The organism is Micromonospora sp. NBC_01796 (assembly GCF_035917455.1).
In the GTDB taxonomy this organism is placed as follows: Bacteria; Actinomycetota; Actinomycetes; order Mycobacteriales; family Micromonosporaceae; genus Micromonospora_G.
In genome coordinates, this window is the sequence record NZ_CP109078.1 from 5,482,479 (window position 1) to 5,538,590 (window position 56,112).

51 protein-coding genes, 1 tRNA gene and 2 pseudogenes (2 of these 54 running past the window's edge) are annotated in these 56,112 nt (G+C 70.8%); 28 read left to right on the top strand and 26 right to left on the bottom strand.

Annotated elements, in window-relative coordinates; all coding sequences use genetic code 11:
• On the bottom strand, nucleotides 1–796 hold the 5' portion of the coding sequence (locus tag OIE47_RS25250) for a lytic polysaccharide monooxygenase auxiliary activity family 9 protein (RefSeq protein ID WP_326563239.1). Its footprint begins 296 nt before the window's first position; the window shows 796 of its 1,092 coding nt (coding positions 1–796); it begins with the start codon at nucleotides 794–796; its stop codon lies off the left edge, out of view.
• Nucleotides 797–1,245: 449 nt separating this feature from the next.
• On the opposite strand from OIE47_RS25250, the gene OIE47_RS25255 reads away from it, so the two are divergent.
• On the top strand, nucleotides 1,246–2,184 hold the full coding sequence (locus OIE47_RS25255; protein ID WP_326557001.1) for a carbohydrate kinase family protein: 939 nt from the start codon (nucleotides 1,246–1,248) through the stop codon (nucleotides 2,182–2,184).
• A gap of 29 nt (nucleotides 2,185–2,213) precedes the next feature.
• Here OIE47_RS25255 and OIE47_RS25260 read toward each other — a convergent pair whose 3' ends face one another.
• The 5 genes from OIE47_RS25260 to OIE47_RS25280 all read right to left on the bottom strand — a co-directional run bounded on the left by OIE47_RS25260 (nucleotide 2,214) and on the right by OIE47_RS25280 (nucleotide 5,973).
• Nucleotides 2,214–3,044, bottom strand: coding sequence for an MBL fold metallo-hydrolase (locus tag OIE47_RS25260; RefSeq protein ID WP_326557002.1), 831 nt, complete (start codon nucleotides 3,042–3,044; stop codon nucleotides 2,214–2,216).
• Nucleotides 3,041–3,445, bottom strand: coding sequence for a thioesterase family protein (locus tag OIE47_RS25265; RefSeq protein WP_326557003.1), 405 nt, complete (start codon nucleotides 3,443–3,445; stop codon nucleotides 3,041–3,043). Before OIE47_RS25265 ends, OIE47_RS25260 begins: the two co-directional genes overlap by 4 nt.
• Nucleotides 3,446–3,645: 200 nt before the next feature.
• Nucleotides 3,646–4,968: a PH domain-containing protein gene (locus OIE47_RS25270; RefSeq protein WP_326563240.1), complete on the bottom strand. Its 1,323-nt coding sequence runs from the start codon at nucleotides 4,966–4,968 to the stop codon at nucleotides 3,646–3,648.
• A gap of 140 nt (nucleotides 4,969–5,108) precedes the next feature.
• Nucleotides 5,109–5,672: a PH domain-containing protein gene (locus OIE47_RS25275; RefSeq protein ID WP_442791989.1), complete on the bottom strand. Its 564-nt coding sequence runs from the start codon at nucleotides 5,670–5,672 to the stop codon at nucleotides 5,109–5,111.
• Nucleotides 5,673–5,742: 70 nt separating this feature from the next.
• Complete coding sequence (locus OIE47_RS25280; RefSeq protein ID WP_442791990.1) at nucleotides 5,743–5,973, bottom strand: hypothetical protein; 231 nt, start codon at nucleotides 5,971–5,973, stop codon at nucleotides 5,743–5,745.
• Between the two features lie 403 nt (nucleotides 5,974–6,376).
• Here OIE47_RS25280 and OIE47_RS25285 point away from each other — a divergent pair, with 403 nt between their 5' ends.
• From OIE47_RS25285 to OIE47_RS25295, 3 genes are read left to right on the top strand one after another with little or no spacing between them, the layout of a single operon-like run.
• Entirely contained in the window at nucleotides 6,377–7,486 is a 1,110-nt protein-coding gene (locus tag OIE47_RS25285) for an AAA family ATPase (protein WP_326557004.1), read from the top strand.
• Complete coding sequence (locus OIE47_RS25290) at nucleotides 7,465–8,493, top strand: DUF58 domain-containing protein (protein ID WP_442792186.1); 1,029 nt, start codon at nucleotides 7,465–7,467, stop codon at nucleotides 8,491–8,493. The genes OIE47_RS25285 and OIE47_RS25290 overlap by 22 nt, the downstream gene beginning before the upstream one ends.
• On the top strand, nucleotides 8,490–9,440 hold the full coding sequence (locus OIE47_RS25295; RefSeq protein WP_326557005.1) for a VWA domain-containing protein: 951 nt from the start codon (nucleotides 8,490–8,492) through the stop codon (nucleotides 9,438–9,440). The genes OIE47_RS25290 and OIE47_RS25295 overlap by 4 nt, the downstream gene beginning before the upstream one ends.
• A 364-nt stretch (nucleotides 9,441–9,804) precedes the next feature.
• Here the strand turns inward: OIE47_RS25295 and OIE47_RS25300 are convergent, their stop codons facing one another.
• The 4 genes from OIE47_RS25300 to OIE47_RS25315 all read right to left on the bottom strand — a co-directional run bounded on the left by OIE47_RS25300 (nucleotide 9,805) and on the right by OIE47_RS25315 (nucleotide 14,065).
• On the bottom strand, nucleotides 9,805–11,088 hold the full coding sequence (locus OIE47_RS25300; RefSeq protein ID WP_326557006.1) for an acyltransferase family protein: 1,284 nt from the start codon (nucleotides 11,086–11,088) through the stop codon (nucleotides 9,805–9,807).
• A complete protein-coding gene (locus OIE47_RS25305) occupies nucleotides 11,085–12,029 on the bottom strand; it encodes an alpha/beta hydrolase (RefSeq protein ID WP_326557007.1) in 945 nt (314 codons plus the stop codon). The genes OIE47_RS25300 and OIE47_RS25305 overlap by 4 nt, the downstream gene beginning before the upstream one ends.
• A gap of 129 nt (nucleotides 12,030–12,158) precedes the next feature.
• A complete protein-coding gene (locus OIE47_RS25310) occupies nucleotides 12,159–12,821 on the bottom strand; it encodes a response regulator transcription factor (protein ID WP_326557008.1) in 663 nt (220 codons plus the stop codon).
• Complete coding sequence (locus tag OIE47_RS25315) at nucleotides 12,818–14,065, bottom strand: sensor histidine kinase (RefSeq protein WP_326557009.1); 1,248 nt, start codon at nucleotides 14,063–14,065, stop codon at nucleotides 12,818–12,820. The genes OIE47_RS25310 and OIE47_RS25315 overlap by 4 nt, the downstream gene beginning before the upstream one ends.
• A gap of 271 nt (nucleotides 14,066–14,336) precedes the next feature.
• Between OIE47_RS25315 and fabG the strand changes: the two genes are divergently transcribed.
• From fabG to OIE47_RS25335, 4 genes are all read left to right on the top strand, one after another.
• Complete coding sequence (gene fabG / locus OIE47_RS25320; RefSeq protein ID WP_326557010.1) at nucleotides 14,337–15,038, top strand: 3-oxoacyl-ACP reductase FabG; 702 nt, start codon at nucleotides 14,337–14,339, stop codon at nucleotides 15,036–15,038.
• A 61-nt stretch (nucleotides 15,039–15,099) separates the two neighbouring features.
• A complete protein-coding gene (gene fabI / locus OIE47_RS25325; protein WP_326557011.1) occupies nucleotides 15,100–15,867 on the top strand; it encodes an enoyl-ACP reductase FabI in 768 nt (255 codons plus the stop codon).
• A gap of 88 nt (nucleotides 15,868–15,955) precedes the next feature.
• Nucleotides 15,956–16,984: a ferrochelatase gene (locus OIE47_RS25330; protein ID WP_326557012.1), complete on the top strand. Its 1,029-nt coding sequence runs from the start codon at nucleotides 15,956–15,958 to the stop codon at nucleotides 16,982–16,984.
• Nucleotides 16,985–17,032: 48 nt separating this feature from the next.
• Nucleotides 17,033–17,812: an HAD-IIA family hydrolase gene (locus OIE47_RS25335; protein ID WP_326557013.1), complete on the top strand. Its 780-nt coding sequence runs from the start codon at nucleotides 17,033–17,035 to the stop codon at nucleotides 17,810–17,812.
• Nucleotides 17,813–17,832: 20 nt separating this feature from the next.
• Here the strand turns inward: OIE47_RS25335 and OIE47_RS25340 are convergent, their stop codons facing one another.
• Nucleotides 17,833–18,624 carry a hypothetical protein gene (locus tag OIE47_RS25340; RefSeq protein ID WP_326557014.1) on the bottom strand — a complete coding sequence of 264 codons (792 nt, stop codon included), beginning with the start codon at nucleotides 18,622–18,624 and terminating at the stop codon, nucleotides 17,833–17,835.
• A gap of 98 nt (nucleotides 18,625–18,722) precedes the next feature.
• On the opposite strand from OIE47_RS25340, the gene OIE47_RS25345 reads away from it, so the two are divergent.
• Nucleotides 18,723–19,538 carry a DUF3097 domain-containing protein gene (locus tag OIE47_RS25345; protein WP_326557015.1) on the top strand — a complete coding sequence of 272 codons (816 nt, stop codon included), beginning with the start codon at nucleotides 18,723–18,725 and terminating at the stop codon, nucleotides 19,536–19,538.
• Nucleotides 19,539–19,583: 45 nt separating this feature from the next.
• Complete coding sequence (locus OIE47_RS25350; RefSeq protein ID WP_326557016.1) at nucleotides 19,584–20,432, top strand: CPBP family intramembrane glutamic endopeptidase; 849 nt, start codon at nucleotides 19,584–19,586, stop codon at nucleotides 20,430–20,432.
• Between the two features lie 40 nt (nucleotides 20,433–20,472).
• Here the strand turns inward: OIE47_RS25350 and OIE47_RS25355 are convergent, their stop codons facing one another.
• Nucleotides 20,473–21,798 (bottom strand): serine hydrolase domain-containing protein, encoded by a 1,326-nt coding sequence (locus tag OIE47_RS25355; protein ID WP_326557017.1) that lies wholly within the window; start codon nucleotides 21,796–21,798, stop codon nucleotides 20,473–20,475.
• A 119-nt stretch (nucleotides 21,799–21,917) separates the two neighbouring features.
• Here OIE47_RS25355 and OIE47_RS25360 point away from each other — a divergent pair, with 119 nt between their 5' ends.
• The 3 genes from OIE47_RS25360 (at nucleotide 21,918) to OIE47_RS25370 (ending at nucleotide 24,553) form a co-directional block, all read left to right on the top strand.
• On the top strand, nucleotides 21,918–22,388 hold the full coding sequence (locus OIE47_RS25360) for an NfeD family protein (RefSeq protein WP_326557018.1): 471 nt from the start codon (nucleotides 21,918–21,920) through the stop codon (nucleotides 22,386–22,388).
• A gap of 5 nt (nucleotides 22,389–22,393) precedes the next feature.
• Nucleotides 22,394–23,518 carry an SPFH domain-containing protein gene (locus tag OIE47_RS25365; RefSeq protein ID WP_326557019.1) on the top strand — a complete coding sequence of 375 codons (1,125 nt, stop codon included), beginning with the start codon at nucleotides 22,394–22,396 and terminating at the stop codon, nucleotides 23,516–23,518.
• A gap of 252 nt (nucleotides 23,519–23,770) precedes the next feature.
• Nucleotides 23,771–24,553 carry a hypothetical protein gene (locus tag OIE47_RS25370; RefSeq protein WP_326557020.1) on the top strand — a complete coding sequence of 261 codons (783 nt, stop codon included), beginning with the start codon at nucleotides 23,771–23,773 and terminating at the stop codon, nucleotides 24,551–24,553.
• Between the two features lie 214 nt (nucleotides 24,554–24,767).
• Here OIE47_RS25370 and OIE47_RS25375 read toward each other — a convergent pair whose 3' ends face one another.
• On the bottom strand, nucleotides 24,768–25,259 hold the full coding sequence (locus OIE47_RS25375; protein WP_326557021.1) for an Hsp20/alpha crystallin family protein: 492 nt from the start codon (nucleotides 25,257–25,259) through the stop codon (nucleotides 24,768–24,770).
• Between the two features lie 174 nt (nucleotides 25,260–25,433).
• Nucleotides 25,434–25,982, bottom strand: a complete 549-nt coding sequence (locus OIE47_RS25380) for a hypothetical protein (RefSeq protein WP_326557022.1) — start codon at nucleotides 25,980–25,982, stop codon at nucleotides 25,434–25,436.
• 124 nt (nucleotides 25,983–26,106) lie between these two features.
• Between OIE47_RS25380 and OIE47_RS25385 the strand changes: the two genes are divergently transcribed.
• A tRNA-Met gene (locus OIE47_RS25385) sits at nucleotides 26,107–26,180 on the top strand.
• Between the two features lie 354 nt (nucleotides 26,181–26,534).
• Here the strand turns inward: OIE47_RS25385 and OIE47_RS25390 are convergent.
• From OIE47_RS25390 to OIE47_RS25405, 4 genes are all read right to left on the bottom strand, one after another.
• Entirely contained in the window at nucleotides 26,535–27,314 is a 780-nt protein-coding gene (locus OIE47_RS25390) for a DUF1223 domain-containing protein (RefSeq protein WP_326557023.1), read from the bottom strand.
• Between the two features lie 402 nt (nucleotides 27,315–27,716).
• A complete protein-coding gene (locus OIE47_RS25395; protein ID WP_326557024.1) occupies nucleotides 27,717–29,933 on the bottom strand; it encodes a xanthine dehydrogenase family protein molybdopterin-binding subunit in 2,217 nt (738 codons plus the stop codon).
• A 7-nt stretch (nucleotides 29,934–29,940) separates the two neighbouring features.
• A complete protein-coding gene (locus OIE47_RS25400; protein WP_326557025.1) occupies nucleotides 29,941–30,942 on the bottom strand; it encodes an FAD binding domain-containing protein in 1,002 nt (333 codons plus the stop codon).
• 15 nt (nucleotides 30,943–30,957) lie between these two features.
• A complete protein-coding gene (locus OIE47_RS25405; RefSeq protein WP_442791991.1) occupies nucleotides 30,958–31,557 on the bottom strand; it encodes a (2Fe-2S)-binding protein in 600 nt (199 codons plus the stop codon).
• Nucleotides 31,558–31,833: 276 nt separating this feature from the next.
• Here OIE47_RS25405 and OIE47_RS25410 point away from each other — a divergent pair, with 276 nt between their 5' ends.
• Nucleotides 31,834–32,856 carry a hypothetical protein gene (locus OIE47_RS25410; RefSeq protein ID WP_326557026.1) on the top strand — a complete coding sequence of 341 codons (1,023 nt, stop codon included), beginning with the start codon at nucleotides 31,834–31,836 and terminating at the stop codon, nucleotides 32,854–32,856.
• Here the strand turns inward: OIE47_RS25410 and OIE47_RS25415 are convergent.
• Entirely contained in the window at nucleotides 32,853–33,767 is a 915-nt protein-coding gene (locus OIE47_RS25415) for an AfsR/SARP family transcriptional regulator (protein ID WP_326557027.1), read from the bottom strand. The genes OIE47_RS25410 and OIE47_RS25415 overlap by 4 nt on opposite strands.
• Between OIE47_RS25415 and OIE47_RS25420 the strand changes: the two genes are divergently transcribed.
• Entirely contained in the window at nucleotides 33,712–35,148 is a 1,437-nt protein-coding gene (locus tag OIE47_RS25420) for a hypothetical protein (protein ID WP_326557028.1), read from the top strand. The genes OIE47_RS25415 and OIE47_RS25420 overlap by 56 nt on opposite strands.
• Nucleotides 35,149–35,235: 87 nt before the next feature.
• On the opposite strand, the gene OIE47_RS25425 is transcribed toward OIE47_RS25420, so the two are convergent.
• Nucleotides 35,236–36,138: a MerR family transcriptional regulator gene (locus OIE47_RS25425; RefSeq protein ID WP_326557029.1), complete on the bottom strand. Its 903-nt coding sequence runs from the start codon at nucleotides 36,136–36,138 to the stop codon at nucleotides 35,236–35,238.
• A gap of 118 nt (nucleotides 36,139–36,256) precedes the next feature.
• Here OIE47_RS25425 and eno point away from each other — a divergent pair, with 118 nt between their 5' ends.
• Nucleotides 36,257–37,522: a phosphopyruvate hydratase gene (gene eno / locus OIE47_RS25430; RefSeq protein WP_326557030.1), complete on the top strand. Its 1,266-nt coding sequence runs from the start codon at nucleotides 36,257–36,259 to the stop codon at nucleotides 37,520–37,522.
• Nucleotides 37,523–38,124: 602 nt separating this feature from the next.
• Complete coding sequence (locus OIE47_RS25435; RefSeq protein ID WP_326557031.1) at nucleotides 38,125–38,967, top strand: alpha/beta fold hydrolase; 843 nt, start codon at nucleotides 38,125–38,127, stop codon at nucleotides 38,965–38,967.
• Nucleotides 38,968–39,068: 101 nt separating this feature from the next.
• Here the strand turns inward: OIE47_RS25435 and OIE47_RS25440 are convergent, their stop codons facing one another.
• On the bottom strand, nucleotides 39,069–41,933 hold the full coding sequence (locus tag OIE47_RS25440) for an AfsR/SARP family transcriptional regulator (RefSeq protein WP_326563245.1): 2,865 nt from the start codon (nucleotides 41,931–41,933) through the stop codon (nucleotides 39,069–39,071).
• 440 nt (nucleotides 41,934–42,373) lie between these two features.
• Here OIE47_RS25440 and OIE47_RS25445 point away from each other — a divergent pair, with 440 nt between their 5' ends.
• Genes OIE47_RS25445 through OIE47_RS25455 form a run of 3 tightly spaced genes read left to right on the top strand, consistent with a single transcriptional unit; the run spans nucleotide 42,374 to nucleotide 45,015 of the window.
• On the top strand, nucleotides 42,374–43,165 hold the full coding sequence (locus tag OIE47_RS25445; protein ID WP_326557032.1) for an alpha/beta hydrolase: 792 nt from the start codon (nucleotides 42,374–42,376) through the stop codon (nucleotides 43,163–43,165).
• 29 nt (nucleotides 43,166–43,194) lie between these two features.
• A complete protein-coding gene (locus OIE47_RS25450) occupies nucleotides 43,195–44,169 on the top strand; it encodes an alpha/beta fold hydrolase (RefSeq protein WP_326557033.1) in 975 nt (324 codons plus the stop codon).
• A 57-nt stretch (nucleotides 44,170–44,226) separates the two neighbouring features.
• Complete coding sequence (locus OIE47_RS25455; protein WP_326557034.1) at nucleotides 44,227–45,015, top strand: SDR family oxidoreductase; 789 nt, start codon at nucleotides 44,227–44,229, stop codon at nucleotides 45,013–45,015.
• Nucleotides 45,016–45,092: 77 nt separating this feature from the next.
• On the opposite strand, the pseudogene OIE47_RS25460 reads toward OIE47_RS25455, so the two are convergent.
• Nucleotides 45,093–46,091: pseudogene (locus tag OIE47_RS25460) on the bottom strand (arabinofuranosidase catalytic domain-containing protein); the annotation flags it as partial.
• Nucleotides 46,092–46,225: 134 nt separating this feature from the next.
• Between OIE47_RS25460 and OIE47_RS25465 the strand changes: the two are divergent.
• Together OIE47_RS25465 and OIE47_RS25470 are read left to right on the top strand one after the other, a co-directional pair.
• Nucleotides 46,226–46,411 (top strand): zinc-binding dehydrogenase, encoded by a 186-nt coding sequence (locus OIE47_RS25465; protein WP_326557035.1) that lies wholly within the window; start codon nucleotides 46,226–46,228, stop codon nucleotides 46,409–46,411.
• Between the two features lie 222 nt (nucleotides 46,412–46,633).
• Nucleotides 46,634–47,140, top strand: coding sequence for a pyridoxamine 5'-phosphate oxidase family protein (locus tag OIE47_RS25470; RefSeq protein ID WP_326557036.1), 507 nt, complete (start codon nucleotides 46,634–46,636; stop codon nucleotides 47,138–47,140).
• Nucleotides 47,141–47,143: 3 nt separating this feature from the next.
• On the opposite strand, the gene OIE47_RS25475 is transcribed toward OIE47_RS25470, so the two are convergent.
• Nucleotides 47,144–47,326 (bottom strand): hypothetical protein, encoded by a 183-nt coding sequence (locus tag OIE47_RS25475; protein ID WP_326557037.1) that lies wholly within the window; start codon nucleotides 47,324–47,326, stop codon nucleotides 47,144–47,146.
• 80 nt (nucleotides 47,327–47,406) lie between these two features.
• On the opposite strand from OIE47_RS25475, the gene OIE47_RS25480 reads away from it, so the two are divergent.
• Genes OIE47_RS25480 through OIE47_RS25495 form a run of 4 tightly spaced genes read left to right on the top strand, consistent with a single transcriptional unit; the run spans nucleotide 47,407 to nucleotide 53,068 of the window.
• Nucleotides 47,407–48,225: a hypothetical protein gene (locus tag OIE47_RS25480; protein ID WP_326557038.1), complete on the top strand. Its 819-nt coding sequence runs from the start codon at nucleotides 47,407–47,409 to the stop codon at nucleotides 48,223–48,225.
• Nucleotides 48,222–49,124: a DMT family transporter gene (locus OIE47_RS25485; RefSeq protein WP_326557039.1), complete on the top strand. Its 903-nt coding sequence runs from the start codon at nucleotides 48,222–48,224 to the stop codon at nucleotides 49,122–49,124. The genes OIE47_RS25480 and OIE47_RS25485 overlap by 4 nt, the downstream gene beginning before the upstream one ends.
• Nucleotides 49,125–49,160: 36 nt before the next feature.
• Complete coding sequence (locus tag OIE47_RS25490; RefSeq protein ID WP_326557040.1) at nucleotides 49,161–49,910, top strand: SDR family NAD(P)-dependent oxidoreductase; 750 nt, start codon at nucleotides 49,161–49,163, stop codon at nucleotides 49,908–49,910.
• Between the two features lie 53 nt (nucleotides 49,911–49,963).
• Nucleotides 49,964–53,068, top strand: coding sequence for an SUMF1/EgtB/PvdO family nonheme iron enzyme (locus OIE47_RS25495; RefSeq protein WP_326557041.1), 3,105 nt, complete (start codon nucleotides 49,964–49,966; stop codon nucleotides 53,066–53,068).
• Nucleotides 53,069–53,133: 65 nt separating this feature from the next.
• On the opposite strand, the pseudogene OIE47_RS25500 reads toward OIE47_RS25495, so the two are convergent.
• A pseudogene (locus tag OIE47_RS25500) lies at nucleotides 53,134–54,502 on the bottom strand (class II 3-deoxy-7-phosphoheptulonate synthase).
• Between the two features lie 131 nt (nucleotides 54,503–54,633).
• Here OIE47_RS25500 and OIE47_RS25505 point away from each other — a divergent pair.
• Nucleotides 54,634–55,215 (top strand): mismatch-specific DNA-glycosylase, encoded by a 582-nt coding sequence (locus tag OIE47_RS25505; protein WP_326557042.1) that lies wholly within the window; start codon nucleotides 54,634–54,636, stop codon nucleotides 55,213–55,215.
• Nucleotides 55,216–55,225: 10 nt separating this feature from the next.
• Here OIE47_RS25505 and OIE47_RS25510 read toward each other — a convergent pair whose 3' ends face one another.
• Nucleotides 55,226–55,507 (bottom strand): DUF6510 family protein, encoded by a 282-nt coding sequence (locus OIE47_RS25510; RefSeq protein WP_326557043.1) that lies wholly within the window; start codon nucleotides 55,505–55,507, stop codon nucleotides 55,226–55,228.
• Nucleotide 55,508: 1 nt separating this feature from the next.
• Nucleotides 55,509–56,112, bottom strand: partial view of a ferredoxin reductase gene (locus tag OIE47_RS25515; protein ID WP_326557044.1) — the 3' portion only. 125 nt of this gene lie beyond the right edge of the window; the window shows 604 of its 729 coding nt (coding positions 126–729); its start codon lies beyond the right edge, outside the window; it ends in the stop codon at nucleotides 55,509–55,511.

Genomic DNA, 56,112 nt, shown 5'->3' on the forward strand with positions numbered 1-56,112 from the left:
AGCCGGCGGTGCCCGGCGGCGGGGTGGTCGGGTTCGGCGGCGGCGTCGTGGGGTTCGGCGGCGGGGTGGTCGGGTTCGGCGGAGGTGTGGTCGGGTTCGGCGGCGGGGTGGTCGGGTTCGGCGGGTTCGAACCGCCCGGTCCGACCCCGGTGACCTCGCCGTTGCCGCCGTCGAAGACCACGTCCGAGCAGCCGAAGAAGTTCTCCTGGCTGTCCGAGCGCACCCAGCGGGAGTAGATGATGTGCCGCCCGCTCTTGCCGGTCGGCAGCTGCCCGCTGAAGTAGTAGTGCCCCTCGTTGGTGCCGACCCCGCCGCTCTGCGGCGGGTTGGTCACCGTCAGGAACGGCTCCTCCAGGTCACTCCAGGCCAGCGCCCGGGTGGGGCTCCAACTGTTCTTCGTGACATAGAAGTAGAAGGTGCCCGGGTGGTGGGCCCAGTTGCTGTACTTGAAGTTGAAGTTGCCACCGGCGGTCAGGTGGGTCAGCGGCCAGTCGTTGCGGGCCAGGTTGTAACCGCTGAAGCTGGCGTTGCCGCCGCTGCACAACTGTCCGTCGGAGACGAAGCCGGTGGTCCGGCCGCCCGCGTCGGAACGCAGCACGCTGAACCAGTTGTAGAGCGAGTTGGCCCCGCTCTGGTTGACCGCGGCCGCGCAGGCCGGGTTGTTGGGCTGGATGTCGCCGCGCGGGCTGAGCCCGTCCTTCCAGCACAGGAAGGTACGACTGCCGGGTGCCATCGCGGCACCGTGGGCGAACGCCGCGTTGGGCGTCACCACCGTGACGATGCCGGCGGTGAGCATGGCCGCGGCGGCGAACACCGCGACTCTGCGGAAGGGTTTCACCGAGTACTCCTTAACTTTCGGGCTAGAGCCGCAGGCGGGTGGGTACGCCGGTACTGCGGACAACCAGCGGGTCCCGCGGGGTGCGGGCACCCGGGTCGGACCGCTGGTCGTGGTGTCGTGCGAGCCGCTCGCGGTGGTGGTGATGATGGGAGAGGACGCGGCGGGCAGGCGGCGACACGGGACCCGGTCCGATCACGGACGGGTGTGCTGCTCGCGCGGCCCCCTGGCGGCATCCGGCACGGCGCGTTAGCCCCCGCGCTGTCCCGGTACGCGCCAGTGCATCACGGATCCGTACCCGATGCAATAGGTGGGCATCGATCGGAATCCGGTCCACCGGACGCCGTTGACCCGGCCCGACCCCGACCCGGCATGCTGTCCGGGCAGGATCTCGACACGAGGAGGAACCCATGGGGTACGCGGTGGTGCTCGGCGAAGCGCTGGTCGACCTCCTCGACGGGGCGGCCGACGGGCAACCGGTCTACCGCCAGGCGATCGGCGGCGCCCCGCTGAACGTCGCCGTCGGGGTCGCCCGGCTCGGTGCCCCGGTGGAGTTTGTCGGGTCGGTCGGCGACGACGTACTCGCCGGGCGGATCCGGGACTTCCTTCGCGACCGCGGCGTCGGGCAGCGCGGGACGGTGACCGTGCCGGTGTCGACCACCCTCGCCGTCGCCACCTTCGCCGGGGCCGAACCCGACTTCCGCTTCTACGGCGAACCGCCCTCCTACGGGCTGCTGACGGCCGACGCGCTCGACCCGACCCTGATCCGGGAGGCGGCGGTGCTCTACTGCGGCTCGATCGCCCTGCTCCGTACGCCGGTGCTGGCCGCCGCCCGGCGGGCCTGGTCGCTCGCCACCGGCCGGCGGGTCTTCGACCCGAACGTACGCCCCCGGCTGATGCCGGACGAGGGCGCGTTGGACGGTTTCCGGGCCGTGGTGGCCGAGTTCGCCACCACCGCCGACCTGGTGAAACTCAGCGCGGTCGACGCCGACCTGCTCTATCCCGGCGAGCCGGTGGACCGGGTGACGGCGCGGCTGCGGGCGCTCGGCGCCGGCGCGGTGGTGCTCACCCGTGGGCCGGTGGGGGCGCTGGTCTGCGCCGGGGCGGACACGGAGCCGGTGGCGGTGCCCGCGCCGGTGGTCGACGCGGTCGACGCGACCGGGGCCGGTGACTCGGTGATGGCCGCCCTCGTCGCCGACCTGCTCCTGAGCGGCCCGCCCGCACCGGGCGGCTGGCCGGCGCGGGTCGCGTACGCGCTCCGGGTCGCCGGGCTGGTCTGCGAGGCGCCCGGCGGGGCGGTCGCCATGCCGAACCGGGAGCAGGTGGCCGCCCGGTTCCCGACCGGGTGACCCGGAGCGGCGACGGTCGGCGGGGACGATCAGGTGTCGCCGGAGAGTTCCGCGTACCCGAGCCGGATCGCCGGCAGGGTCACCGTCGGGGTGAACGGGGCCCGGGAGGCGACCCGCTCGGCGGGAGCGCCGTCGGCGTGCCCGTCACGGATCAGCCAGGCCAGGGTGGCGAGCTGCTCGTGTTGTGCGCGTACGCCGTCGATGCCGAGGATGCCGCCGTGCCCCGGCACGACCATGGTGCGTCGGGTCGCCAGGCGCAGCAGTTCCGCGACCGTCTCCGGCCACTCCAGCGGGTAGCTGTCGTCGAACGACGGCGGGCCGCTCTCCTCGACCAGGTCACCGGCGACCAGCAGATCGGCGTCGGGCACGTGCACGACCAGGTCGCCGTCGGTGTGCCCACGCCCCAGGTGCCGCAGGACAACCGTACGACCGCCGATGTCCAGGGTGGACTCCAGGTGCACCGGGTGGCTGGGCGCCAGGATCGTGGTACGGGACAGCTCGGCGGCGAGCACCGGTTCGGTTTCGCGCATCTCGTCGTACGCCTGCTGTCGCACCAGCTCGGGATGGTCCCGCAGCCGGGCCGCGGCGGCCTGGTGGGCGTAGATCGGCCGGGCCGGCTCGCCGGCCAGCGTGGCGTTGCCGAAGCAGTGGTCGAAGTGGTGGTGGGTGTTGACCAGGGTCCACGGGTACGGCGTGATCGTGCGTGCCGCCGCCGCCAGCTCCCCGGCCTGGGTCGCGTTCGACAGGGTGTCCACCAGCAGGGCTTCGCCGTCGCCGACGACCAGGGTCACGTTGACCGCGAGCGCGGGGTGGCGCAGCAGGTAGACCCGCTCGCCGATCTCCTCGAATTCGATCGTCATGGTGTGCGCGACGCCCTTTCCACGAACCGGAGCCGGTCGACCAGTGCCCGCTCCACCCGGCCCTTCGCCACGGTCGCCGAGCCGTCGGTCACGCTCACGTCGAAGTGCAGCCGCCGGCCGCTCACCTCGGTCAGCCAGGCCTGGGCGACAACCGTCCGGCCGACCGGGGTGGGCACCGTGTGGTCGAGTTCCACCCGCAGGCCCACCGTGGTCATGCCGGGCAGCATCCGGGTCGCGGTGGCCGCCACCGTGGCCGCCTCGGCCAGTGCCAGCACCCTCGGGGTGCCGAGTACCGGCACGTCACCGGAGCCGACCGCCAGGGCGGTGTCGGTGTCGGTGACGGTGAGTTCAACCCGGGCGGTCAGGCCGGGCGCGAAGCCGGGATCCGGCGGTTGTTCCATGGGTGCAGCTTAGGCCGTGACCCGGCGCCGGATGATCGGCATGCCGGCCGTGTCCCGCCGCCGGTCGCAGCGGCACAGCCGGCCGTGTCCCGTCGCCGGTCGCAGCGGCACAGCCGGTCGTGTCCCACCGTCGGTCGCAACGGCGCCCGGTCGTGTCCTGCCGCCGGATGACCGGCTCGGCCCGGCGACCCGGGTGCCGGTCAGCCGGCGTTGCGGGCGGCCCGTGCGCGGGCGGTGAGTTCGGCGGCGAGCGCCCACGCCTCGGCCAGGTCCCGGTCCAGGGCGGCGGCACCCGCCCCACCGGCGGTGTCGGCGTGTACGGTCGCCAACCGCAACCGCCGCTGCAACGGCCCCTGCACCACCCGGACACTCTGGATCCGCGCGTACGGCACCACGACGAGCTGGCGGGTCAACAGCCCGCTGCGGACCGCGAACACCCGGTCGGTCAGCCCGGCACCGAGCACCGGCTGGGCCAGCGGATGCACCCAGCGGGCCCGCCGGGGCGGCGGCGGCAACGGCACGCCGAGATCGACGCCGGGCAGCACCTCCGCCATGATCATTTGCCCGGTTCGCAGGTCACCCACCGGCAGCAACTGGTCGGCGCGCTGGTTCGCGTCCGCCTCGACGGAGAACCCGGCCACCTCCAGCCGCAGCCGCAGCCAACCCTTCATCCGCCAGAGCAGCGGCCAGGTCGCCCCGACCGCCTGCAACCGGTCCAGCGGTACGGTCTGCGCGCGGGTCTCCAACAGGCCGTGCCGTACGCGCAGGCGCCCGGCACCGTCGCCACCCCGATCGGCCCCGACCCCGCCGCCGGCGTCGTCGCGGGCGAGTTGGAAACTCCAGTCGGCGAGCACCCGGCGCAGGGGTTGCAGGAGCACACCGGCCATCGCGGTCAGCGTGCTGGCCACCGCGATGAACGACCAGGACCCCTCGTTGAGGAACTGGATCACGACGAACGCCACCCCGAACGGGAGCAGCATCGCCTGCGGGGTGAGCAACTGGCTGATCAGCAGGTCCCGGTTGGCGACCGAGTGCAGGTGCCGGCGGGGCATCTCGACCGGCGCCGGTGACTCGACCCGCTCGACACCCGGCCGGGCCGGTGCGGGCGTACGGGCGGCGAGGCCGAGCAGCCGTTCCCGCAGCGCGACCGCGTCCGCCACCGCGACGTACGCCAGCGGTGCCTCCGTCTTGCCTCCGCCGACCACCTCCAGCCGCAGTTCGGCCAGGCCGGTGAGCTGTGCGAGCAGCGGACGGACCACCTCGACGGACTGGAGCCGCTCCAGCGGGATCGCCCGGGTACGCCGCCACAGCAGGCCCTCGTGGATCCGCAGCTCCCGGCCGACCACGTGATAACCGGTGTTGTACCAGCTCACCAGGGAGAGCACGACGGCGCCGAGCAGCAGCACCGTGACCATCCCGGCGTACCAGCCCAGTCCCACCCGGCCGAGGGTCTGCCAGGAGAGCGCGGCGACGATCACCACCAGGGAGTTCGCGCCGTGCAGCAGCGGACTCAGTGGATGCAGCCGCTGCCGAGGCTCGACCGGCGGTTGCTCGGTGCCCGGCGTCTGCCCGTTGCTGAGCGGGCCGGTGAACGACGGCTCGGTGCGGGGTGGCGCGGTCGCGGGTGGCTGGGCGAGCGGCGGTTCGGGTACCGGCGGCTCGGTCACAGGCCCTCCGCGCGGTCTTCGCCGAGCGCGGTGAGCCGGTCGCGCAGGCGGGACGCCTCGGCCGGACGCAACCCCGGCACCCGGGCGTCGCTCGCCGCGGCGGCGGTGTGCAACTGCACGGTGGCCAGGTCGAAGGCGCGTTCCAGGGGACCGGCGCTGACGTCGACGAACTGCATCCGGGCGTACGGCACGATCGACAACCGGCGGACCAGCAGGCCGTGCCGGACCAGCAGGTCGTGGTCGCGCTCGGCGTACCCCCAGGCGCGTACGGCCCGGACGATGGCAATGGCCCGCCAGCCGGTGAGCAGCGCGGCCAGGCCCAGGGCGAGCCCGAAGAGCCAGTGGCCGGTCAACGCCCAGCCGACGCCGAGCGCGGCGAGCACCACCACCATGCCGGCGGCCAGCCGCAGCAACTCGACCCAGATCAGGTCACCGGAGACCGGCTGCCACCGCACGGTCTCCGGCCACGGCTCCAGCGGGCTGGTCGGACCGGCTGACGGGCCCGGCTGGTCCGGTCCGGCCGGTTGCGGTGCCGGGCCGGGTCCGCCCGGGTGGCTCACCGGGTCACCCGGCGGTGCCGGTGACCGCCGCTGGCCGTCGCACGGCCCCGGAGGAGATCGTTTTGCTCGCTCACGGTTCGAGCGTAGGCGATGGGTCCACCGGTGCCACCTCACGCAGGAAACCGCGCGCGCCAAGGAAGTCGCCGAGGCTCTGCCGATGGTCGGCACAGGCGAGCCAGGTCTTGCGTCGCTGCGCGTCGTGCAGCCGGGGGTTGTTCCAGCGCAGGGCCCAGATCGCCGTCGCCCGGCAACCCTTCGCCGAGCAGACCGGGATCATCGGGGACGGCTCGGAGTCGGTCACCCGGCGAGTGTACGGAGGCACGGCGCACGGGTCGGGGCGTGCAGTGCCGGTCGCGGCGGGGTGTGTCGAAGAAGACGGCGCCTGTCGAAGGGGACGGCGTGCGTCGAGGAAGGCGGCCCGGACATGGCACGGGCAATAAGATCGCCGGGCGACCACGGGGGGAGCCGCCCGGCGACGGCTGAATCGTACACGTCACCTGCCCCGTCCTGTCTACCCGCGCCCGACGTTTCGTGTCCCGCCGGTGGGCGGCGGACCGCCGCGGCGCGGCGGTCCCCGGTTCCGCCGCGACCGGCCCGCGATAAAACGTCTTCTCGCCACCCGGTCACTCAGCCGGACGTGCGAGGCTTGGTGCGGCAGTCCCTCGCCGAACTTTTCGATCACGCGACCCCGCTGTGGAGGACCGGTGGCCCAGCCGACCACGCCCGATGCCCCGACACCGACCGAATCCGCCAACGGCGGCCCCGCCAAGGGCACTACCCCGGCGGAGGATGCGACCCTGCTCGAACGCGCGTTGTTCGAGGTCAAGCGGGTGATCGTGGGTCAGGACCGGATGGTGGAGCGGATGTTCGTCGCCCTGCTCGCCCGCGGGCACTGCCTCCTGGAGGGGGTGCCCGGGGTGGCCAAGACCCTGGCGGTGGAGACCCTCGCCAAGGTCGTCGGCGGCACCTTCTCCCGGGTCCAGTTCACCCCGGACCTGGTGCCGGCCGACATCGTCGGCACCCGGATCTACCGGCAGTCGAGCGAGAAGTTCGACGTCGAACTCGGCCCGGTGTTCGTCAACTTCCTGCTCGCCGACGAGATCAACCGGGCCCCGGCCAAGGTGCAGTCGGCGTTGCTGGAGGTGATGTCGGAGCAGCAGGTCTCGATCGGCGGGCAGACCCACCAGGTGCCGAACCCGTTCCTGGTCATGGCCACCCAGAACCCGATCGAGCAGGAGGGGGTCTACCCCCTGCCCGAGGCGCAGCGCGACCGGTTCCTGATGAAGATCCTGGTGGGCTACCCGACCGACGCCGAGGAACGCGAGATCGTCTACCGGATGGGGGTCAGCCCGCCGGAACCGGTGGCCGTGTTCAGCCCGACCGAACTGATCGCCCTGCAACGCAAGGCCGACCAGGTGTTCGTGCACAACGCGCTGGTCGACTACACCGTACGGCTGGTGCTGGCCACCCGTACGCCTGCGGAGCACGGGATGCCCGACGTGGCGCAGCTCATCCAGTACGGCGCCAGCCCGCGCGCCTCGCTCGGCATCGTCCGGGCGACCCGGGCACTGGCCCTGCTGCGCGGGCGGGACTACGCGCTGCCGCAGGACGTGCAGGACATCGCCCCGGACATCCTGCGCCACCGGCTGGTGCTCAGTTACGACGCGCTCGCCGACGACGTGCCGGCCGACCACATCGTCGGCCGGGTGATGTCCACGATCCCGCTGCCCTCGGTCACCCCCCGGCAGAACGCCGCCCCGGTGCCGCCCACTCCCGCGCAACCGGCCGGTGCCTGGCCCGGACGGTTGCCGTGACGCCTGCCGCCGCCGGACCGGCGACGTCGGGCGCGGGATCGGCGGCCTCGGCGGCCACCTCGGCGCGGGCCGATGCGGTGCTCTCCCGGTTGCAACTGCTGGTCACCCGCAAACTCGACGGCCTGTTGCAGGGGGACTACGTCGGCCTGCTGCCGGGGCCCGGCAGTGAGGCGGGGGAGTCCCGGGAGTACCGCCCGGGTGACGACGTACGCCGGATGGACTGGCCGGTGACGGCCCGGACCACCCTGCCGCACGTCCGGCGTACGGTCGCCGACCGGGAACTGGAGACCTGGCTGGCGGTGGACCTGTCGGCCAGCCTCGACTTCGGCACCGGGCAGTGGCTCAAACGGGACCTGGTCGTCGCGGCGGTGGCCGCGGTCGCGCACCTGACCGTACGGGGTGGGAACCGGATCGGCGCCGTCGTCGGCACCGGTGGCTTCGGCGGGACCACCCGTCCGGTCGCCGGCCGGACCGGGACCCCCACCCCGCCGAACGTGCTCCGGCTGCCCGCCCGACCGGGACGCAAGGAGGCGCAGGGCCTGCTCCGGGCGATCGCGCACACCGAGATCAAACCGGGTCGCAGTGACCTCGGCGCCCTGGTCGACATGCTCAACCGGCCCCCGCGCCGCCGTGGGGTGGCGGTGGTGATCTCCGACTTCCTGTCGCCGCCGGAACAGTGGGGCCGGCCGGTACGCAAGCTCGCCGTCCGGCACGACGTGCTGGCGATCGAGGTGGTGGACCCGCGCGAACTGGAGCTGCCCGACGTCGGGGTGCTCGCGCTGGTCGACCCGGAAACCGGCCAACTGCACGAGGTGCAGACGGCCGATCCCCGACTGCGGCGTCGGTACGCCGAAGCCGCGTCGGCCCAACGGGCGGCTATCGCCCACCAGCTGCGCGCCGCCGGGGCGGCGCACCTGCGGCTGCGGACCGACTCAGACTGGCTGCTGGACATGGTGCGTTTCGTCGCCGCGCAGCGGCACGCACGTACCAGGGGGACGACTCGATGATCCGTTTCTTGCAACCGTTGTGGCTGCTGGCGTTGCTGCCGGTGCTCGCCGTCGCCGGAGCGTACGTCTGGCGGCAGTTGCGCCGCCGCGAGTACGCCGTCCGGTTCACCAATGTGGACCTGCTGCGCACCCTGGCGCCGAAGGGTCTGGGTTGGCGCCGGCACGCCGCGGCGAGTGCGTTCCTGCTCAGCCTGGCGATCCTGGCGACCGCGATGGCCCGACCGTCGATCGACACCGAGGAGCCGCTCGAACGGGCCACCGTCATGCTCGCCATCGACGTGTCGCTGTCGATGGAGGCGGACGACGTGGCACCGAACCGGTTGGAGGCGGCGCAGGAGGCGGCCAAGCAGTTCGTCGCCGAGCTGCCGCCGTCGTACAACCTGGGGTTGGTGGCGTTCGCGAAGTCGGCGAACGTGCTGGTGCCGCCGTCGAAGGACCGGCCGGCGGTGACCCAGGCGATCGACGGGCTGGTGCTGGCCGAGGCGACCGCGACCGGTGAGGCGGTGTTCACCTCCCTGGAGGCGATCCGGTCGGTGCCGGCCGACGGGGCGCAGGGGGTTCCGCCGGCCCGGATCGTGCTGCTCTCCGACGGTTTCCGGACCTCGGGACGGTCGGTGGAGGAGGCTGCCGCGGCGGCGGCGGCGGCGAACGTACCGGTTTCCACCATCGCCTTCGGCACCGACTCGGGCCAGGTCGACATCGGTGGGCAGGTCCAGCGGGTGCCGGTGGACCGGATGGCCCTGGCCCAGCTCGCGGAGACCACCCGGGGTTTCTTCTACGAGGCCGCGTCGGTGACCGAGCTGAAGCAGGTCTACCAGGACATGGGCTCGTCGATCGGGTTCCGGACCGAAGCCCGCGAGGTCACCCAGTGGTACGCCGGATTCGCCCTGCTCTTCGCGCTCTGTGCGGCGGCGATGAGTCTGCTGTGGACGTCCCGGCTGCCCTGACGACGGTATGTCCCTGACGGGCTGGCCGACCTGACGGTCGGCTGGCCGGTCAGGGGGTTCCGCTGACCAGGACGAACAGGACCAAGACCCACATAGCGGCAAGGGTGAAGCCCAGTGGGGCAACAAAACGGTGCATGGCTTGACTCCCCGGTGGCGGCTCAGACGGCCGGCGCCGGCAAGTCCTGGCCGGCGGGGCCTGAGGGAAAGGACGCACACACGAAGTCGTGACCGGGCGGCTCCACGCATCCCCGACGCAGACCGGCGGCGGGGTTCACACCACACTGCGTCCACCGCCGGCCGGGGCCGGGGTGGACGGGTTGGTGCGAGAAGCGGGGCTGGGTCAGTTCACCGGCCGAGTCGTGGCTCAGCGGGACTGACGAGCGGCCCGGCCACGACTAGGAGGATCGCTACTTCGCACAGCGATCACCTCCACCTGTCGGACCGGACCGGAACGCAACGATCGTACACCCGCCCCGCGCTGGGACGAATTCCGCCGATCATCCGGTCCGTACCCTCCCTGAACGGCCTGCCCACGCGGGCGCTGGGACCGTGCCGGGCGGTCCGGGCGGCGGCTGACCAGGAGCGCCAGAACCGTGGCGAACAGCGGCAGCCAGGCCAGCCGGGCGACCACCCAGAGCGGACGGTCCGGGACGGTGTGCAGGCCGGTCAGGGCGGCGCCGCCGGACAACCGGGCACCGAGCACGGTCACCGTCACCAGCGCCGTCTGGTGCCACAGGTACACCGACATCGCCGCGCCGTTGACGGCCAGGACCGGCGTCGACCACCGGGGCCGTTCCAGCAGCCGGGCCAGTCCCGGCCGGAGCAGCAGTGCGCAGCCGACCTGGGCGAGCGCGAGACAGACCGTGAACAGCGACGGCGGGTCGAGGTTGGACCGGCCGGCACCCGGCACACCGACCGCGCTCGCCGGGTAGCCGGCCACCAGGACCAGCGCGGCCATCCCGGCAACCCCACCGACGACCAACCGGGTTCCGGTCCGCCGATCGCGCGGCTCCCCGCCGGCCAGCGCCACCCCGATCGCGTACGGGACCAGCCAGGCGGCGACCACGCCCAGCGGCACCACCCAGCCCGGTACGCCACCGGGGCGCACCCGCCCGGTCAGGTCGACCACCGCGACCAGTACGACCGCCGGCAGCACCACGCCGAGCACGCCCACCCGCCGCAGTGCCCCGCGCAGTGGTCGGGTGAGCAGCGCCAGCGCGACGAACGGCAGCAGGAACCAGAGCGGGCTGACCACCAGCGTCGCCACGGTCCGCAGGGTCCCCACCGGAACACCCCCCACCACCGCCACCGCCAGTACGCCACCCCAGCAGCCGAGCAGTACGCCGACCGGCCCGACCAGCCGCCCCAGCCGTCGCCCGTACCAGAGCCGGTAACCGCCCCTCGCGTCGTTGTCGGGGCGGGACGAGTCGAGGGAGCGGGCCGAGGCGTAACCACCGGTGAAGAAGAACAGGCCGAGGGTCTGGAGCAGCCAGGTGACCGGCACCAGTGCCGGCATCGAGGCGAGCGGGCTGGCCTGGGTGAGCGTTCCCGCCGGTGTGAGCACCAGCGCGGTCACCAGCCAGTGGCCGAGCACCACCCCGCCGATCGCGTACGCCCGCAGCCCGTCGATGCCCCGGTCCCGGCTCACCGGGACACCTCCGCCCCACGGCCGAGCGCGACCCGGGCGATCGCGCTCAGGGCACCGGTGCCGGGGACGAGGTAACCGTCATGTCCGGTCACCCCGTCCGTCGGCAGGGTCAGGGCCCCGAACGCCGGATCGGCCGGTCTGGTGCCGTGCCCGAGGCCGAGCAGCCGTACCTGCGGGATGCGGCGGATCCAGTCGGCCGGTGCCTCGGCCGCCCACACCCGGGCCGTGCTGTGCAGGTCACCCACCCGATCGGCACCCATACCGATGCCACCCACGGTCACCAGGTCGGTCACCTGGGCCGGCAGGCCGGGCGCGGCCAGGCCGACCACCACCGCCCCGTAGCTGTGTCCGATCAGCGTGATCGTCGCCGCCGGCCGGTGCGCCGCCAGCGACTCGGTCAGCGAGGTCAGCCTCGCCGCACCGGACCGTGCACTGCTCTCCCGGACGGCGGCCCAGCCGAGCCCGTCCGGCGGGTCGTAACCGAGCCAGGCGAGCACCGCCACGCGAGCGCGGGGGTCGTCGGCGCGCAGTTGGTCGTACAGGTGACGGGCCTGCGTCGCCGGGGCGCGGCGGGCGACACCGCCCAACCCCCGGTCGAAGTCGCGCAGCGTGGTGTCCACCCCCGGCACCAGGACCACTATCCGGTCGGCGGTGGCCAGGTCGCCGAGGACCTCGACCGCGAGCCCGTCGCCACGCGGGTCGAAGGCCAGGAACCGGCGTCCGGCGTCAACCCACCCCGCGTACGGCGCACCCGCCGCCCGCATCGCCGACGCGACCACCGGGTACGCCCCGACGAACCCGCCGACCACCGCCGGCGTCCCGGCTGCCGCGGCCGGTGGTGGGCGCAGCAGTGCCGGCGGTGAGCCGAGCAGTCCCAGCCCGAGCAGCAGCACCACCGACCCGCGCAGCGGTAGTCGCCGTATCGTCGCCCGTCGCGTCATCGCGAATCCCCGTCCGGTCGTCACCGACCCGGATCGGTCGGCGTGGACCGGAAGAATGCGGACTCGGCCACCGCCTGCGCGTCACTCCGGAGAGCCGTTCCCGGCGTACCTCCACGGTGCTACCCGGTGCTACTCGCCGGCGGCGACCAGGCCCGACTCGTACGCGACGACAACCGCCTGGGCGCGGTCGCGCAGGCCCAGCTTGGCCAGGATCCGGCCGACGTGGGTCTTGACCGTCTGCTCCGCCACCACCAGGTCGGTGGCGATCTCCCCGTTCGAGCGGCCGCGCGCGATCAGCCGGAGCACCTCGGTCTCCCGCGCGGTGAGCGCGGCCAACGAGGTCGGCCGGGGCCGGTCCGGGGCGGGGCGGGCGGCGAACTCGGCGATCAGCCGGCGGGTCACCGCCGGGGCGAGCAGGGCGTCACCGGCGGCGACCACCCGGACCGCGTGCACCAGCTCGGCGGCGGGCGCGTCCTTGAGCAGGAAGCCGCTGGCTCCGGCCCGGAGCGCCTCGAAGACGTAGTCGTCCAGGTCGAACGTGGTCAGGATCAGCACCCGGGGGCGGTCGGCGGCCCGGTCGCCGAGCAGTTGCCGGGTCGCGGCCAATCCGTCGAGGACCGGCATCCGTACGTCCATCAGCACCACGTCCGGGTCGAGCCGGCGGGCGGCGCTGACCGCCTCGGCACCGTTGGCGGCGTCGCCGACCACCAGCAGGTCGGGCTGGGCGGCGAGCAGGGCGCCGAAGCCCTGCCGGACCATCGCCTGGTCGTCGGCGATCAGCACCCGGATCATCGCGCTTCCCCCTCGGTGGTCCGGTACGGCAGCACGGCGGTCACGGTGAAGCCGTCCACGGTCGGCCCGGCGGTGAACGTACCGCCGAGCAGTCGGGCCCGTTCGCGCATCCCGATCAGCCCGTGCCCGGCCGGTGGCTCGGTCGGGCCGGGCGTACCGCCGAGGTTGTCGACGCGTACGCCGAGATCCTGTTCACCCGGTCGCAGGGTGACCCGGACCGGCGCGCCCGGGGCGTGCCGGGCGGCGTTGGCCAGCGCCTCCTGGACGATCCGGTACGCGGCCAGCCCGACCGCCTCCGGCGGCTCCGGTGCCCCGGCCGGCGGGGTGCCCTGCTCCAGGGTCACCGTCATCCCGGCCCGCCCGGCGGTGTCGACCAGCTCCGGTAGGTCGGCGAGTCCCGGCTGCGGTGCGGTCTGCGGGGTGCCGGACTCGCTGCGCAGCACGCCGAGCAGCCGCCGCATGTCGGTCAGCGCGCTGCGCGCCGAGGCGGCGATCGCGGTGAACTCGGCCCGCGCCGGCTCCGGCAGCGCGTCGAGCCGGTACGGCGCCGTCTCCGCCTGCACCGCGATCATCGACATGTGGTGGGCGACCACGTCGTGCATCTCCCGGGCGATCCTGGTGCGTTCCTCCAGCACCGCCCGCCGGGCTTGGGCCAGCTCGCTGAGTTCGGCCTGCTCCGCCAGGGCCTGCTGGCTCATCCGGCGCCGCCGGACCTGGTCGCCGACGACGAGTACGGCGACCACGAGGACCACCACCCCGTACGCGTTTCCGCGTTCCGGGACGGTCGCGAAGACCGGGACCAGGGTGAGCAGACCGGCCCAGGCGGCGACCCCGGTTGGCACCCGGGAGGCGAGCACGACGAGGACGAAGAGGAAGCCGACGATCTGGACCGGGTTCCACGGCCAGGGCTCGTCCGGGGTGGCGTCGACGGTGCCGAGGAAGAGCAGGGGGTAGGCGATCCGCCAGGCCCAGAGTGGTCGGCGGGGCGCCAGCGCCACCGGCAGCGTCGAGCCGATCGCCAGCCCGATCGCGTACGGGCCGGGCAGATCGCGGAGGTCGATCAGGTACCCGATGGCGACGAAGGTGAGGCCGGTCAGCGCCAGCACGGCGACCGGGATCAGCACCCGCCGCAGGCGTCCCCACCGGCGCGTCGGTTTCCCCGGCCGGTGCCGCTCGTCCGGGCCGACGAACAGCCGGCGCAGGTCCCCCAGTGCGGCGCGAACCGGGTCGTCGGGTTGCTCCATCCCCCGAACGCTACGGCGCGGGCTCCGACCGGTCGTCACGCTCGGGTGCGATCCTGCTCGTCGTACCCAGGTATGACGGACCGGTTCGGGTCGGTCGCCGGACCGGACCAGTTGCCGGGTCGGTGTGGCGCGGCCCGTTCTGACCTGGCCCGCGTTACTGCTTACCTACCGGTAGCGCCTAATCTCCAACCCGCACCACCCGTACCGGAAGCAAGATCGTGCACCACCCGTACGTAGAGCAGTTCCGTACGCAGAGCAAGGGGGAGAGACCATGGCCCGCACCGTGCTGGTGACCGGGGGCAACCGCGGCATCGGTTTGGCCATCGCGCAGGCGTTCGCCAAGCAGGGCGACCGGGTGGCCGTCACCTACCGGGGCACGCCTCCGGCCGACTTCTTCGGCGTCCAGTGCGACGTCACCGACGCCGCCGCCGTGGACGCCGCCTTCACCGCGGTGGAGGCCGAGTTCGGCCCGGTCGAGGTACTGGTCGCGAACGCCGGCATCACCAAGGACACGCTGCTGATGCGGATGTCCGAGGAGCAGTTCACCGACGTGGTCGACACCAACCTGACCGGCGCGTTCCGGGTCGCGAAGCGGGCGGCCACCAAGATGGTCCGGGCCCGCTGGGGTCGGATGATCTTCATTTCGTCGGTCACCGCCCTCTCCGGCAACCCCGGACAGGTCAACTACGCGGCGAGCAAGGCCGGGCTGGTCGGCGTCGCCCGTTCCATCACCCGCGAACTGGGCACCCGTAACATCACCGCCAATGTCGTCGCCCCCGGTTTCGTCGACACCGACATGACCGCCGAGCTGTCGGACGAACTCAGGGCGGCGTACCGCAAGTCGGTCCCGGCCGGTCGCTTCGCCTCACCGGACGAGGTCGCCGGCGTCGTCACCTGGCTGGCCAGCGACGCCGCCGGGTACGTCACCGGCGCCGTCATCCCGGTCGACGGCGGCCTCGGCATGGGCCACTGAGCCGGACGGGACCACCCGCACGCGCTCGACAACACGCACCCAACCTTTGGAGGAGCTACACGTGTCTGGACTCCTGGCCGGTAAGCGGCTGCTCGTCACCGGTGTCATCACCGACCAGTCGATCGCCTTCTCGGTGGCGAAGCTCGCCCAGGAGAACGGCGCGACCGTCGTCCTCACCGGGTTCGGGCGGCTCTCGCTGGTCGAGCGGATCGCCAAGCGGCTGCCCGCGCCCGCGCCGGTGATCGAGCTGGACGTGACGAACGCCGAGCAGTTGGCCGGGCTCGCCGACCGGGTACGCGAGCACGTCGACGGCCTCGACGGGGTGGTGCACTCGGTCGGGTTCGCGCCGGCGAGCTGCCTCGGTGGGGGCTTCCTCGACGCCCCGTGGGAGGACGTGGCCACCGCGCTGCACGTCTCCACGTACTCGTACAAGTCGCTGGCGATGGCGGCGCTGCCGCTGATGTCGTCCGGCGGCTCGGTGGTCGGGCTCACCTTCGACGCCACCAAGGCGTGGCCGGTCTACGACTGGATGGGCGTGGCCAAGGCCGGGCTGGAGTCCGCCTCCCGCTACCTGGCGCTGCACCTGGGCAAGAAGGGGATCCGCAGCAACCTGGTCTCGGCCGGTCCGCTGCGCACCATGGCGGCCAAGTCGATCCCCGGCTTCGAGCAGTTCGAGAACGCCTGGGCCGAGCGCGCCCCGCTGGGCTGGGACCTGACCGACCAGGAACCGGCCGCGCGGGCCTGCCTGGCGCTGCTCTCCGACTGGTTCCCGGCCACCACGGGTGAGATCGTGCACGTCGACGGCGGATACCACGCCCTCGGCGCCTGACGCGTCCGGTAGGGCCCCGGGGTAACCGCGCTCGCTCCGGCCCGGGGTCCTGCCACGCCGCGCGCGTGGCCGCGCGAGAATACGTTCCATGGCGTACGAGGCACTGCTGCTGGTCGGATTCGGCGGCCCGGAACGGCCCGACGACGTGTTGCCGTTCCTGGCGAACGTGACCCGAGGCCGTGGCGTGCCCCCCGAGCGGCTGGCCCAGGTCGCCGAGCACTACCAGCACTTCGGTGGCGTCTCCCCGATCAACCAGCAGAACCGTGACCTGCTCGCGGCGATCCGGGCCGACTTCGCCGCGAACGGCGTCGACCTTCCGCTCTACTGGGGCAACCGGAACTGGCACCCGCTGCTCGCCGACACCGTGGCCGAGATGCGCGCCGACGGGATCGGCACCGCCCTCGCCTTCGTCACCAGCGCGTACGGCGGCTACTCCTCCTGCCGGCAGTACCAGGAGGACCTGGTCGCCGCCCGCTCGGCGGTCGGGCCGGAGGCGCCGATGATCGACAAGCTGCGCCAGTTCTGGGACCACCCCGGCTTCGTCGAGCCGCACGCCGACGCGGTCCGGGCCGCGCTGGCCACGCTCGACCCGGCCCGCCGGGCCAGCACCCGGCTGGTCTTCACCGCCCACTCGGTGCCCACCGCGATGGCCGCCGCCGCCGGACCCCAGGGCGGACGGTACGTGGCACAGCTACGCGAGACCGCCGCCCTGGTCGCCGCCGCGGCCGCCCCCGACCTGCCGTACGACCTGGTGTGGCAGAGCCGGTCCGGCCCGCCGCACGTCCCGTGGCTGGAGCCGGACATCAACGACCACCTCGCGGTGCTGGCCGCCGACGGGGTCAGCTCGGTGGTGGTCAGCCCGATCGGGTTCGTCTCCGACCACCTGGAGGTGGTGTGGGACCTGGACACCGAGGCTGCCGCCACGGCGAAGCAGCTCGGGCTGGACTACGCCCGCGCCGCCACCCCCGGCACCGATCCCCGGTTCGTCGCCATGGTGCGGGAGCTGGTCATCGAGCGGGTTAACCCGCCGGATACGTCGCCGCGACGTCGCCTGGGTACGCTCCCGGTCTGGGACACCTGCCCGGCGGGTTGCTGTGTGCCGGCCCGGCGCCCCTGACCACCGGGTCGGGACCGCGGGCGGGACGAGGCGTAGCGAGGGGACGGCATGAGGGATCGGAAGCCCGTGCAGAGCTGGCTCACCGACATGGACGGCGTGCTGGTGCACGAGGGACAGCCGGTACCGGGGGCGCCCGAGTTCATCAACCGGCTGCGCTCGTCCGGCAAGCCGTTCCTGGTGCTGACCAACAACTCCATCTACACCCCACGGGACCTCCAGGCCCGGTTGGCCCGGATGGGCTTCGAGGTGCCCGAGCAGGCGATCTGGACGGCGGCGCTGGCCACCGCGCAGTTCCTCGCCGACCAGCGCCCCGGCGGCACCGCGTACGTGATCGGCGAGGCGGGTTTGACCACGGCCATGCACGCCGTCGGTTACATCCTCACCGACTTCGCCCCGGACTACGTGGTGCTGGGGGAGACCCGGACGTACAGCTTCGAGGCGATCACCAAGGCGGTCCGGCTGATCGAGGCCGGGGCCCGTTTCATCTGCACCAACCCGGACGTGACCGGGCCGTCGAACGAGGGTCTGCTGCCGGCCGCGGGTTCGGTCGCGGCGATGATCTCGAAGGCGACCGGGGTGGAGCCGTACTTCGTCGGCAAGCCCAATCCGATGATGATGCGGTCGGCGCTGAACACCATCAACGCGCATTCCGAGTCCACCGCGATGATCGGCGACCGGATGGACACCGACATCCTCTGTGGACTGGAGGCCGGGCTGGAAACCATCCTGGTGCTCACCGGGATCAGCACCAAGATCGAGGCGGAGCGTTACCCGTACCGGCCGTCGCGGATCATCAACTCGGTGGTCGACCTGATGGACGAGATCTGACCCGAGCGCGGGTGGTCGGGTCAGGCGGCCAGCGGGGCGTTGCAGGCGGCCACCAGGGCACGCCGGCAGGCCACCGTCAGCGGACGCAGGGCGGCGTCGCGCTGCTGTGCCTCGTACCCGTTGACCGCACCGCCCGGTGCGACGTGTTCGGCCAGTGCCAGCACCTGGTCGAGCACGCTGGCCCGGGCGAACAGCCGGCGGGCCCGCGGGTCGAAGCCCGGCGGCAGGTCGGTCCCGCCGTCCGGCCGGCGCAGCGCGGCCAGGGCGCCGGCCAGCTCGGGCCGCCAGTGGGCCACGTCGAGTCGGGTCAGCGCCGCGGTCGCCTCGGCGAGGGCGGTGGACAGGTCGGCCTCGGCCTCGGCCGGACCGGGACTGCCGAGTGCCGCGGCGGGCGCGGTCTCCGGCAGCGGGTAGACCCGCCACAGCACGGTTTCGAAGGTCACCCCGGAGCCGGAGGTGTGATTCCGCACCTCGGGGATCAGCCCCAGCGTGCCGGCGACCACCGCCTCGCCCGCGACCAGCGCCGCACCCGCGAACGGTCCGGGGCCGGGCAGGCCGCGCGGATCGCCGGGTGCGGGCAGCACCAGCCGGATCTCGTCCGGGGAGAGCTTCGACAGGGTGGGCAGGGCGTCGGCGAGCGGCACGTCGGTCCAGGTGCCGGGAGCGTCGGCGACGAGATGTTCCTCGTCACCGGCCACCTCGTCGGCGACCTCGTCATACGGCACCAGCCCGGCGCGCCATGCGCGTACCCAGGCCACGAACCGGCTCGACCGGCGCGGCGCAAGGGTCGCCGCGCCCGTTGCGGGGGACATGCAGGCAAGGGTACGTGTTCACCGCGGCCCTGTCTCGGCCCCCGGCCCGGCGGCGCGTCTGCGTCACCGATCACCCGAATCGGGTTAGCGTCCCCGACATGGGGAGGATGTACGGCAAGGATGTGCTCGCCGGTGACTGGCGGCGACGCCGGACGGTGCCGGAGGTGGACGCCGAGCCGGACCTGGTGGTGGAGGACGCCGACTCGGGGTTCTGTGGCGCCGTGGTCGGGTTCGAGTCGGGTGCGGTGGTGCTGGAGGACCGGCGGGGTCGGCGACGCAACTTCCCGTTGCTGCCGGCGGCGTTCCTGCTCGACGGTTCCCCGGTCACGTTGCGCCGGCCAGCGCCGGCCAAGCCTCCGGGCGGGCGCCAACGCACCGCTTCCGGTTCGGTCGCCGTGGCCGGCGTACGCGCCCAGGTGGCCAAGGCCAGCCGGATCTGGGTCGAGGGGATCCACGACGCCGCGTTGGTGGAGCGGATCTGGGGCGACGACCTGCGGATCGAGGGTGTGGTGGTGGAGCCTCTCGACGGCATCGACGAGCTGGCCGCGCACGTACGCGACTTCGGGCCCTCCCCGCAGCGTCGGCTCGGGGTGCTGGTCGACCATCTGGTGGCGGGTTCGAAGGAGAGCCGGATCGTGGCCGGGGTGACCTCCCCGCACGTGCTGGTGACCGGGCATCCGTACGTCGACGTGTGGCAGGCGGTGAAGCCGGCGAAGCTGGGCATCCGGGCGTGGCCGGTGGTGCCGCCGGGGCAGCCGTGGAAGGAGGGCGTCTGTGCGGCGCTCGGGGTGGCCGAGCCGGCGGAGATGTGGCGGTTGATCCTGTCGCGGGTGTCGAGCTTCCACGACGTCGAGACCCCGTTGATCAACGCGGTCGAGCGGTTGATCGACTTCGTCACCGTCCCGCAGGACTGATTCGGGGTCGTCGTTTCCTTGACCCGTTGGCCGAGACTGATGGCCATGCATACGGGGGAAGTGGGTAACGGCGGCGGGGAGCGAAGACTCGGCCTCGGGTGGCGGGTGCTGATCGTGTTGGTCGCCGGGGTGGTGATCTGGCGATCGGTCTACGGGGTCGCCGAGTGGATCTTCGGCTCGGGGTACGACCGCGCCGGTCACGTGTTCCGGGCGGTCGCGATCACCGCGCTGGTCGTACCGATGGTGGTGCTGGCCCGCCGGTTCCTGGACCGGCGCCCGTGGGCCGGCCTGCGACTCGCCCCGCCGTCGCAGGGCTGGCGGCCGTTGCTGGTCGGTGCCGCCGCGTACCTCGTCCCGCTCCCGATCGGCCTGGCCGTGGTCCTGGGGCTCGGCTGGGCGACGCTGAGCGTGCACGCCTCCGTTGGGGAGGTGGTCCTGTCCGCCGCCGGGCTGCTGCTGCTCGTCCTCCTCTACGAGGCGCTGCCCGAGGAGCTGATCTTCCGGGGGTACCTCTACCGAAACCTGGTGACCGCGGTGCCGGCGTGGCTGGCGGTGTGTGCCCAGGCGGTCCTGTTCAGCCTCTTCGGCCTGGCACTCGGTGCCGACGTCGGGCGGGCGGTGATCTTCCTCGGGTTCGGGTTCGTCCTCGGCCTGATCCGGATGGTGACCGGCAGCCTGTGGGCCCCGATCGGCTTCCACCTGCTGTTCCAGACCTGCGCGCAGCTCGCCGGCCCGGACTGGGACCTGGTCACGGTCACCAACCGGGAGACGCTGGAGATCGCCGCGCTCGGCGCGATCCCGATCGGCCTGGGTGCGGTGGCCATCCGACTGCTGCACCGGCACCCGGCGGTCGACCAGTCCGCCCGCGAACCGGACCCGGCCCCGATCGGCTGAGCCGAGCGGTCGCGGCCGGGCGCGCCGAGCCGAGCCGGGGTCAGTCGAGCCGGTCCGGGTCGCGGGTGAGGACGAAGGTCGCGATGTCGAGCGTCCGTACCGCGCCGGCCGGGTCCCGGCGTACGGCCAGGATCTCGCCGTCGTTCATCCCGGACCTGCCCCGCCAGTGGTCGGCGTCGACCCGGCCGAACCGCCACGGCGCCGCCCCGGCCGGGCGGAGCAGGGAGAACACCAGTTCCTCCGCCTCTCCGTCCCAGGACGCCTCGAACTCCCGACCCATCCACCACCACCGGCCGGTCAGCTCGGCCACCGCAGGCTCGGGCGGTCCGGCGGCGGGACGCCACGGCTTGACCGGTTCGGGTTCGTGGTCGAGCACCTCGGTCAGCAGGTGACGGGTGGTGGCGCCGATCGAGCCGCTGCGGAAGCCGTACGCGTTGGCGAAGGTGACCACCCCGGTCCGCGACCGCCGGTGCACCGCCAGACCGGCGACGTAGCCGGGCATCGAACCCCCGTGCCCCACGTAGACCCGTTCGCCGGTGCGGTACAGCTCCAGCCCGAGCCCGTGCCCGGAGGTCCACGACTCCGGGTCGCCGATCGCCACCGGAACGCACATCTCGGTCACCGTCTCCGGTGCGATCACGGCCGGGTCCGGGTCGGCCAGGAACGCCGCCCACCGGGCGAGGTCGGGCACGCTGGCCCAGAGCTGCCCGGCCGGCGCCATCGCACCGGTGTCCGTACGGGGTTCCTCGCGCAGCGTCCCGTGCCACGGATGGACCAGGTAACCACGGGCGAACGGCTCCTGCGCCTGGTACGACGTGCGGGTCATCCCCAGCGGGCCGAGCAGGCGTTCCCGGATCAACTCCCACCACGACTGCCCGGTGAGCCGCTCCAGCGCGCCGCCGAGCAGCCCGTACGCCAGGTTCGAGTAGTGGTAGGTGCGGTGCGGCGGGTGGGCGAGCTTGGCCGGGGTGAGTCCGGCGAGCAGGGTGGCCAGGTCCACGCCCTCGGACCGTTCCCACCAGCCGTCCCCGTCGGGTTCGCGTTGCAGGCCGCTGGCGTGCCCGAGCAGTTGCCGGAGGGTGACCCGGCCGACGGGGGTGCCGGGCAGGTGCCGGTCGAGCGGATCTTCCAGGTCCACCCGCCCCTCGTCCCGCAGCCGGAGCACCAGGACGGCGGTCATGGTCTTGGTGATCGAGCCGATCCGGAACTGGGTGGTCGGGTCCTGGGGTGGTTCACCGGCGCTGCTCACGTGGGTGAGCACCCCGTCGCGGACCACCCCGGCGACGAGCGTCGGCACCGCCGCGTCCGCCTGGGTACGGATCACCAGGTTGTCGAGGCGTCGGGTGGTCTCGAGCAGCAGTGCCATGATCATCGGCTCCCTGGGTCGACGCCGGACGGCGACCGGGTACGGCAAGCGGTGATCCTACCGACCCGGACGATCTTCGGCGGTCGGCACGACGTGCGCGGCCGTGACAGGATTCAATGGTGGAACCCCTGCTGTGGATCATCCTGGGCGTCGGGTTGCTGGTGGCCGAGATCTTCACCACGACGCTCTTCCTCCTCATGTTCGGCATCGCCGCGCTCGCCACCGCCGGCGTCGCCGCCCTCGGTGCACCGGTCGCGGTGCAGGTGCTCGTCTTCGCCGTGGTGTCGGCGCTGAGCGTGGTCGCGGTCCGGCCGGTGATCCGGCGGCACCGACGATCGGCGCTGGAGAGCGGCGAGACGCCGTTCGGGGTCGAGGCGATCGAGGGGTCGGATGCCCTGGTGCTGGAGCAGGTGGACACCCACCACGGCGTGGTCAGGATCGACGGTGAGATCTGGACCGCCCGCTCCTACGACGTCACCCAGGTGTTCCAGCCCGGAGAACGGGTCCGGGTGATCGAGCTCAAAGGTGTCACCGCCATGGTCTGGCGGGATGATTCATCTACCGACGCACTACCAGATACGAAAAGGTGAGCGGTATGGATGTGGCGATAGCGGTGCTGTTCGCCGCCGTGGCTCTGCTCGTCGTGATCACGTTCGCCAAGGCGGTACGGATCGTGCCGCAGCAGCGGCAGGATGTGGTCGAACGGCTCGGAAAATACAAGCGCACCCTGAACCCGGGGCTGAACCTGCTGGTGCCGTTCATCGACGCGGTACGCACCAAGGTCGACATGCGCGAGCAGGTGGTCAGCTTCCCGCCCCAGCCGGTGATCACCTCGGACAACCTGGTCGTCTCGATCGACACGGTGCTCTACTTCAAGGTGGTCGACTCGGTCCGGGCGACCTACGAGATCTCCAACTTCCTCCAGGCGATCGAGCAGCTCACCGTCACCACCCTGCGTAACGTCATCGGCTCGCTCGACCTGGAGCGGGCGCTGACCAGCCGCGAGGAGATCAACCGGCACCTGTCCGGGGTGCTCGACGAGACCACCGGCCGGTGGGGCATCAAGGTCACCCGGGTGGAGATCAAGGCGATCGAGCCGCCGGCCAGCATCCGGGACTCGATGGAGAAGCAGATGCGCGCCGAGCGGGACCGCCGGGCCGCGATCCTGAACGCCGAGGGGCAGAAGCAGTCCCAGATCCTCACCGCCGAGGGTGAGAAGCAGGCCGCCGTACTGCGCGCCGACGGTAACCGGCAGGCCCAGATCCTCCAGGCCGAGGGGCAGGCGAAGGCCATCCGTACCGTCTTCTCGGCGATCCACCAGTCGAACCCGAGCCAGAAGGTGCTCGCCTACCAATACCTTCAAGCGTTGCCGCAGATCGCCAACGGGCAGGCCAGCAAGATCTGGGTCGTACCGGCCGAGCTGACCAAGGCGCTCGAAGGACTCGGCGGCGCGCTCGGCGGGCTGGCCGGGGCCGCGCATGACGTGCCCACACCGGAGGCGGAGAGCGACGCGAGCGCCGTCGAGCGCGAGGCCGCCGAGGCGGCACGGGCCGCCGCCGCAGCCGCCCAGGAGGTGCACGACCAGGTACGCGCAGCCGAGGCGCAGGTGAGTTCCCGACCGGCCGCCCAGCCGCAGGGGCTGCCCGCCCCGGAGCCGGTCCCGCCGGCCAGCCTGCTCGGTGACACGACCGCCAGCCAGGAGCCCAACGAACGGGCCTGACCGCTCGCCGCAGGACAGCACCGCCCCGGTCACCCGACCGGGGCGGTTCGGTTTATGCCCACCGTGGTACGAACCCGGCACGGTCCGGGAAACGAGTGGGGCGGAAAACGGCGAAGCCGCGCGCCGCTACGTCGGGGTTTGTCACGATCGGGCTGGAGCCGGGGGCGGCGACGGGTTCGGGTCGCCGGAGTCGGATCGATTCCCGGCGCGACAGTCACGGCCAGTGGAGCGAGGTGACGCATGAGCCACCCGATGAAGCCCAAGCGATCGGTGACGGGGCCGTCGTCCGTACGCCGGTCACCGGCTCGCCCGACCAGGCCGGGCGGCGGGTTCGACCTGCTTCCCTTCTTCGAGGAGGGCGCCGAGCCCCAACCCGCCACCGACACCACCTGGGCCTGGTCGTTGCGCAGGTTCGCCCGCAGCGCGGTCTGGATCCTGCCCGGATCCGCCGTCCTGTACGGCATCGTCACCCTCGTCGGGGACGGTGCCACACCAGCCTCGGCCGACGGCCACTCGTTCCCGCTGGTCCTGTGGGTCATCGCGACCCTGCTGAGCCTGCTGGGACTGATGGCGATCACGGGGCTGCTGGTGACCGCCCGCAGCCGGGGCACCGCGACCGCCGGCCTGCTGGTGGCCCTCGCCGGCGCGATGCTGATGCTGCCCTTCGCCGGACTGCCCGAAGAAACCACGCTGTACGGCGGCGCCGGACGCGCGCTGGCCCTGGCGGGCGCCAGCCTCTACACCCTGGGCTGGGTGCTGTCCGGCTGGGCGGTGCTGCACTCGGGGGTGTTCAGTTACTCCGACGGCTGGTTGCTGATGTTCGCCGCGCCGATGGTCGGCGTCGGCGGCATGGCGATCGGTCTGCTCCAGACGCTCGGCGCGTTGCTGGTGCTGGCCGCCGGAATCGGGATCGCCTGGCGGGCCGGCCGGTTGCTGCCCCCGGTGGGTCGGCCCCGACTCGTGGAGGCGATGGCAGACGGGGCCGAGGCGGTCGCGGCGAAGGTCGCGTCCGGCAGCCAACTCGCCGGCCCGTAACCGGGCGCGGGCGGTCGGCGGTCCGGCTCGGCAGCGAAGAGGCGGCACTTCCGGTCTCGCGGATGGTCGGGCTCGCCCGGGGTCCGGCGGCGATGCCGCTGCTGCGGGCCCCGGCCCGGTCCGGCCACCCTGGACAGACGAACGGGCCCGGCCACCAACTGGTGACCGGGCCCGGTTTCCCGCCCTGCCGGCGTTACGTCACCGGCGTCCCGGTTCAGACTCCGGGCTGGTCGGCCGGCGCCTCGGTGGACCCGACGGCCGGGGTGGCGGCGGTGACCGTGATCCGCTGCGGTCCGGTCCCGGCGTACGCGCCGGTCACCCGGACGCTCAGCACACCCGCGTCGTACGAAGCGCTGACCGCGTCGGCCGTCACGTGCGTGGGCAGGGTGAAGGATCGGCGGAACGAGCCGTAGCGCAGCTCGCGCAGGCTCCGGCCGCCCTGCTCCCCGGTCCGCTCGTCGCGGCGCTCACCGCTGACGACCAGCAGACCGCGGTCGACCTCGACCGAGACGTCGTTGGCGATGTCCAGTCCGGGCAACTCGACCCGGACCAGTGCGTCGTCCCCGTCCCGGCTGATTTCCGCGGCCGGCGTGAAACGTGCGGGCTGGTTGGCGGGTCGCGTCACGACCGGGCCGAAGGCGTTACGGACCAGGGCGTCGAACTCCGCGAACGGGTCGCGCCGGGTCCACAGCGAGAGAGTGCTCATCGGTTTCTCCTCGGGTGCCACTGGGCCGGTCCCTCTTCGACCGGCACCCGGTACAACTTGAGTCGACCCGACTCAATTCCTGTCCGTGGCGTGGGTCACGGTCCCTCCATCGTGGCCGGACCCGAACTGTCGGGAGGGTCGCCAGCGCCGGCCTTGCGACTGGCCTCGTGACAACTAGGCCGTAACCAGCATCGGCTCGTACGTGCCGTGCTCGCTGACCGGGAGGTAGGCGTGATCGGCGGCAGCCGCGTGCAGCCGCTCCAGCACGCCGTCCGGCGGTGGTAGGTGCAGGGCGTCGCGCAACCGTGCCCGTTGCGCGTCGAGGTCCGGCCAGTCCTCCCGGATCTCCCGCTCGGCCTCGTCGAGCCGCTCCCGCAGGGCGGCGCCGCCATCGGTGCCGTACGGCAGTGACAGAGCGTCGTGCAGGCTCGGCAGTTCGATCACGGCGGCCAGTGCGTCGGCCAACCCGATCGCGATCAGCCCACCCTCGCCCTCCGACCCGGCGTACACCACCGGCCGCTCCTCGCCGCCACTCCCGGCGAACAGGAACGCGCCACCGGACGCGTCCCCGGCGAACATCTCCAACGGTTCCCCGCCCGCCAGCCGGACCGGCTCCACCGGCCCGTGCTCCGTACGGGAAAAGTCCAGGTCGCAGAGGCTGGCCAGGAGATCGGCGAGCCACGGTGTGGTGGTTATCAATGTCAGGCGCTCGACGTCGGGCATCCCGGGACCGTACAACCGTCGTCCGGACCGCTCGCGGGTGGACCCTCGGGGTCCATTGAGGCTGGGTAACGGCAGGCCCGATGCGGGGTTAACGGCACGGATGCGCTAGTGTTCAGTCCAGCGACGCGGGGTGGAGCAGCTCGGTAGCTCGCTGGGCTCATAACCCAGAGGTCGCAGGTTCAAATCCTGTCCCCGCTACAAACGGAACACCAGTCAAGAGCCCGCCCCCGAATTTCAGGGGGGCGGGCTCTTGACCTCTATTCCGGGCACAGTCCGGGCCCACGAGACGCCACCAGGCGACACGGGTCAGCAGACCGTGCGCTTATCGCGTCGGGGCTGGCGTTGTAGACGTCATCGATGATCGTGACCCGGTCGGGCCGGATGGTGACCTGCATTCTGTCCCGGGGACAACGCTCAGCGATGAGGTCCCTGACGGCGAAGGCCGGTTCCCGGTATCGAACCTGCGGGTGGTGGGCGCCGGAGGGCCTGCATGATGTGGTCAACTGGCGGCTGCCTGCCCGCGGCCGCCCCATCGTGAGGCGGCAGCGGCTCTTATGCGGCCGTCGAGGACACGTCGACGGCTGCAGCGGTGACGATGGCCTTGTCACCGTGATGCTGCACGTACCCAACCACGGAGGCTTGCCGAGAATCGAGATCTGGCGGCACCTCAAGCTTCACCCGTCCAGTCTTGGCGTTCAGGTCCATTGTCGTGAAGGCGCGTACCACGTTGTCCTGCCGCAGGGTCCGCCCGGCATTTTCGCCTCGGGTGACCTCGCTTTCCAGGCCACGCTCCACGACGGCTATGTTCAGCACCGTCCGGTTCGGCGCCCGCTCGATCTGGTAGTCCACGCTTACTCGGTTCCCGTTGCCCGTGCCGCCGGTGTTGGGGGCGATCGACATTGACAGCGGGGTGGCGGCTACCGCTGTCAAGCCGGACGCGATCGCGGTCGCCGCCTGTTGACGATCGGAGCCGACGAACTCGACGGTGCCGTTGACCACCATCTGTGGGGTGTACACCTGCCCGGCGCCGAAGGCACGCGCGTATGCCTGCTGCCGGGCGGTGTACGCCTCGTCGGCGAACGGGTCGGCCCAGCCGAGGTAATCCCAGTAGTCCACGTGGAATCCGAGCGCGAAGACACGCTGTCCCCGCTCCCGGGCATGGCGTTCGATTTCGCTCAGCACCTCCTCCGCCGGAGGACAACTCGAGCACCCCTGCGAGGTGAACATCTCGACGATGGCGAAGCCGGGGTCTGATGCCCAGGCGCCCCCCACTTCCGCCGGCGAATCCACCGGACGGGCACAACTCGATCCCGTGGGCGTAGCGTCCGTCATGACGTCTCCTCCGTCAGGGAACCTGCTGGCGGCTCTCTGATTCCCGATACCCTCGTGACCATGCTCCGGTCGAGCACGCTGGCGGCAGGCTGACCCGGTGCACCGCCGAGGTCGAGCGGCCGTCCCCCAAACACCGGATCGCATTACCGCGGCCGCCTGATAGCGCTTTCTCGCCGTTTTGGGCAGGGCTTGGGGATAGGTGAATCAGCCTCGTTGACACCGCTGCGAACAAGGTCGAGGTACGCCGCCTTCGGGATGACCTGACTGCTTTCGGCGGGGACGTGTTCGGGTCGTTGGAGCGGGCGGACGAGTCCGCTCGAAGGCACCGAAACCAGTCAAGCTTGGAGTCGCGCCCACAGCTACCACCTCGCTGCCACTGAAATGACCTCCGCGTCCTCGCGGTCAGGCGTGTGTGGGGAGCAGTTTCTCGAGCCGGATCGGCAGTTCCCTGATCCGGATTCCGGTGGCGTGGTGCACGGCGTTGGCGATGGCGGCGTTCACGCCGCTGGTGGCGAGTTCGCCGATGCCCTTGACGCCGAGTTCGTTGAGCGAGTCGTCGGTCTCCGGGATGATGATCGCCTGATGGTGGAGGATGTCGGCGTTCACCGGGATGTGGTAGTCGGCGAGGTTGGTGTTCGTGTAGCGGGCGTACCGGTCGTCGATTTCGGTCGCCTCGTACAGGGCCATGGCCGCCCCGAAAATCTGTGCACCCAGCAGTTGACTCTCGGCCGCCTTCGGGTTGATGATCCGTCCGGCCGCGTACGCGCCGACGATCCGGGGCAGGCGCAGTTCGCGGGTCTGTCGGTGGATGCGCGCCTCCACGAAAACGGCTCCGAACGAGCACTCGGCCCGGTCCGGCATCAGGTAACCACCGGTCGCCACGCGACGGCCCTGGTACAGCAACTGCATCCCGTTGTGCGGCGCCCCGTGCGGCAGGAACTCCGCGTACTCCTCGACGGCGCCGTCGCCGTCACCCTGCGCCCTCTCGGCCCGGCGGGCCCGGAGCTGTTCGCACGCCTTCGCTACCGCGCTGCACACGCTCGCGGTGGACATCGAGCCGCCAGCGAGCGAAGCCGGCGGCAGGTCGCTGTCACCGAGGTCGACCGTGATCCGGTCCAGCGGCACCTCCAGCAGGTCCGAGACGATGATCGCGATCGCGGTGCCGAGGCCACCACCGACATCGTGCCCGCCGGTCTGCACCCGCACCCAACCCTGCGACGACACCGTGATCCGCGCGCTGGCCGGTCCGGCGAGTGTGATGAGTGACAGGCCGGCGCAGCCGTACCCGACCTGCCAGTCCCCGTCGACCATGCTGGCCGGTCGCGGGTCGCGGTCGGCCCAGCCGAAGGCGTCGGAGGCGGCGTCGAGGCACGCGACCAGGTTCCGGGAGGTGTAGCGGCGGCCGTTGACCGGCTCGACCATGGTGTCGTTGACTCGGCGCAGCTCGACCGGGTCCATGCCGAGGGCGTAACTCAGCTCGTCCATCGCGGACTCGATCGCGAACAGGTACGGCACCTCGGGCGGGCTGCGCATGAAGCCCGGTGTGTTGCGGTCGGCGTGCACGACGGTGACCGCGGAGCCCACGTTCGGGCACTCGTACAGCCGGATCGAGGATTCCGTACCGGCGACCTTGAAGTTGTCCGCCCGGCTACTGATCTCCCAGCCCTTGTGGCTCAGGGCCAGCAGCCGGCCGTCCCGGTCCGCGCCCAGCCGGACGTGCTGGCGGGTCTCGGCCCGGTACGTGGCGATGGTGAACATCTGCGAGCGGGTGACCACCAGCCGGACCGGGCGTTTGAGTCGCCGGGCGGCCAGCGCCACGATCGCGGTCCGCTGGTTGACGAAACCCCGGGCCCCGAACGCTCCCCCGATGTAGGGCGAGAGCACGCGTATGTCGGCGGGGTCGATGCTCAGTTGCTCGGCCAGCCCGTTGCGGAACCCGGTCACGTTCCGGGACGACTCCCAGACGGTCAGCTTGTCGCCGGTCCAGGTGCAGGTGGTGGTGAACAGTTCGATCGGGTTGTGGTGCTGGGTCGGGGTCCGGTACCACGTGTCGACGGTCACCGGGGCGTCGGCCTGCGCACGGTCCGGGTCACCGACGCCGTCGGTCTCGGCCGGGTCGGCCGTACCCGAGCGCTGGTCCGGGTCTGCCCCGCCCGGTTGTTCGGCGGCCACGAAGTCGTCGTCGGTGAAGGTGGACTTCGGGGTTTCCGCCGCGTAGTCGATCCCGAGCCTGCCGGCGGCGTCGCGGGCCTGCTCGAACGACTCGGCGATCACCATCGCGACGATCTGGCCGGCGTACCACACCTGGTCGGAGGCGAGCGGGGCGATGGTGGAGTCCATCACCCCCTGCCGCTGGAAGTCCCGACCGGGCTTGATCGCGTCACCGACGTTGCGGTAGGTGAGAATCTCCAGCACTCCGGGCAGGTTCCGTGCCTCGGTCTCGTCGATGCCGGTGATCCGGCCCCGGGCGATCGCGCTGGTCCGCAGGTACGCGTACGCCTGGTGCGGGACGGCGAAGTCGGAGCCGTACCTGACCGCGCCGGTGACCCGCAGCCGGCCGTCCACCCGCGAGGTGGGCGTGCCGATGCGGGTGGGCCTGCCGTCTGGTGGGGCCGTCACGTCACACCTACATTTCCGCTGCCTGCATCAGGGCTCGGGCGACCGTGCGGGCGCCGAGTTCGGGGGAGTGGTTGTTGTCGCCGTGGGTGACGGCCCCGGCGAGGGCGACGCGTCCGGTCTGCGCCGCGTTGTCGGTGGTCAACGCCCGGCCGCGCAGGAACGCCTCCGCCGCGTCCGCCCGCCAGGGCCGGTAGGCCAGTCCGCCGGGGGCGATCCGCACGTCGGTGACGGTTCCGTCGCCCGCGAGGTCGAGCGCGACCGCCGCGCTGGCGATCGCGAACTCGTAGCTTTCCCGGTCGCGTACCTTGAGGTACGTCGAGCGCCGGGTGTGCGGACCCGACGGTACGAACAGCGCGGTGATCAGTTCGCCCGGCGCGAGGATGGTCTCGACCTCCGGCCGGTCCGCACCCGTGTGCAGGTCCCGCAGCGGGAAGGTTCGTACGCCGTCCCGGCCGAGGGTCTCCACCCGGGTGTCCAGTGCGACGAGTGCCTGGGCCAGGTCACCGGGATAACTGGCGATGCACCGGTCGCTCACCCCGAGCACCGCGTGCATCCGGTTCTTCCCGCCGATCGCGGCGCAGCCCGAGCCGGGCCGGCGCTTGTTGCACTCGTCGTAGTCGACGTCCCGGAAGTAGCTGCACCGGGTGCGTTGCAGCAGGTTGCCGCCGAGCGTGGCCATGTTGCGGATCTGCTGACTGGCGGCCCGCTGCAACGTCTCGGCGATGACCGGGTAGTCCCGGCCGACCACCGGGTGGTCGGCGGCCTGGTGCAGGCGGACGAGCGAGCCGAACCGGATCCCCTCCGCGGTCACCTCGACCGAGCCGTGCACGTCCCGGAGCCCGTTGATGTCGACCAGCTCGTCGGCGGTCCAGCAGGACAGCTTGAGATAGTCGACGATGTTGGTGCCGCCGGCCAGGAACTGGATCGGGGAGTTGGTCGGGCCGAGCGCACCGTCGACCGCCGCGGCGCGGGCGACGGCCTGCTCGGCGGTGTCGACCCTGGTGTACACGAATGGGCGCAACGTTCAGCCCCGCCCGGTCGCGGTGCGGTGGGTGGCCGGCGTCTTGCCCGGTACCGATGTCGCGTCCCGGACCTGCCGCACGGCGGCGACGATGTGCGGGTACGCGCCGCACCGGCACAGGTTGCCGCTCATGTGGTCCCGGATCTCGTGGTCGGAGTCCGCTTTGCCGTCCTCGACGCAGGCGATGGCGGACATGATCTGGCCGGGTGTGCAGTAGCCGCACTGGAAGGCGTCCTGGTCGATGAACGCCTGCTGCATCGGGTGCAGGGTTCCGTCCGGTGCGGCGAGGGACTCGATCGTCTCGACCGGCTCGCGTACGGCGACCGCCAGGGTGAGGCAGGACAGGACCGTGCTGCCGCCGACGCGCATCGTGCAGGCACCGCACTGGCCGTGGTCGCAGCCCTTCTTCGAGCCGGTCAGGTCGAGTTGTTCGCGGACGAGGTCGAGCAGGGTGCTGCGGACGTCGACGAGGACCCGCCGTGCCTCCCCGTTCACCGTCAGGTCGACCACGGTGACTGGCCCGGGCCACGCCGTCGGGTCGGTCGGGTCCGCCGGGGACCCGCCGTACTCCCGGTCGACGGTGGCCGTCGTGGGTTTGGTCATCCCGCTTTTCCTCCGCTTGGTCGTCCGGGCGGCGAGGAGCTGACCGGTCCTGGCCCGACCGGCACACGAGGGCCAGAATATCCGGGACGTAGAACAAAAGGGGTATAACGAATAAGAACACTGAGAGCACCTCTGATCCGGACATCGAGCCGCCCGTTCCCCATCGACCGACGGACTGGGCGGGGTCCACGTGAACGGACGCGGATCGGTACCCTTCCATGGCTGCCGCAGGTGAACATCTTTGGAGGGGCTGTGCGCCGATTTCTGCGAGCCACGATGGCGACCGCGGTTGCCGCGGGGCTGCTGTCCGTCTGGCCCGTGGTGGCGCAGGCCGACCAGGGGTCGGTGACCCGGGTGACGCTGGGCAGCGCGCGCAATGTCAACCCTGGTGTGATGACTCTGCTCGTCAGCCGCACCGTCACGCTGGCCGCCGGTGAGTCCCGACATGTCACGGGCCGGTTCGAGGCGACCAGCAGCATGACCTCGATTGCCGCCATGAACGACCATGTGCGTTGTCTCGACTCCGGCGGCGCGCAGGTTGGCGTGCAGGGCGTCACCTCGCGCAACCACGAGGGATCCGACACCACGTCGTACGCGATAGACGGGCACCTGCCCCTCTACGCCGATCTGCTGTTCACCGCGCCGGCCGCGGGGACCTACACCTGTGGTGTGTACGGCTACACCGCGTCCAGCGCCAGCAGCTCGTACCATCTGACGGCGGTGCCCGGCAGCACCTGGCTGGAGATGAGCGACACCGACCAGGCCGGCTCACGCTGGTGGCAGAACCCGGTCTGCAACAGCACCGGCACGTCGACGACGTGCAGCTACATCGGCGCCGGCACCTCGACCGTGCACGTCTTCTACAACGACGGGACGCCGGTCTACAAGTGGGCCGCGGATCCGGGCGCGACCGCGGTGCAGGCACTGGCCAACATGACCGTCACCACCTGCTACCTGAATACGGCCTCCTGCCAGCGGCCGAGCGTCGCGCCGTACCAGAAGGCCCGTGGTACTAACGCGGTCATCGACGCCCGGCTGGAGCTGATCCAACTCGACCCGACGGCGCACACCTGCCGCAACACGGCGACCGCCACGACCCGGCACACGATCCGCGACGACGCCCACCACTACGCGGCCTACTTCAGCCTGCCCCGGGTGACGATCGACCCGACCTGCGGGACCCGGACGTTCATCATGCGGATCGTCGTCACGCACGTCTCGGGCCAGCCGGTGAAGATCGACGGTCTGCAGAGCACGAACGCGCTCAGCCACGGGATCGCGATGAACCTGTTCGGCTAGGCCGCGCCCGCCCGCGGGATCACTGCGGTCACCCGGTCGATGTCACGTGTGCCACTCAGCATCAGCAGGACGCTTTCATCTGCCAGGAGCGAGCGGAGCAGGGCGGCCCGGTCACCCACGTCCGTCGGGATCAGCCGGGGATCGGCCGCTTCCTCGATCCGGGTGACCGGGGCCAGCGACGCGTCCGCACGCAGGATCGCGGACTCCAGCTGCACCAGCTCGGGTGCCGGGTCGAGGCCGAGCTCTCCGGCAAGCCGCGTCCGCAGCGTGCGATAGACATCGAGTGCCGTGGAGCTGCGGCCATCGCGGTAGAGGGCCAGCATGAGTTGGCCCACCAGCCGTTGCCGGAGGGGATGTTCGGCCACGAGGCCGGTGAGCTCGGCGAGCAGGCGTCGGCCGCTGCCCAGCCGCAGATGGGCATCCATGCGGTCCTCCAACGCGACCCAGCGACCTTCACGCAGATGGCTGCACAACCGCTCCGCGACGTCCGGGGATGCCACGCCGGCGAGCGGCTCGCCGTGCCACAGGGCGAGTGCCTCGTCGAGCAGATCGACGGCGCGCTCGTCGTCCGCGGCGCCCGCCGCACCGACCAGGCCGGTGAACCGGTGCGCGTCGATCGCCAGCGGGTCGATGTGGGCAACGTATCCGGCTCCCTGGTTGACGATCTCCGGCCCAGCGGCGCCTGCCTGCCGAAACGCCGCACGCAGGCGCGATACCAACGTCTGGATCGAGGCCCGCGCGGAAGCGGGCACGTTGTGCTCCCAGACGAGGTCGACCAGGCGGTCCATCGACACCAGGCGGTTGGCCTCCAGTAGCAGCACCGCGAGCACGAGACGCTGCTTGCGTGAGCCGAGGTTGATCTGTTTCCTGCCTGCCCATGCCTCGACGCTGCCCAGGATCTGGAACTTCATCGGCTACCCCCCGATTGGCATCCGTTCGTTCATTATGCCCTGTTCCATCGACGGAGGTGAGTGCATTAGGCCGGGGTGCAAGCGGTTTGCAAGCGCGCGACGCGAAGGTACAGGCGTTCGTAACGTCCATGCGCTTCTTGAAACAGGAGGTCTCATGCGTAGACGAATCGCGTTCGTGAGCTGCGTACTCGTAGCGGTCACGGGCACGTCGTCGGCCGTCCAGGCGCAAGTCCCCACCGCCGCAGCCGAGAACATGTCGACCGTCGGCTTCGCGGCGGCCGTCGACACCGAGGCGATGACCCGGCAGTTCCACCGCCTCAAGGCGATGGGTGCCGCTCACCCGGACGGCGCGGGGAGCACGTACTTCGACGAGGCCACCGGCCAACTCGTCGTGAGGTACGTGGACAACGAGGACGGCGCCGCGCTGCGAGCGACAGGCAACGCCTTGCGTGCCCAGGCCGGTGATGTCCCGGTGCGGTACGAGGCGACCACCATCTCGCTGCACCGCTTGGAGCAGGCGACCAGGAGCCTGAACGACGACCGCGGCTGGGCCGGTCCGCAGGCCGCGATGGTGCATCAGGTGCGTCTCGACGAACTCGCCGACCGCATCGTCATCGAGGCTGCTGGTGCGGCGGAAGCGCTGACAGCGGCGGCGGCGAAGGCCACGGGATTCACCCCGCGGGTCGTCGTCTCGCCGACCGGTCCGGCTGATCAGAGCCGCCGGTCGGACACGGCTCCCTACTACGGCGGCCTGGCGATCTGGGCGGGCAGCACGGGCAGCCCGGCCACTGCGAACGCGTACTGCACCACCGGCTTCCGGATGACCCGGGGTGGGACCAACAGCAACTGGGTGACCACCGCTGGCCACTGTGGCGCCAACGGAACACAGTTCTGGCACCCGGGTGGTAACGCGGTCCGTGTCAGCTCGAACTACGAATCCTCCGGCACCGACGTCGCGATGCTGGCTCCGATCGGCGATCGATACTTCAGCCGTTACTCGTGGTTCGGCGGCAGGGACGCCACGACCGCAAACCCGGTTTCCGGGAAGAACACCACCTGGCCCGCTGTCGGTTCGGCGGTTTATGTCTCCGGCTCCAACGGCGGACTGGTCTACGGCCTGGTGACGTCAACCAGCGGTACCTGCGGCGGCGAGCAGATGGTCGTCATCGACACCGACACCGGGCACCCCAACGACGGTGCCACCCTCGGTGGTGATTCCGGGGCCCCCGTTACCCGATGGAACACGGGCACCTCGGACACGACCGATCTCGTGGCAGTGGGCAGCCACGCCTGCGGCAATTCGGTGAACGCCTCGTGGTTCGTGCCGATCCACCGCGTCGAGGCGGCAACGGACGCGGTCGTGGTGGTCGGCGGCACCTGACAGACAGCCGCTCCGAAGCGAAACGCCCTGGCTGTGGACCAACCATCCCACCAGGGCGTTTCGTTCACTCACTGGGCGTCGGGCGGACTATCGGGTGGTTTGGCGTCGTTTGGTGAGCCATCGCATGAGGTCCAGTGCGTGTGACGCGGGCTCCGGGATCGGGTGGAAAACGTGTTCCACCACGTCGTCGGTGACGATGAGGGTCAGCCGTTCGTAGAGTGTCATGTCGCCGGCCGTGAAGGTGGGCAGCCCGAGTGCGGCGGCCAGGGTCAGCCGCGGGTCGGGTATCAGTGGGTACGGCAGCCGCAGCCGGTGCACGAGTTCGCGCTGATAGCCGGTCGACTGCGCGGACAACCCGTAGACGCGTGCTGCCCCGGCGGTGAGAATCTCCGCGTGGTGGTCGCGGAGCCAGGTGGCCTGTTCGGTACTGCCACGCGCGCCGTGGATCTCCAGCAGCCCGTTGGGCAGGTCGACGCCCGGTCGGCCGGTGAGCGGGTAGACGAATATGACGCTCCGGCCGGGACCGAGCGCGCCGAGATCGACCGGCCGCCCGTCGGTGGCGTAGAAGCCGAGCGGCGGTAACGGCTTGCCGACCAGGTCTGCGGGGTCTGCGCCGACGGCAGGGACACCGGTCACCAGATGGCTCGCGGCCGCGTCGAGGCGCGCGTCGAGGGCGCCGCGCTGGGCGGTCAACTTCCCGATGCGTTCCTGTAGGGCGGCGACGGTGCTCCGGTACGTCGCCAGCGCCGCCGCGCACACATCGGCGTCGTCGGATCCGTCGGCGATCGACTCGACGAACGGGCGGGTCTCCTCGACGCTGAGGCCCAGCGCCATCAGCTCGCGGATCTGTGCGACCAGACGTACCGCGATCGGGTCGTACTCGCGGTAGCCGTTGCCGAGCCGCCGCGGCACGACCAGCCCAGCCGACTCGTAATATCGCAGGGCCCGCACGGTCGTCCCGGTCCGGCGTGCCAGCTCACCCACCCGCATCCGGCCACCCTAAACCCGCACCCCAGGGTACGGGTCAAGGTGTTCATCGTCGCGGTGGCACGACCGCCGTTCTCTGCCAGTCTGACCCCACAGACACCACGAGAGCAGGGAGTACGTGATGACGGCTATCAGCCGAGTGGTCGGCCGGCAGGTCCTCGACAGCCGCGGCAACCCGACCGTCGAGGTCGACGTGGTCCTCGCGGACGGCTCGACCGGCCGGGCCGCCGTGCCGTCCGGCGCATCGACCGGGGCGAATGAGGCGGTCGAACTGCGCGACAGCGACCCCACGCGCTTTCACGGCAAAGGCGTCAGCAAGGCCGTCGCCGCGGTCACCGGCGAGATCGCCGAGGCGGTGCTCGGCCTCGACGCGGAGGACCAGGCGCTGGTGGACGAGACGATGATCGAGCTGGACGGCACGAAGGACAAGGGCCGCCTCGGCGCGAACGCGATCCTGGGGGTGTCCCTCGCCACGGTAAAGGCCGCGGCGCTCGCCCACCGCCAACCGCTCCACCGCTACGTGGGCGGGGTCGGTGCCCGCCTGCTACCGGTGCCGATGATGAACATTGTCAACGGCGGCGCGCACGCCGACAACCCGCTCGACTTCCAGGAGTTCATGATCGCCCCGGTCGGCGCGCCGAGCTTCTTCGAGGCCGTACGGATGGGGTCCGAGGTGTTCCACACCCTGCGCCGATCCCTGGCGGCGGCCGGGCACAGCACCAACGTCGGCGACGAGGGCGGCTTCGCGCCGAACTTCGCGACCGCCGAGGAGGCGCTGCAGGTCGTGCTGCGCGCGATCGAGGACACCGGTTACGAGCCCGGCAAGGACATCACGATCTGCCTGGACCCGGCCAGCTCGGAGTTCTTCCGCGACGGCGTCTACCGCTACGTGGGCGAGGGCCGCGACCGCACCGTGGAAGAGCACGTCGATTACCTTCTCGATCTGGTCTCCCGGTACCCGATCAGCTCGATCGAGGACCCGATGGCCGAGGACGACTTCACCGGCTGGAAGCGGCTCACGGCCCTGGCCGGTGAGCGGGTCCAACTGGTCGGCGACGACGTCTTCTGCACTGACGTCAACCGGCTGCGCGACGGCATCGAAGGCGGTTACGCCAACGCGATCCTGGTCAAGGTCAACCAGATCGGCACCCTCACCGAGACCCTGGCGACGGTGGACGCCGCCCACAAGGCAGGCTACCGGGTGGTGATGTCGCACCGCTCCGGCGAAACCGAGGACACCACGATCGCGGACCTGGCGGTGGGCGTCGGCTGCGGTCAGATCAAAACAGGTTCGCTGTCCCGCTCGGACCGGACCGCGAAATACAACCAGCTCATTCGGATCGAGGAAGAACTCGGCGATCGCGCGCTCTACCCGGCCCGCCGGTGAGCACCGTATCTCGGGCGGCATACCGTGATCGTCGATCAGGGGATCTCCCCAGCCAGCAGTGGTGGCCGGACCGACGCCGGCCAGGATGCGGGTGACCTCGGGGAGTCTGCGGCCAAGATGTCCGTCGGGGTGTGGCCGCCGGTGTTCGGGTGACGGGCTTTCTCGTCGAGCCCGACCATTCGGGTTTGTTGGCGTTGACCGACCTCGTGGAGCGCGGCCGGCTCTCGGTGGAGTGGGTGCGGTGGTGCCGCTCCGTGAGGCGCCGCGTGTACAGGTGGGAGAAGGGCGAGTCTTCCGGGGTACGCGGTCGGCCAGGCCCTGCACACTGCCACCGGCGGCACCCTGAAACAGGCCGGTCAGGCGGCGGCGGGGGACAGGTGTTCAAGGCCGCATCCGACGTGCTCGCCACCAACAGCGTCGCGGCGGCGCTGCCCACCCGGTCTCCATGTCCGAACCAGCACTGTGCGCGCAGAGAACGCAAACAGCACGTCAACAGAACGCGCACAAGGTCGTTCTTACGCTGTCGCCACCGGTCCTCCGACCAGCAGCGTGCATGGGCGTCGGGGCCGGTTCGCGAGCCTGCTGTCGAAGGGAAGATCATCATGGGCCTGGAAGTCGTCAAGGGAAGCCGGCGGACGGTGCTGGCGGCCAGCGCACTGGTGGCCACCGCGAGCGTGGTGGGAGCCGTGTCGGGCGCACCGACGGCATCCGCCACCTCCGGGCGCGGCCCGAAGCCGACAGTGGTGCTGGTGCACGGCGCGTTCGCCGACGCGTCGGGCTGGGCCGAGGTGGTGGAGGACCTGCAGAGGGCCGGCTACCCCGTGCTCGCGCCGGCCAACCCGTTGCGCACGTTGAGCGGCGACGCCGCTTACCTGAGGAGCGTCCTGGCCACGATCGCGGGGCCGATCGTGCTGGTCGGGCACTCCTACGGTGGTGCGGTGATCACGAACGCCGCGACCGGTAACCCGGCGGTGACGGCCCTCGTGTACGTGGCGGCGTTCGCGCCGGACCAGGGAGAGCCGGTGGGTCTGCTGCAGGGGCAGTTCCCGGGCAGCCAGCTCAACGAGACCACGCTCGACTTTCGTCCCTACTCCCTGCCGGACGGCACGGCGAGCGTCGACGCCTATATCAAGGTCGACTCGTTTCGGGCGGTGTTCGCCGCCGACGTGCCGCGCTCGCGCAGCACCCTGATGGCGATCTCCCAGCGGCCGGCGGACGCGCGCACGCTGGGCGAGCCGTCCGGTGCACCGGCGTGGCAGGACATCCCGTCCTGGTTCGTCGTCTCGCGCGACGACAGGGCGATCCCGGTAGCGGCGCAACGCTTCATGGCGCGGCGGGCCGGTGGCAACGTCACGGAGGTGCGGACCTCGCACGCGGCGATGATCGCCAGCCCGGACAGGGTGTCGAAGGTGATTGTCGACGCGGCGGAAAACACCGTCCGGTGAACGCCGTGCGGTGAGCGCCTGGCACGGAAGGGGCGGAACGGTACGCATGAGCGGAGGGTGCGTTGACGGGGGCGTGCCCCCCGCTCATGTCTGCCGACAGGTCACGTCGCCGAGGAGAGCCCGTCCGGTCGCGGTACGTCGTCCAGCTTCGCGCGGACGGATTGTGCGGTCGGATGGTCGGGATCTCGGATGGTGGTCAGAGCCAGCTCCCAGGTGGCGCGGGCCGCGTTGGGATCGCCCGCGGCCTGCTGGGTGTCCCCGAGATGGTCGAGCACCATCGCCTCGTAGTTGTGGTCACCCGACCGCCGCGAAAGTGTGATGGCCTGTTGGTAGTGGTCCACAGCTTCGGCGTACTCACCCAGGTGATGGTGTGCGTGACCGGCGCTGTGGGCAGCCGCGGCTTCGCCGGTCGCGTCGCCGAACTCCGCCAGTACGGGTCGCGCCTGCCGGCAGTAGCGCAGTGCCTCCCGATGCTCACCCAGCCGGGTGAGGGCCCAGCCCATCGCCCCGAGGGCCCGAGCCTGTCCCATCCGGTCGCCGGACGTCCTGCAGAGTGCGAGCGCCTTCCGGGCGTGGTGCAGCGCCTCCTGCGGCTTACCCTGGCGGATGACGGTGTGGGTCAGGTTCTGACGGGTCCGGGTCTGGCCACGTACGTCACCGAGCTCGACGAACAGCTTCAGCGCCTGGAGGAGATGCTCGTACGCCTGGTCGAGCTGGCCGGCCTGGGCGCAGGCGATGGCCAGACCGTTGAGATTCCGCGCGTACGCCGCCGCGTTCCCGTCCCGGAGCGCGGCCTGCGTCGCCGTGGTCTGCAGGGCGAGCATGCTGTCCGGGGACGATCGTCGTTGCAGGTACGAGTTGGCCGCCCACGCCAGTTGCCAGGCGTGACGATCGAACCCGTGCGCGACGGCCTGCCCGACCGCCGCGAGGATGACCTGCTCCTCTGCGGCGAACCAGGCGAACGCATGCGGCAGGTCCGCGAGCGGCTCGGGGATGACTCCGTCCTGCGGATCGGTCAGCAGGATCGGGTCCCGGTTGGGGGTCAACAGTGCGTCGCCCTTGTGCGCGGTGTGCAGGTAGTGGTCGAGGATTCGGTGCAACGAGCCCTGACGGGCGTCAAGGTCGTCTTCGGTGAGTTCGGCGGCGTACACGCGAAGTAGATCGTGACAGGTGTAGCGGCCGGGGACCTGTTCGGTGAGCAGGTGGGCGTGGGTGAGTTCGGCGAGCAGGGGCCGGACGTGCCGGACCGACAGGCCGGCGAGGCTGGCCGCGGCGGGAGCGGTGATGTCCGGGCCGGGGTGCAGGCCCAGCAGCCGGAAGAGCCTGGCCGCTGCCGGCGGCAGAGCCCGGTACGACCAGGAGAAGACGGTACGGACGTTGGTGACCGCTTCCGTGCCGACGAACGCGTCCAGGGTCCCGTACGTTTCACGGAGTTCCGCCGCGACGGCACCCAGCGCGAATCCGGGGTGGGTGGCGATGCGGGCGGTCACGATGGCCAGCGCCAGTGGGAGGCCCGCGCACGACGCGATGATCTCGTCAACGGCGTCGGGTTCCGCCGCGACGCGGGAGGCGCCGATCCGCCGGGAGAGGAAGTCGCGCGCTTCCGGTGCCGACAACATCCCCAGGGGCAGGGGGTGTGCCCCGCTGGTGGCGACCAGGCCCGCGAGGTCGTTGCGGCTGGTGACGATCACCAGGCAGCCGGGCGACCCGGGGAGCAGCGGGCGAACCTGCTCGGCATCGCGGGCGTTGTCCAGCAGGATGAGCATGCGCCGACCGGCGATCCGGCTGCGGTAGAGGGCGGCCTGCGCGTCCAGACCGGTGGGGATCTCCTGGCGGGGTACGCCCAGCGCACCGACCATGTGCTGGAGCGCCTCGCCGGGGCCCATCACCTCGCCGCTCGGCTCGAACCCGCGCAGATTGACATACAGCTGACCGTCGGGAAAGCGGTGGGCAACCTGGTGGGCCCAATGCACCGCGAAGGTGGTCTTACCGATGCCGGCCATGCCTCCGATGGCGCTGATCACCACCGTCCCGGGTGACGTCGCATCCAGTTGCAGGGCCAGCGCCTGGGCGAGTTCGGCGCGCCGACCCGTGAACGTGGGCAGGTCAGCCGGAAGCTGGGTGGGATGCGTCGCGAGCTGCGCGGTCAGTTGCCCGGGCGCGTCGCGGGTGGGTTTCTTGGCGGGCTGGGTGTGGCCGGAGGGTGTCCGAGGTTTGCCGACATGGAGTGTCTGCTGGAGCGCGGCCTCGTGTGCCGCAGTGAGTTCGGGGCCGGGGTCCAGGCCGAGTTCCTCGGCCAGACGGCTGCGCATCTTCTGATAGATGTCGAGGGCATCGGCCTGGTGTCCCGCCGTGGCCAGTGCGAGCAGCAGCCGGGCCTGTAGCGGTTCGTCGAAGGGTGCCTGATCGGCTGCCCGCCGCACCTCCGCCAGCAGTCGATCGGAGGCGACCGTGGTGAGGGCGACGTCCCCGGCCTCCCGCGCGGCTGCGAGGTACTCACGGTCGATGGCGGTGAACGTGGGATGGTGGCGGACCCGTGGGTCGATACCGCCGGGACCATTGCCCTGCCACAGCTCCAGGGCTTCGGTGAACAGCCGCACCATCTCGGTGGCCTGGCCGTCCGCAGCGGCGGTCCGGGCCTGCCGGACCAACTGCCGGAATCGCAGCAGGTCGAGCGTGTCGGCGTCGACGTCGAGTCGGTAGCCGCCGGCGGAACGGATCAGCCACTGGCCGGGGGAGCGGGCGGCCAGTTGTGGCTCAAGGGCGCGGCGGAGCATGCCCACGTTGCGGTGCACCGCGTTGACCGCCGTATCCGGCGGCTCCTGACCCCACATCGTATCCACGATCTCGGGCAGGCTGACCGGTTCGCCGGCTCGCGCCATGAGTAGCGCCAGCATCGTCCGTTGCTGCGGGCCACCCGGATCGATTTCCTGACGGTCGTGCCGTACTCGTACCGGACCGAGCACGGTGAACCACAAACGCTCCCTGGACAGGTGACCGCCCTCCCTCCCGCACTACTGGCACACGCAGGTCACGGTCCGGCGGTAGCGTATTCCACCCATATCTCGTGAAGGTATGGCGGGCGGCCGGCGACTACCCGGAGTATGCGGGTCGTTGCGGGCCCGACCTGATCGTCGGCGCACATCGCCGCTGGCAGCTCCGACCGCCAGCCCCTCAGTCGGCAGCAAGTTTCTGCCAACTGATCATCAACAAGCGACGGCCTATCTTTCTTGCCGGGCCAGCCGCGCGGTGGCCGTACGGTACTTCCGGCCTCCATCGGCGGAGTTGCCCCCAGCACATTCGCGGACAGTTTCGAATCGCTCGTTCGTACTGTTCTGCGCCCAATCAGCCCATGGGGTCGAACAGTCACCACTCTCCCACGAGCACTGAACGGATAAGGGCACATATGTCGACACCGGTCATCTTCATACACGGGCTCTGGTTGCACGGCAGCTCCTGGCAGCCGTGGATCGAGCTTTTCACCGCCAACGGCTATCCGGCCTCCGCTCCCGGCTGGCCGGGCGACGGGGAAACCGTCGAGGCCACCCGCGCAAACCCTGACGCCCTCGCCGGGCACGGGATTGACGACGTCGTGGCGCACTACGCGGCCATCATCGAAGGGCTGCCGGCCAAGCCGATCCTCGTCGGGCACTCGTTCGGCGGCATGATCGCGCAGAAGCTGCTCGGGCTCGATCTCGGTGCCGCGGCCATCGCCATCGACGCCGCCCAGATCAAGGGCGTGCTGCCGCTGCCACTGTCCGCGTTGCGCGCCGGCTTCCCGGTGCTCGGTAACCCCGCCAACAAGAGCAAGGCCGTTTCGCTGACGGTCGAACAGTTCCGTTACGCCTTCGGGAACGCTATCCCGGAGGAGGAATCGCGGGCCCTGTTCGATCGCTGGTCGATTCCAGCTCCCGGCAGGCCGCTGTTCGAGGCCGCCGCCGCGAACTTCAACCCGCACTCACCGGCGAAGGTGGACACCGCCAACGAGTCACGTGGCCCGCTGTTGCTGATCGCGGGTGGGCGGGACCACACCGTGCCGGAGGCGGTCGTGCGCGCCACCCTCAAGCAGTACCGCCACTCACACGCTGTAACCGACATCATCGACTTCCCGCACAAGGCCCACTCTCTGACGATTGACTCAGGGTGGCGCGAGGTCGCGGAGACGTCGTTGACCTGGCTGAAGGAGCAGCACCTGTGAAAATCGCCCTCACTCGACGGAATTGGGCGGTGACCGGTGCGGCCGTGGTGCTCGTCGCCGGGGCCCTGGTCGCCCCCGCCACCCTCGCGACGGCCCACGACAACGGCAACGGCAACGACAGACCACACTCCGCGTACGCGGACAGCCGGCTCCCGAACGGCTTCACCGAGCAGAAGGTCCGCGTCGGAGAGGTCGGTATCAACTACGTGCGCGGCGGCCACGGTCCGACGTTGGTCCTCCTGCACGGGTACCCCGAGACCTGGTACGAGTGGCACGAGATCATGCCGGCACTCGCGAAGCAGTACACGGTCATCGCCCCGGACCTGCGCGGCGCGGGCAAGAGCGACGCTCCGGCCGGCGGCTACGACAAGAAGACGATGGCCGCGGACATCTACGGCCTGCTGAAGAAGCTCGGACTGCACAGGGACATCCGGCTGGTCGGCCACGACATCGGCACGATGGTCGCCTACGCGTACGCCGCGGCACACCCGACAGAGGTCAGGAAGCTGGTGCTGAGCGAGGCGCCGATTCCCGACGAGGGCATCTACTCCTTCCCGGCGCTGTCGGCCGACGGTCCCGGACCGTGGCAGTTCGGTTTCTTCCTGCTGAGCAATGGGCTGCCCGAGCAGGTCGTCGACGGCCGGGAAGAGCAGTGGGTGCAGGGCTTCACGGACCACATCGAGGTGGTCAAGGACGGCGTCGACGACACCGACGTCAGAGTCTTCGCCAGGTACCTGAAGGACGACGCGCACCTGCGGGCCAGCTTCGAATGGTTCCGCGCCTTTCCGCGTGACATCGCCGACAACGAGGTGAACAAGAAGACGGCGTTGCCGATGCCGGTGCTCGCGATCGGCGCCAGCAACAGCCTCGGGTCCAAGATCGAGACCCAGGTCGCGGGATACGCCACGAACGTCACCGGTGCGGTCATCGAGAACTCCGGTCACTGGATCTACGAAGAGCATCCGGAAGAGATGACCGAGCGCCTGCTCGCCTTCTTGCGGTAGATGGTCGGGGTGCCGGGTCGTCAGACCCGGCACCCCGGTCCGACGAAGGGATAGGACATGGATCTACACCTCTCGGGCAAGACCGCACTCGTCACCGGGGCCAGCAAGGGCATCGGGCTGGCGATCGTGCGGGCGCTCGTCGCGGAGGGCATCACCGTCGTCGCGGGCGCCCGTACGACCACGCCGGAGCTTGCCGCCCTCGCCGACGCCGGACGCGTACACCCGGTCAACGTCGACCTGGGCACCCCGGACGGGCCCGGCACCCTGGTCGAGGCGGGGACGGCGGTGCTCGGCGGCCGGCTGGACATTCTCGTCAACAACGTCGGAGGCGTGCGTCCACGTGTGGGCGGCTTCCTCTCGGTGACCGACGATGACTGGCTGGAAACGCTGACGATCAACTTTTTGGCCGCGGTTCGCACGACGAGGGCCGCGCTGCCTGCCCTGGTCGAGAGCGGCGGGTCGATCGTGACGGTCAACTCCGTCAACTCCTCGTTGCCGGATCCGCTGGTCATCGACTACAGCGCCGCGAAGGCGGCGCTGGCGAACTTCTCCAAGTCGTTGTCGAAGGAGGTCGGGCCGCGCGGGGTGCGGGTCAACACGATCAGTCCCGGGCCGGTGGAGACCGATCTCTGGCTGGGGGCGGGCGGGGTCGCCGAAACGGTCGGTGGGGCGAACAACCTTCTCCCCGCCGAGGTTGCCAGAGGCGCGGTCAGCGGCACGGCAACCGGGCGGTTCACCCGGCCCGAGGAGGTCGCGGACCTGGTGTTGCTGCTCGCTGGCGGGCGAGCCAGGAATGTCACCGGTGCCGACATCGTCATCGACGGCGGCCTCATCCCGACCATCTGATCCCGCGTGCCGAACCCAGAAAGGCAGTTTTCGATGTCCGCCTGCACCCAAGGGCCGGTGCCGGAGCAGCCGCCGAACCAACACTGCGTACCGAAGTTGATGGCATCCATCGCCCCGGCGGCGTCGGCCTTCCTCGTCGTCTCGCTGTTGCCGTAGTCGAAGCAGCAGCCGTTGTTCACGTGCGTGCCGCTGGTCACCATGTACATGCCCTCGGGGGCGGCACCCGTCGGCACCCCGGTCAGGTGCCCGTCCCGCCAGTAGCTGTTGCCGGGGTTGATGTACAGCGAGTACGCCTTGGCACCCCCCACCGTCAGCGACTCCGAGGTGGCAATCGCCGGCTTGCTCTGTGGCGAGCCCGGAACCACGGTCGATCCCTGGTACCAGAGGTCGTTACCCCGCCCGGACTGGTCGAAGACCACCGTCACCACGCACGTCGTGCCGGCGCAGAACGAGTCCTGCGTCGCGGCGTTGGCGGTGCCGCCCGCGCTCGACGGGCCGATGTTCCGGGTGGTGTTGTCCGAGGAGCGCCGGACCTGGTACACGTAGCCGGCGTACGCGGCATAGAGCGCCCGCGTCGTGCTGTGCGCCGCCACGCATGGGGTGCCGCCGGAGGCGTAGAGGTCACACGGACGCGTGCCGGTCGGTGGGGGAGTGGTTGGTGAGGTCCATTGCTGGTTGGCGCCGCCGTGGCAGGTCCAGAGGTGGATTCTGGTGCCGTTCGCGGTGCCGTACCCGCTGGCGTCGAGGCACAGCCCGGAGTGGACCCCGGTGATGGTGCCGTTGGCGTTGACGTTCCACTGCTGGTTGGTCTGGCCGTTGCAGTCCCAGATCACCGCCGCTGTGCCGTCGGTGGAGCCCAGGCCGTACGCGTCCAGGCACCTGTTGCCGTACACCATGAGCTGTTTGCTCGACGTCCAGGTCCAGGTCTGGTTGGCGCTGCCATGGCAGTCCCACAGCTGGGTCTGGGCGCCGTTGACGGTGCTGGAGTTGGGAACTTCGAGGCAGCGACCGGACGCCGTGCCCACGATTCGGGTGCTCTGCCCCGGCTCGATGGTGGCCAGCGGCGTCGGTGCCACGGCGGTGGCCTCGGCGGCCGGCTGTTCGAGACCGTGACCGGGCCCTGCACCGCACCGCCGCCGTTGTACGGGATGCGCTGTGTGAGCACCCGCACCTGGTTGTTCTGCACGACGCCGCTGGTGGTGTCCAGGCGTTGCAGGTTGACGTTCAGGTTACCGGTGGTACGACCACCGCACGGCTGGTCGACGAGGGCCGGATCCGGACGACGCTGACCACTCAGCTCGGTCCGATCGACGCGGCCAACCTGCGCCGGGCACACGAACTGGTGGAAAGCTCCGCGACAATCGGCAAGGTGGTCGTCGCCGGCTTCGACCGCTGAGGCGGGTCCGTTTCTGTTCTGTTGTTGTCGAGGTGGTTCCGATGGCTCGGGCGTGTCATCCGGGAATTCAATGGGCCGACCGCTCCGATTGGCGGTCCGGCGATATCCGGCCTCATGTGCTCTCTCGCGGAGGCTTTTCGTCGGATGGCAGTCGGCGGTCTTTGGCATAGGCTGTCGAGTGGGGCCGCGCTAAGGAATCCTGTCGACCGGAATGGGGGCGCAGTGACCTACGACCTGGAAATCGCCGGGGGTGCCGTGTCGGCGACCGACGTCCGTGTCGCCGTCGAGGAGATTCTGGCGGAGGCTCGACTCATCACCCTCGCCACGGCCGGCCCACGGGGCCCGCATGCCAGTCCGGTGTTCTTCGCCGCCGACGACCTGACGCTCTACTTCGTCGGCGAACGGACCACCCGGCACACGGGTGGGCTCGCCACCGATGACCGGATCTCGGGCGCGGTGTTCGTCGAGCCGCCGGTGTACGGCGAGCAGCTGCGCGGGGTGCAACTGCACGGCTCGGCGGCTGAGGTGCGGCCCGAGCACCGGTCCACCGCCCTGTCGATCTACCGGCGGCGGTTCACCGACTTCGCCCCGACCAGGGAGGCGCAGCAGACCTTCCTGCTCGGCGAGGGACGAGCGGGGCTGTACCGGTTCGTGGTCGACGATCTGACGTTGCTCGACGAGCCCCGTTTCGGGCGTCGGAACTACCTGCAGGCGAACGTGGTCCGCTGACGGTCACGACTCGTCGCCCGTGACGTCGATTTCCGGTACGTCAACATTCGCGAAGACCGCCAAACTGTCCGCCGGATCAAGGTCGGCGGCAAGGGTACGTAGTTCGGTGAGCGGGTCGATTTCCGCTGGCAGGGTGCCGTCCTGAAGCCGGCGTACCCAGTCCGTGCGTCCTTGATCGGGGATCATCGCGTCTCTCGAAACATGGATGTCCAGTGATGGCGATCACTATACACTTTTCCATCGTGACGCCGTCGAGAGGAGGACGGATGACCAGTGCCGGCAGACTGATCCGATTGTCCCGACTCATTCCTGACCGACGTTCGGTGCTGGTGCCGTTCGACGACGCACTGATCAGCGGCCCGTACGGTGGCCTCGTCGACACGGTCGTCCGAGCGGGCGAGGTCGCCGACGGTGGTGCCAACGCGATAATGGGGTTCCGTGCCCTGCATGACCGCTGTTCGGCACGCGGGCTGTTCGTGCCGTTCGTCCTCAACCTGACCGCCAGCACGGTGCTTTCCTCGCACACCAGGAAAACGGTGGTCGGGTCGGTGGAGGCGGCGGTTCGCGCCGGCTGCGACGGTGTGGCCGTACATGTCAACGTCACCGACGGGCGCGAGGGGGAGATGCTCGGCACGCTGGGCGCCGTCAGCGACGCCTGCCAGCAGTGGAACATGCCGTTGCTGGCGATCATGTATCCGCGCCGGGTGCACCGCGACGGCACCGACGACAACTACCTGGAACTCAAGGCCACCAACCGGGACGGCTACGCGCGGCTCGTCCGGCACGCCGTCCGGATCGCCGTCGAACTCGGCGCCGACATCGTCAAGACGCAGTACACCGGCGACCCGGAGAGCTTCGCGACCGTGGTGGAGGTGTCGCTGGGCGTACCGGTGGTCATCGCCGGAGGCCCGCGCACGTCCGTCCGGCAGGCGCTCGACAACGCGTACGGGGCGATGTCGGCCGGTGCGGCGGGCGTGTGCTTCGGTCGACAGACCTATCACCGTACGGATGTCACCGGTTTTGTCCGCAAGTTGTGCCTGGTGGTCCGCGACCAGCGCGACCCGATGGACCTCGTGTCGGCATGAGCCCGATCGGGCGGTGGTACGGACTCGCCCCGGTGGCCGGCACCGTGACCGTCGCGACGCTCTGGGGCACGAGTGGGGTACTGGTCCGATACCTGGACCTCACCGCCGCCCAGATCGCCTGCGCCCGGGCGTCGATCGGTGCCCTCGCCCTGGCGGCCTGGCTGCTGACGCCGTTCGGCCGGGCGTCGTGGGGGCGGCCGGTGGGGTGGCCGGCGTTGACGGTCTCCGGGGTGCTGCTGGCCGTGCACTGGTGGACGTTCATCCTGGCGCTGCAACGGATTCCGATCGGCACCGTCCTGCTCGGGATCTACCTCGCCCCGCTCGTCATCGCCGCAGCCGCCCGCCCGGCACTCGGTGAGCGGGTCACCACCCGGCAGGTGGTGGCACTGGGGATCGCACTCGCGGGCAGCGTGCTCATCCTCCGGCCACAGCAGACCGGCGGCTGGTCCGGGGCGACGCTGATCGGATTCTCCGCGCTGGCGTACGCCGGGTCGATCCTGGCCAGCAAGCGTGCGCTCGCCGGAACCCCGCCGCTCACGGTGACCGCGATCCAGCTCGGTCTGGTCGGTGTCCTGCTCGCGCCGGCCGCGTTGCTCGATCCGGTCGCGTTGACCGCCGGGGACCTGTTCCTGCTCGGTGCCCTGGGGGTGGTGTACAGCGCCGCCGCGCAGCTCGTTTATCTCTGGGGTCTGCGGTCGCTGTCGGCGACCACCTCCGGCACGCTGCTCTACCTCGAACCGGTGTCCGCGCTGGTCGCCGGTGCCGTGTTCCTGGCCGAGGAGCTGACCCCCGCCACGGTGCTCGGGGCCGCCCTGGTGATCGTGGCGGGAGTTCTGGTGACGATCAATACGATGTCGGCCCGCGGGGATCAAAAACCCGTCACCCGTCGATTACTATAAGTCACACGCATGTTTTGCCGGACCTGGAGGAATGGCGTGGCGCTCGCCGGAAAGATAGCCGTGGTGACCGGGTCGTCCCGGGGAATCGGCAGGTCGGTGGCGGATGCGTTCGCCAGCCGGGGCGCCACCGTGGTGCTGAATTCCCGTTCGGACACGGCGACCGGCGAGACCGCCGCTCGGGAGATACGTGATCGTGGCGGAGCCGCCAGCTTCATCCAGGCCGACGTGACCGATCGCGCCGAGGTGGAACGCCTGTTCGCGACCACCGAACAGCTCTACGGTCCGGTGGATGTCCTGGTCAACAACGCCGGGCGTACCGACGCCGTCCCGATTCTCGAATCGACCCAGGAGCACTGGACCCAGATGCTCAACGTCAATCTCATGTCCGCGGTCCTCTGTTCCCTCCGCGCGGCCAAGAGCATGATCGGTCGGGGTGGTGGCGCGATCATCAACACGTCGTCGATCCGCGGCTTCGACGCCAACGGGCGCGAGGGCGTGATGGCCTACTCCGCGGCCAAGGCGGCGTTGAACAACTTCACCCGTACGCTGGCCAAGGAGTTGGCCCCCGGGATCCGGGTCAACGCCGTCGCGCCCGGGTTCGTCGCGACCTCCTATCTCGATCGCGTCGACGAGACGATGAAGCGGACCTGGCTGGAGAACATCCCGCTGCGGAAGTTCATCGACCCGGACCAGATCGCCGCAGCGTACGTGTACCTCGCCGAGGCGCCGTACGTCACCGGGACGATCCTGACCGCCGACGCCGGGTTCACGCTCGGGCGCGGCTGAGTCGAACGCCCCGCTCCAGGAGGGTTCGCCGCGCGTCCGAGGGGGAAGAAAACGTGGCACCGCCGGGCAACAACATCTTCGTCTCGTACCAGCGGGAGTCCGCGTCCGTCGCGTTGCGGCTGCGCGCCGACCTCATCAACCAGGGGTTCGACGTCTGGTTGGACACCGAGCAGATCCGGCTCAGCGATCGGTGGCCGGTAACCATCCAGCGGGCCCTCGCCGCCGCGGATCGGATGATCGTCCTGCTCACGCACCGGGCGGTCGCCGCGGTCGAGGTGTTCAACGAGTGGTTCTACTTCTACCAGCACCACAAGCCCCTTCACCTGATCCGCCTCGACGACTGCGAGCCGCACTACCAACTCCTGCCGTTCCAACGACTCGACTGGTCCGATCCGCTCGGACCACCGTGGCACGACCGGCTCGACGAACTCGTCGGCCAGTTGCGTGGCACCTACACGTGGCCGACCGACGATGTCGCGCCCGTGGTCACCACGCCCTTCGCGCCGACCCGGTCCCTGCCCGGCGCGCTGGTCGCACTCGAACAGGCGGTGCGACACCCGCAACGTCCGGTCGCCCTCAGCGACCAGCAACTCCAGGAGATCAACCAGCACCTGGCGCGTTCCGTACGGGAATACCTCCTCACCCGGTACGCCCGTTGGTGCGGACCCGCCCACCAGCTCGATCGGCGGTTCATCCGGTTGACCCTGGTGTACGACGAGGGCACCAACATCGCGGACCGGTGGGCGACCGCTCCCAGCACCAGGGAGAGCACCGACCTGCGCGAGCTGATCACCGATGCCGAGTCCTTCGCGTACGTGCTGCTCGGCGCTCCGGGCGCGGGCAAGACCACGCTGCTGCGCCGGCTGGAGATGGACATCGCCCGCGACGGGCTGGTGGACCCGAGTGACCCGGTGATCCCGTTCGGTGTGTCCCTGGCCGAGTACGGCTACGGCAGCGACGACGCACCACCCCCGCCCCTGCAGTGGCTGGAGCAACGGTGGGCGACCCGCAACCCGCACCTGCCACCGCTACGCGAGCACCTGGCCGGCGGGCGCCTGTTGCTGCTGCTCGACGGGCTCAACGAACTCGCGCACACCGACCAGGCCGACCTGCGCCGCCGGGTTGCCGCCTGGCGGGCCTTCCTCTACGAGCACATCCGCGACATCCCCGGCAACCGTGCCGTCTTCAGTTGCCGCACCCTCGACTACGGGGCCATGCTCTCCAGCAAGGACGTCGGGGTGCCGCACATCCGCCTCGAACCGATGAGCCCCGCCCAGGTCATCGAGTACGTCCGGGTCAACCTGCCCGAGCACGCCGCCCTGGTGACCGGCGTCCTCACCCGGGACCAGCGGATCCTGTCGTTCTACCGCACCCCGTACATGTTGCGCCTGCTCGTCGGCCAGGTTCGCGCGGTCGGCACCGTCCCAGTCGGCCGCGCCGACGCCTTCCAGAGCATGGTCCGCGAACTGCTCCGCCGGGAGATTCTCGCCGGCAACCAGCGCCTCACCGATCCCGCGATGCTCACCGACCGGGAGCAGCGCCAACTGCGCGAGCACGGTGGCGATCCGCGCTGGCTACCGGAGCGGGGTCAGCTCATTCCCGCCCTCACCCGGTTGGCGTACCAGATGCAGCGGGCCAAGAGCGGGGCGGACAAGGGTGTGGTGGTGGTCGACTACGACACGGCCGTCGACCTGCTCAACGGGCTGGCCCGACTGGCCGAGTCGTCCCTGCGGGTCGGCCTCGACACCGGCATCCTCGACGAACGCGACCAGTCGATCCGGTTCTTCCACCAGCTTCTGCAGGAGTTCTTCGCCGCTCGCCAACTGGCCCAGGGACTCCAACCGGGCCTGGTGGCGGTACCGACCCGGGTCGACCAGGTGAGTCCCTCGCTGCCGGAGGCGATCGCGGAACTGGCTCCGGGGGAGCCGCTACCGCCGCTGCCCACCACGGGTTGGGAGGAGACCGCGACCATGGCCGCGGCGCTCACCCGCGACCCCGACGCTTACATCCGTACGATCCTCGCGGTCAATCCCGCGCTCGCCGGCCGGTGTGCCGCCGCCGGCGATGTCGCCGCCACGCCGGCACTCAAGCGGCACGTCGCGGACGTGCTCGTCACCGCGATCGAAGACCCGGAGCAGGACCTGCGGGCCCGGATCGAGACGGCTCACGCCCTCACCGCGCTCGGCGACCCCAGGCTGACCCGGATCGACCACGACGGCGGCATCGCGCTGCTGCCCGTGTTCGTGACCATCCCGGCACGGGCCTGGCGGATCGGTACGGAGGACAGCCCGTATCCGCTGGAACGCCCGGTGCACGAGGTTTCCCTGCCCCGTTTCGAACTCGCCCGTACTCCCGTCACCAATGCCGAGTACGGCTGCTTCATCGCGGCCGGCGGCTACCTGGACGACCGTTGGTGGCGGACCGAGGCGGCCCGTCGTTGGCGTCGGGGCGACGGGCTCACCGCCCTCATCGCCGGGGAGTGGGTCAAGAAGCGCGACAACCTCCGTCGTCGGCCCCAACTGCCGGTCAACATGCTCCGAACCGGTGCCGCGACCCTGCAACAGGCCGTCAGCATGGTCAAACTCACCGCCATGTCCGACGTCGAGATCGTCGAAGCGCTGACCGCGATCTACGGATCCGAACCTCCCAGGGCGCCGGCGTACTGGGAGGACAGTCGGCTCAACCAGGGCGGTCAGCCGGTGGTCGGGGTCAGCGTCTACGAGGCGGAGGCGTACTGCGCCTGGCTCTCCCACGTCACGGGAACCACCATCCGCCTACCCTCCGAGTACGAGTGGGAGGCGGCGGCGAGTTCCGACGCGCAGGTCTTCCCGTACGGGAACTCGTTCGATCCGTGGGCCGGGAACACCTTCGAGTCGCACGTGCGGACGACCACACCGGTCGGGGTGTTCCCGCAGGGTCGATCCGTCGCGGGCTGTGACGACCTGTCGGGCAACGTCTTCGAGTGGACCGCCAGCCCGGCGACCCCGTACCCGCATCCGCACGGGCGGCCCGGTCCCGACGACCCCGGCGCGGTACGGGTCTGTCGCGGCGGGTCGTGGCGCCACCACCAACTGCGGGCTCGGGCCGCCTACCGGGGACGCGGCCAGTGCTTCGTACGCAACGACGACCTCGGATTCCGGATCCTTCGCGACCGGTGACCGTAATGCGGCGCCGGTGACCGTAACGCGGCCGAATGCGGCAGCGGTCGAGGCGGGCGGCGTTCTCAGCCGCGCAGCATCTCCGCGACGGCCAGCGCCAACTCCAGCGACTGCTGGGTGTTCAGCCGCGGGTCGCACGCGGTCTCGTACCGCCCCGCCAGGTCGGCGTCGTTCAGGTCCTGGGCAGCACCGAGGCATTCGGTGACGTTCTCCCCGGTGAACTCGATGTGCAGGCCGCCGGGATGGGTGCCGAGGCGGCGGTGCACCTCGAAGTAGCCGAGGACCTCGTCCATGATGCGGTCGAAGTGGCGGGTCTTGTAGCCGTTGGACGACTCGTGGGTGTTGCCGTGCATGGGGTCGCACTGCCAGACGACCCGGTGTCCGGCGGCGGTGACCGCCCGCACGATCGGGGGGAGCGCGTCCCGTACGTGGTGGTTGCTCATCCGCGCGACGAGGGTGAGCCGTCCCGGCCGGTTGTCGGGGTTGAGCCGTTCACACAGGGCCACGACCTGCTCCGGGCTGTTCGCCGCGCTGATCTTCACACCGATCGGGTTGGCGATGCGGGAGACGAAGTCGACGTGCGCGCCGTCGAGTTGCTTGGTGCGCTCGCCCACCCACAGCATGTGCCCGGACAGCGCGTACGCCGTGGTGCCGACGATGCGGGTCAGCGCCCGGTCGTACTCCAGCGCGAGGGTTTCGTGGGAGGCGTACAGGGTGGTGGTCCGCAGGGTCCGGTCGCTGCCTATCCCGCACGCCCTGACGAACGCCATCGCCCGGTCGATCTCCCGGGCGATGGCGTTCGTAGCGCTGGCCGGCGGGGGAGTGGCGGACGAAGGTCTTGTTCCACTCGTGGACCGAGTGCAGGTCGGCGAGTCCACCGCCGAGGTGGGCGCGGAGCATGTTCATCGAGGCGGCGGAGTTGGCGTACGCGCGGATCATCCGGTACGGGTCGGCGACCCTGGCTTCCGCGCTGGGTTCCAGGGAGTTGATCATGTCGCCGCGGTAGACGGGGAGCCCGAGGGAGTCGGTGTCCGCCGAGCGGGGCTTGGTGTACTGACCGGCGACCCTGGCTACCTTGACGACCGGGAGCGAGGCCCCGTACGTCAGCACCACCGCCATCTGCAGCATCGTCCGCGCGTTCGCCAGCAGGTGGCTTTCGGTGTTGTCGGCGAACGTCTCCGCGCAGTCACCACCCTGGAGCAGGAAAGCCTCGCCCGCGCACACCCGTGCGAGCTGGGCGTGCAGGTCGTCGACCTCGTGTGGGGCGACGATCGGCGCGACGCTGGTCAGCGTCTTGGTGGCGTCGTCCACAGCGGCGCTGTCCGGCCACGGCGGCGTATGGGCACGCGGCAGCCCCCGCCATTCGTCCAGCCCGAGATCGGCCTCGGTCGTCACCTGCCCGGACAGGCCAACTCGGGCCTCACCAATCGCCATGGATGTCACGGTACGTAGTGCCGGCGGTCGACGGTGGGCGGTCCCGGGTTGTCCCACCTGCCGGCACCGATTCCCGATCCCGGGTGTCCCCGCGATGTCCGGTTAGGGATGAATATCCTAGAGTGTTGGTGGTGAGATTCAGCCGCGCCGAGTTGGCGGCTTTCCGGGGCGGGACGCTGCCGGACCTCGTCGAGCCGGGGGTGCGGCTGCTCTTCGTCGGCGTCAATCCCGGCCTGCGTACGGTTGCCGTACAGGCCCATTTCGGCAGGCGGGGCAACCGGTTCTATCCGGCGCTGTTCCGGGCCGGGATCGTGGACCGGCTCATCGACGCCTCCGCCGGATTCCTACCGGACGACCGGGCGCACCTGAGTGCGCGGGGGATCGGCATCACCAGCCTGGTCGCGGCGGCAACGGCTCGGGCGGACGAACTCAGCGTGCGGGAGCTGACCTCGGGGGCTCGGGCGTTGGCGGAGCGGGTCGCCCGGATCGGTCCGAGGGTGGTGGCGGTGCTCGGCATCACCGCGTACCGGATCGCGTTCGAACGTCCGAAGGCGCTGGTCGGCCGCCAGCCGTACGAGATCGGTGGGGCGCAGCTCTGGGTGGTGCCGAATCCGAGCGGCCTGAACGCCCACGCCACCCTCGCCGGACTGGCCGACGCATACCGTGAGGTCGCCCTGGCGGCCGGGATCGGTCTTTTCGACAATTCCCCGTGACAGCGCGCCGTCACAGGGTGGGAGGTGGCATCGGCACCTGTAGGTAGACCGCCCCGCGCAGGTCCAGCCAGGCGCTCGTCGGTGTGCGTACCAGTCGCATCACCACCTCTTCGCAGCTCGGGCAGCGGCCGACCAGGCCGGGTGCGTGCGAGTAGACCCGCACCGTGGCGAGTGGTTTGGTCGAGCCGCAGTTGGCGCACCGCTGCATGGCGGCGGTGAGGTCGACGGCGAAGATCTCCCGCATCGGGCCGGCGAGCATGTTCCCGTCGACGTACTGCTGCTGGTCGGTCATCTCAACCTCCGGTTGGGCCGAACCTCTCGGTCTTGACCCGCTGGGCGTCGTGACCGACGGCCACGAGGATGTCGGCGACGGCCTCCACCAGCCCGGTCGGGCCGCAGACGAAACACTGCGGTTCGAGGTCCGGTGGCCAGCCGTGGTTGTTGACGTCGGCGACGCCGAGTCGATGGGGCGATCCCGGCCAGCCGTCGGGCGCCTGCCGGGTGTAGACGTAACTGACATCCAGCCCCTGGTCGTCGCGGACCCGTCGGCGCAGTTCGTCGGCGAAGTAGACGTCATGCTCGGTCCGTACCGAGTAGATGAGGCGAAACGGAACCCGGCTGCCGGCGGCTCGTCGCGCTCGTACCATCGCCATCAGTGGCGCGATGCCGGAGCCACCGGCGACCAGGAGGACCGGCGCGGTGTCCGTGTCACGCCAGACGAACCAGCCACCGACCGGTCCGCGGATCTCCACCGGGTCGCCGACGGCGAAAACATCGATCAGGTACGGCGAGACCTCACCGTCGGGCACCCGCTGTACGGTCAGCTCGATCAGGTTCCGGTCCGGGGCGGACGAGATCGAGTAGGAACGTTCCGCCTGGTAGCCGTCGGCGGCGGTG

Excerpts from the sequence above, each read along its gene's own strand:
- OIE47_RS25255 (WP_326557001.1), top strand. The coding sequence starts at position 1,246 with ATGGGGTACGCGGTGGTGCTCGGCGAAGCGCTGGTCGACCTCCTCGAC.
- OIE47_RS25260 (WP_326557002.1), bottom strand. The coding sequence starts at position 3,044 with ATGACGATCGAATTCGAGGAGATCGGCGAGCGGGTCTACCTGCTGCGC.
- OIE47_RS25265 (WP_326557003.1), bottom strand. The coding sequence starts at position 3,445 with ATGGAACAACCGCCGGATCCCGGCTTCGCGCCCGGCCTGACCGCCCGG.
- OIE47_RS25295 (WP_326557005.1), top strand. The coding sequence starts at position 8,490 with ATGATCCGTTTCTTGCAACCGTTGTGGCTGCTGGCGTTGCTGCCGGTG.
- OIE47_RS25305 (WP_326557007.1), bottom strand. The coding sequence starts at position 12,029 with ATGACGCGACGGGCGACGATACGGCGACTACCGCTGCGCGGGTCGGTG.
- OIE47_RS25310 (WP_326557008.1), bottom strand. The coding sequence starts at position 12,821 with ATGATCCGGGTGCTGATCGCCGACGACCAGGCGATGGTCCGGCAGGGC.
- OIE47_RS25315 (WP_326557009.1), bottom strand. The coding sequence starts at position 14,065 with ATGGAGCAACCCGACGACCCGGTTCGCGCCGCACTGGGGGACCTGCGC.
- fabG (WP_326557010.1), top strand. The coding sequence starts at position 14,337 with ATGGCCCGCACCGTGCTGGTGACCGGGGGCAACCGCGGCATCGGTTTG.
- OIE47_RS25330 (WP_326557012.1), top strand. The coding sequence starts at position 15,956 with ATGGCGTACGAGGCACTGCTGCTGGTCGGATTCGGCGGCCCGGAACGG.
- OIE47_RS25335 (WP_326557013.1), top strand. The coding sequence starts at position 17,033 with ATGAGGGATCGGAAGCCCGTGCAGAGCTGGCTCACCGACATGGACGGC.
- OIE47_RS25340 (WP_326557014.1), bottom strand. The coding sequence starts at position 18,624 with ATGTCCCCCGCAACGGGCGCGGCGACCCTTGCGCCGCGCCGGTCGAGC.
- OIE47_RS25345 (WP_326557015.1), top strand. The coding sequence starts at position 18,723 with ATGGGGAGGATGTACGGCAAGGATGTGCTCGCCGGTGACTGGCGGCGA.
- OIE47_RS25350 (WP_326557016.1), top strand. The coding sequence starts at position 19,584 with ATGCATACGGGGGAAGTGGGTAACGGCGGCGGGGAGCGAAGACTCGGC.
- OIE47_RS25355 (WP_326557017.1), bottom strand. The coding sequence starts at position 21,798 with ATGGCACTGCTGCTCGAGACCACCCGACGCCTCGACAACCTGGTGATC.
- OIE47_RS25365 (WP_326557019.1), top strand. The coding sequence starts at position 22,394 with ATGGATGTGGCGATAGCGGTGCTGTTCGCCGCCGTGGCTCTGCTCGTC.
- OIE47_RS25370 (WP_326557020.1), top strand. The coding sequence starts at position 23,771 with ATGAAGCCCAAGCGATCGGTGACGGGGCCGTCGTCCGTACGCCGGTCA.
- OIE47_RS25375 (WP_326557021.1), bottom strand. The coding sequence starts at position 25,259 with ATGAGCACTCTCTCGCTGTGGACCCGGCGCGACCCGTTCGCGGAGTTC.
- OIE47_RS25380 (WP_326557022.1), bottom strand. The coding sequence starts at position 25,982 with ATGCCCGACGTCGAGCGCCTGACATTGATAACCACCACACCGTGGCTC.
- OIE47_RS25390 (WP_326557023.1), bottom strand. The coding sequence starts at position 27,314 with ATGACGGACGCTACGCCCACGGGATCGAGTTGTGCCCGTCCGGTGGAT.
- OIE47_RS25405 (WP_442791991.1), bottom strand. The coding sequence starts at position 31,557 with ATGACCAAACCCACGACGGCCACCGTCGACCGGGAGTACGGCGGGTCC.
- OIE47_RS25410 (WP_326557026.1), top strand. The coding sequence starts at position 31,834 with ATGGCGACCGCGGTTGCCGCGGGGCTGCTGTCCGTCTGGCCCGTGGTG.
- OIE47_RS25415 (WP_326557027.1), bottom strand. The coding sequence starts at position 33,767 with ATGAAGTTCCAGATCCTGGGCAGCGTCGAGGCATGGGCAGGCAGGAAA.
- OIE47_RS25425 (WP_326557029.1), bottom strand. The coding sequence starts at position 36,138 with ATGCGGGTGGGTGAGCTGGCACGCCGGACCGGGACGACCGTGCGGGCC.
- eno (WP_326557030.1), top strand. The coding sequence starts at position 36,257 with ATGACGGCTATCAGCCGAGTGGTCGGCCGGCAGGTCCTCGACAGCCGC.
- OIE47_RS25435 (WP_326557031.1), top strand. The coding sequence starts at position 38,125 with ATGGGCCTGGAAGTCGTCAAGGGAAGCCGGCGGACGGTGCTGGCGGCC.
- OIE47_RS25445 (WP_326557032.1), top strand. The coding sequence starts at position 42,374 with ATGTCGACACCGGTCATCTTCATACACGGGCTCTGGTTGCACGGCAGC.
- OIE47_RS25455 (WP_326557034.1), top strand. The coding sequence starts at position 44,227 with ATGGATCTACACCTCTCGGGCAAGACCGCACTCGTCACCGGGGCCAGC.
- OIE47_RS25475 (WP_326557037.1), bottom strand. The coding sequence starts at position 47,326 with ATGATCCCCGATCAAGGACGCACGGACTGGGTACGCCGGCTTCAGGAC.
- OIE47_RS25480 (WP_326557038.1), top strand. The coding sequence starts at position 47,407 with ATGACCAGTGCCGGCAGACTGATCCGATTGTCCCGACTCATTCCTGAC.
- OIE47_RS25485 (WP_326557039.1), top strand. The coding sequence starts at position 48,222 with ATGAGCCCGATCGGGCGGTGGTACGGACTCGCCCCGGTGGCCGGCACC.
- OIE47_RS25510 (WP_326557043.1), bottom strand. The coding sequence starts at position 55,507 with ATGACCGACCAGCAGCAGTACGTCGACGGGAACATGCTCGCCGGCCCG.